The sequence below is a fragment of the Pseudomonas sp. NFIX28 genome, assembly GCF_900107395.1.
Classification (GTDB): Bacteria; Pseudomonadota; Gammaproteobacteria; order Pseudomonadales; family Pseudomonadaceae; genus Aquipseudomonas.
The window spans coordinates 1-57671 of record NZ_FNPW01000017.1; the positions used below are offsets into that span (position 1 = coordinate 1).

Sequence of the window (57671 nt, forward strand, 5' to 3'; positions counted from 1 at the left end):
GATGACCTTGAGCAGTTCGTTGAGCTGGCTGACGCCCAGGCACTGGCCGATATAGGGCTCCAGCAGGCGCGCCTGTTCGGCGGCGGACAGGCTGTCGGCGCCCTTGAGCTCGATGTCCTTGATCGGGAAACAGCGGGTGTCGGCCGGCGCGGTCGGCGCCGTGGGAGCGGCCTCTTTACCGGGCAGATCCTTGAGCTCTTCCAGGCGCCGGCGCTGCTCTTCGAGCAAGCGGTCCTGGCGTTCGCGGATCAGGTCGGTGTCACCGGGGGTGGGGGCAGCATGAACAAGGTGCAGCGGAGTCAGGCACAGCAAAGCCAGGCACAACCTCCCCGCGAGGGCGGGTGAGTACATGTTCGATCCCTCGAGACAGCTTGATATCAAAATAGTGGCGCGATGTTAATTAGCCATTATTTTGCCGTCAATCACTTGTCGCCCCGGCCGAGACCAGTGCAATCGCTCGAGCTTGGCCAAGGCCGCACATCCCCCTGGGCGTAACCCGCGGGCCAGAGCCATCGCCACTGCCGACGGGGGTGAAAAGGCGTTTTTTTTGCCAGGCAAAAAAAGGGGCGATCGACGATCGCCCCCACCCTTTGTTGCCACGAGAGAACCTATAAGCTCAGCTGCCGCTGCTCCTCGTCGGTCAACTGCTGGCGCGCCTGATCGCTCAGCGGCCCGGCGCCCAGCACCTGCACCGGGCTGTCCGGGTTGTAGCCGGGGTTGGCGCGGCTGGCGCCATCCTGGGTCGGCGCCAGGCGCTCCTGGCCGAAACTCAGCACCTGCACGCTAAACACCGACGGCATGTTCTGCCGCGCCGCCGCCTGCTGCTGGCGCGCCACATCCTCGGCGGCCTGGGTCGCCGAGGACGCGGCCGAGCTGGCCGACGTCAGGGCGCCGGTATTGACCGAGGCCACTACCGGAATCCCCGAGGACTTGCCCTGGGTCTGGATGTTTGCCGCGTTGACCACCTGCAGGGCGAAGATGTTGACGTTGCCCGAGACCCGGATCCCCGCCTCGCCGGCGTCGATGGTGCCCAATGGCGCCAACAGGTCGATATCCCCGGCGGGCACCTCGGCAATCGGCGCCAGGGTGGCGATCCCCGCCCCCGAGCTCGGCACATTCGACGACAGCGTGACGTTGCCCCAGTTGTCGTAGATCCGCTTGGGCGGGGTGTAAATCACCGTGGTCTTGGAGCCGCGCCCGGCGTTGATATCGCCAGCGTTCGACCAGCCGAGGATCGACCCGCCAAAGGTGGTCATGACCCGGCTCTGCCCCAGCAGGATGCTGCCTTGCGAATACAACTGGATATCGCCGGCGCCCTGGGTGATGACCCCGGCGGTGGCCGGCGGCGCCTCGCCTTCGATGCCGAATACCTGCTGCCCGCCCGGGGTGAGCATCTGGATATCGCCGCCAAACAGCGTATGTACGCCTGCGCCGCCATACATCGTGATGTCGCCGTCGTAAACGATCGGATTGCCCGCCACATCGGTGGCTGGCAGCAAGGAAGCGATCGCGCTGCGACTGCGCAGGAAGCTGCCGAAACGCGGGCCGTTGGCATCGTTGTATTCACGGCCGCCCTCACGCAGTTCCTCGAAGTACACGCGACGGGCGAAGACCCGCTGCTGCTCCGCCGGCAAGCTGGCAAAGTAGCCCCGCGCCTCGTCGCCGGAACCCTCGAAGGCAAAGCGCTCCTTGAGCCACTGCAACAATTGCGCTTCATAGCTCTTGGCGACTTTGCCCCGTTGCTCGGCCAGCGGCACGCCGGCCTGAGCCTGGTTGATCGGGTCCAGGTACGGCGTGACGAACTTCAGGTAATCCAGGCCCGCGGCCCCGACCCCGGCCTGCATGACGATGCTGGCGCCAGGCCGCGAGTCGCCGGCCACCACCGGACCGAGACTGCTCACCGAGGCCTTGTCCTGCATCAGGATATTGCGTCCGGCGCTGATCTCCAGCGTGCCGGGGCCGGCGACGTTGAAGGAGCTGAACAGCAGGTCGCGTCCGGCGGAAACGATGGAGATATCGTTGGGGTTGTTATGGACAAACAGGTTGCCGCTGCTGGTGCCAGCACCGGAATAGTCCCCTAGGGAACTGGCGATGATGCTAGGGATCCCTGTCCCCTCGCCCAGCGCCGTGCCCGAGTTGACGATATCGCGACCGGCTTTCATCCACACGGGACCCGCAGCTTCGTACCAAGTCTGGCCCAGTCGCGAACCGCTGGTGAAACTCAGTATCTCGCCACCGCGCAAACCAACAATATCGCCCTGAGCCGCATACAGCCGTGATGACTGGATGGCGCTGTAGGCACTGGCAGTATTGGCGCCGAAGGCAAACAGCGACAGCTCGCTGATCGTAGGTGCAATGGCGTCGCTGCTGAGGTTGCTCACTATGAGACTCCGAGCAGCGTCCCAACCAGCAAAAGCAGGTCTGAACGGTGTCGGCAAGGTATCCAGGTCTGCGCCCGAGCGGTTGACCGAGTAGCCACCGGCATAAATCGAATCGCCGGCCAACAGATCCAGCCGACCATTATGCGAAGGCGCCAACAGCAAGGAGTAGTTGGGAGCGCTTGGGGTGCTCGCGCCCAGTGCCGACGAGCCGAGGAAAATGCTGCCGCTGGCGGCCACTGTGGTCAACTGTGACGGAAAGATAAAACGGCCGTCGGTAGTGGAGTAGTTCTGCCCAGGCACTGGAACAGAAGTCGAACGTAGGGCCCCCGTTTGCACGCTCGGGGTCAGATTGCCACCCGCTGAAAACAGATTGATCGCAGTACGATCGGTCCACAGCGAGAACCAGCCATAACCACCAGCCCCGTAAGTCGTTCCCTGATAGGTAAAGGCCGAGGAGTTCTCGCTGGCCACCCGCCCCGGATCGCCGGTGCCCGCCAGCACCAGATCGCCCCGGGTCGTCAGGTTTGCCGCGGTGTCGCCCAGCATCAGGGTCATGCCGCCTGTGGCGGTGCCCAGGCTGGCCTGGAACGGGTCATAGGCCCGCGTTTCACGGGCATCGTTCTCAAGCGGCAGGCTGCCATACCGCAGAGCGATACCACCAAGCTGACCGGTCTGCATGTTGAGGGCGCCACGCAGGTTGCTCAGGACGCCGTTGAGGTTGAGACTCTGCTGGGTGTAGTCAACGGATTCGACACTGTCGCTGTTGTTTCTGATCGACGCCCGTGCCGCCAGCCCCGGGTTGAGGTCACCGCCAACCCGCAGATCGAGGTCGCCGCCACCGGTCAGGATCAGTTGGCCGTCAGCCCCCACCCTCCCGGTACTGGCCACCGCCAGCGCCAAGCCCTGGCTACGCGGCGACGACTGACCGTCGGCGCTGCCGCGACGGGCGAGCATGCCCGCATCGCCCCCGACATCCACGGTCAGGTTGCCACCCCCCAGGGTACCGATACCAGTAAACCCCATCAGGACCGGCATCTTCCCGATTGATTCGCTCTCGGGATTGATCGCGTTGACCGTGCCCTTGGCCGGCACATAGGTGCCGTAGTTGATCCACCAACTGGTTGGAATCGGCGTCATCCCCTGAGTATCACCGCTACCCTGGCGCCACAGCCAGTTGGCCAGGTTGGCGCTGGGCCGCTGCACACGGGCATTTTCGTTACGCGGGAGGCTGTAGTCGCTGATAATGTCGCCAGTCAGGGTCCCCCCCATGCGCAGCAGCAGATTACCACCCTGATCCGGATACCAGGCCGCATACGGGCTGCCCGAGTCCTCGCTGACCAGGCCCTCATAGGTCGCGGCGCCACTGCCCAGAACACTGCCATCGGCAATGCGGCTGCGCGGCTGATCGAAGCCCGGCGCCCCGGTACCGGCCCGCGACGCGCTGGAAGCGCCGGCGGTATACAGGCCATACAGCGACTGCATGGCCACATTGCCCGCGGCCAACAGATCCAGATCCCCGGTACCGGTGCGCAGTACGCTGAAGTTCTGGGTGACTGGTACCACCTTGTTCACCGGACCGACGATGACCTGCTCCGGCGTGCCGGGAATGGCCTCGCCCAGCGAGACACACAATCCGTCCGAACACCAGGACTCATACTCCGCCGTCACCGGCGTACCCTCGATAAAGCTCGGGTCGATCAACACCCCGAGATCGCTCCAGACGTAGTTGAAGCGATTGCACAGGCCATCGACACACCAGCTTTCATCGGCTGGAGAAACCCGCGTGCCTTCAATGAAGCTCGGGTCGATCAACACCCCCAAGTCGCTCCAGAACCATGCGCCGCCCGGACGTTCCGGAGTCCCCGGGATAATGATGGTCTCGTGCCCCTCGAAGACCGCGTAATGGGTATCGGCCAAGGTCAGGTCGCCAGCCATCACCGGTTTGAGCGCCCGGGTGTCGGCCGCCTGGGTATCGGCCCCCGACACCAGGCGCATCGACCAGGACAACGAGCCTTCCGGCAACAACGGAGCGACGGCCCAGTTGCTGCCCTGGCGGCCACCGGTCACTGTGCGCAGGGGCACCGAAATCACCCCGGACGGCAACTTGATATCGGTTTCCGACGGGATCAACGCGCCCACCTTGAGCACCAGCGAGCCGGCCAGTTGCACGCCGTCCGGGTCGTTCGGGCCAAAGCTGTCGCGGCTCGGCAGCGGCACCCCGGCCGGCCAGGTCATGGCGCCCAGCGAAGCTGCCACGGGCAGCCGTGTGCCGGCGTCCAGGGTCATGCCGCTGGCCAGGGTCACGGCCTCGCGGATCAGGGTGCCGGCGGCATACACCTGGTTGCCGGCACTGTCGCGCACCGCTGCTTGCAGCACGGTGCCGGCCGGCAATTCCAGCGCTGCCTGCAGGGTCGCCTCGACCGGCAGCAAGGTGCCCTGCGCCAGGCGTACCGGCTTGATCGGCAACGCGTAGTTGAGGGTCTTGCCGGGCGGGAACAGGCTGCCGTCGGCCAGCGTCACCCCCGGCCCCGGCACCACTACGTCGCCGCCAAAGGCCTGGCGACCGGGGGTCAAGATCCAGCCGGCATCGTCCGGGGTCGGCGGCGGCGGTGCGAAACCGTCGTTGATGCTGCCGTAGATATCCAGGTTGCCACCGGCGCGAATCACCAGGTTGCCCGGTTCGCCGGAGCCATACACCGCGGTTTTCTGCGCATGGGGGTTGACGCTGGTATAGCGATAACCGGAAAGATCCAGGTCACCGCTGATCACCAGATCGCCCTGGGTGACGATCTCCAGCCCCGGGCGCAGGTGGAAGGCGTCGGCATAGCTGGCGTTGTTCAAGCCGGCCAGCTTGCCGTTCATCAGGCCAGCATTGCCCAAGGCATTGTCGATAAAGCGCTGGCTGTCCTGATGCTTGGCGTCCAGGTAGGCCTGATCGATCACCTGGTACGGCCGACCGCTGGCGGCCGGCGCTGTGCCCTCGGGGGCATCGGTGTAACGGGCGGTACCGTTTACCGCGATGGAACGGGCCCCCAGGATGTTCAGCCGGCCACTGGCGTCGATGGCGATATCGCCCAGGGTCGGGTCGCTGGCATCCAGGCGCGGGGCATTGAGCTCCAGCGTCCCGCGGGCTTGGCCGTCGTACTGGCCGGGCGCCGTACCGGCAGCGACCGAGGTGCCATGGCGCAGGTCGATGCGTGCGCCGTCGGCCAGGGTCAATTGGCCCTGACCAGAGTTGAGTTCGACCAACGCGCGGTTCGGCGAATCGATGATCTTGCCGTAGCTGTCGACCCGCAGGGCCGTGCCGTGGACATCGAGCACCGAGCTGCCGGCCAGGGTCAGGCCCTGGCTGGCAGCCAGGCGGATGCTGCCGACCCGCTCGCCACTGGCGTCGATGCTGCCCAGCACCGTCAACTGGCCGTTGTCCACGGACACGTTGACTTCGCCGGCCTTGAGTTCGTTGCCGATGCTCAGGTCGCCGCGCTTGATCTGGAAGCTGCGGGCGCCGAACACCTGGCCCTGGTTGAGGCGCTGGTTGAGCGCGGCGAAATCCCCCAGGGTCTGCGCGCGGATATCGACGCTGCCAGCCTTGTAGGGCACCAGGGTGCCACCGGCGTCGTAATGCCCCGAGCTAGCACCGAGCAGTTGGCCTTGCAGGTCCACCTGACCGCCACCCTCGCCCACCGCCAGCACTTTCAGATTGCCGCCGTGGTTGTTCTCTGCCGACAGGTCGATCCGCGATCCCGCCGCCTGGCGGATATCGCCCTCGCGGCTTTGCAGGATCACATCGCCGCCCCAGCTGTATTGGCTGACTTCGTTGAAGGTGACCTGACGCCCGGCCAGGTCCAGCTGCGCGCTGTCGGTCAGGTTCAAGGCATGCTCGGCATTGACCGTCAGCTTGCCGCTAGGCAGGACCACGGCGCTGTCCAGTTCGACGTTGTTACCGGCCAGCAACACTTCAGCACCAAGGCTGTCGATGGCCGGCAAGGCCGCCTGCTGGCCCGGCGCGCGGCTCAACCGCAGGTCGCCCCCCGCCGTGAGGCGGTTGACCGAACCGGCCTCGCCGGTGAGCAACGGTGTGCTGATATTCAGGTTGCCGCCACTGTAGGTGAAGCCCTTGCCGGCTTCATAGGCACCCTGGGACTGATACACCGCCAGGCTGCCCTTATGGTTGGCGGTCAGGCGTTCGCTGGCGCTGAGGTTGACGTTGGCAAAGCCCAGGGCCAGGCGCGCGTAGTCGGCCAAAGGATCGGGCTGAGTGTTGGGGCCATAGCCGAATTCGATGCGCCGGGCCTGGATCTCCAGGGTGCCGCTGCCGGTGCCGGCACCGTTGGCGATCACCGCGGCGGGCGTACCGGCGGCGCCGTTCCAGATCAGGTTGCCGGTCTGGATCAGCGCCACATCGCCGGCCGCGCCGGCGCCGTAGATCGCCGGGGTGCTGAGCATCAGGTTGTCGAGCATCGACTGGCCGTTGCCGTCCAGGGTGCTCAGGGTGGTGCTGCCGTAGAAATTCAATGACTGGCCGGCGGTCAACGACAGGGTTTCCAGGGCCGGCGCCCCACTGGCGATATCGCCGCGCAGCAAGCGGTTCATCACGTCCTGGTTGAGGGTCAACCCCGACGGCAGTGCATTGCGCGCCTGGGCGGCGGCCAACGCCTCTGGACTGCCGACATTGATCCCACCGACCGCCAGCGCCAGGTGACGGGTACCGTAACGCACCGCGTCGCCCAGCCTGAAGGTGTTGGTGGTGGCGAAGGCAATGGTGCCTTGGGAGTACAGCGTGGTTTCGCCCTGGCAGGCAGCCTGTGCACAGTCCCCGATCAAGATACTGCCAGGCCCCCGGGAAATATCGCCCTCGGTCGGCGCGAGCATTTGCAGCACACCGTTGGAAACCGCCAGCACGCTGCGCACTCCGGGTTGGTAGATAAAACCGTCGGTGGAGTCATAGGCAGCGTCGCCACGTCCCAGGGTGTTGATCGAGGCGCCCTGCTCGATCCGGATCGCGCCATTGGGCCGACCGGAAACGAGGAACACTTCAGGGGCCGACAAGGTCACGCCCTGGCGCAACGTCACCGACTCGGCGACACCATTCGTGTCGAAGCCAACAAAATTGCCACCCTGGCCGTACACCACGGTCGGTGCTCCGCCAATGCTCATGCGGGCCGTGCCAATGGCGTTCAGGTCATCGGCATGGAACGCCACCCCGTTGCCGCTGGCAGTGGCCCCGGCCGGCAGAATCTCGATGGCGCTGCCGCTGGACATCACCTCCAGGCTCGCGCCAAAACCACCTTCGGCCACCGCCGAACGTGCTACCCCGGCGAACTCGAAGCCGCTGGGAGAACCGCTCTGGCCGGCGATCAGGCTGACCCGCAAGGTTTTGCCATCGGCCTCCAATGCTGCGCGAGGCACGCCCTGGCGCGCGGCATCGCTGCGCACGAAATCGGCATACCGGGTTTCGTTGTATTGCGAGTAACTGCGCAGCACCGCGGCCGGGGTCAGGATCACCTGGCGGCTCAAGGCATCCTGAATCCCGGTCTGGGCGATGGACAGCCGGCCTGCGCTGGACCAGGAACCGTTGCTCATGGCCGCGCTGCCGCTGACAGCGCCAGCCCCGAACGGCGCGATCCGGCCATTGACCTCGACCCGGAACGCTCCCGGCAGCAAGGCATAGGTCGAAGGCAGCAAGGTGTAGGTGCCCGCCGGCAAGCCGGGGACGCCCGCGTCGATGCTGATCTGCTGGCCCACCAAGGGCGTTGTCGCCCCCGCCTCGCCGCCGCTGGGCGCGACACTGGCCTGGACCCCGGGCACGATGGCGTACACCGGGTTAGTGTCCAGCCCCGGCAAGGTAAAGCGGCCATCGGCGCCGAACTGCACCAAGGGGTTATAGCGCGCATCGGTCGAACCACCGCGCCCGGAAACGAATGCCGCGCCCAGCAACTGGCCACCCCCGGAGAGGTCCAGTACCGCGCCCTGCTGCACCTCGATCGACTGGCCCAACAGCTGCGCGCCCACTACCAGGTTAGCGTTAGAGCTGGTGCCGCCCACGCCCAGCAAGTCCACTTGTTTACCGTCGAAGCGCCAGGTCACGCCGTCCACCGTGCCGCCATAGGGCAAGGTCAGGCCCGCGGCGCTGACCGACGTCAAGCTGCCCGGCAGCAGGCTGAGTTGTTTGGTGTAGCGCAATATCCCCTCCTGGGTGCCCAGGGAAATATTGCCCAGGGGCGACCGCAGCACCCCGCCCTGCTCGATGACCGCCGCGCCGAGGGTCAGTTTGCCGAACACCGAATAGGGTTGCGCCGGATCGGCGTTGCCGGTGCGACCAATGCTCAGGGTGCGGTCAGGATCGTAGTCCAGGTCAATGCCTCGATAACCCGCGAGCACCTGGGCCACCGCGCCGGTGGCCGGGTAGATCTGCGCCGCCGCCAGGCGCAGGTCGGCCTGGGTGCTCAGGTTGGTGTTGCGCGTATTGACGGTGCTGGCCAGGAAGCGCAGGTCGCCCTGGCTGATCAGTTGCGTGTCATCGAAGGCACCGCGGTCTATGGCCTGGCTCAGGCCGCTGGCGGTGGTGCCATGGGCACCGATACTCACGCCATCGCGGATGTCCAGTACGTTACCCGCCGTGACCAACAGGCTGCCCGTCGAAGCCTGGGTCGAAACCCCACCCTGCACCGTAGGGCGCATCGAGCGATCAGGTGCATCCACCGCGCCGACACCCGCCAGGCGTACATAAGGCGCGGCCAGTTGCACCCGCGAACCGGTCGCGGCGCCATCGTTCAACGCCAGGGCACCGGCATACAACTGCAGGCTCTGGCCCAGGGACAGCGACAGCGCGCCGTCGAAACTGATCAGGCCATTGCTGAGCAGCGACAGGTTATCGAAACCGCCCACCTGGACCTTGTCCAGCCCCAGCCGGGCATGACCATAGGTAAGGGCGCCTTGCGCGGCTTCGGGACCGGCGCCGCTGAGCAGCAAGCTGTCGGCGCTGGTCTGGCCCACCACCATCTCCCGCGCCTGGCGCACCCGCTGCGACGCATTGGTGCGGTAGAGCGGTGTCTCCAGCGCCACATTCAGTGAGCCGCCCGCCGCGCCGCTGCCACCAGCGTGGGCGCTGAAACTGCCGTCCAGGTACAAACCGTTGTTCGACGCCAGGGAAATACTGCCGCCGCCGCTGGCAATCGCCACCGGCCCTTGACCCGCCACATCGACCATAGCCTGGGCGCCGGAAGCCTCCAGGCGCGCGCCTTCACGCACCACCACAAATTGATTGGCCGCGCTGGCGATACCGGTCTGCGGGTCGATTTGCCCGCCGATCACGATGCTGCCACCCGCGTCCACCTTCCCGTAGCGACGCCGCAGGGCATCGGTCGCAGTAGCCGCCCGCGCGGCGACATCGAGCACCGCCTGTTCCCCCACCCAGATCGAACGGCCATGACCGGCGCTCTCGACGGCTTCGGCCACATCCGGCGCCACCTGGATACCGCTCAAGGTGATGGTGCCGCCCCAGGCATTCAATGCACCGTCCACGGTCAACTGACCGATGCTGCCCAGGGCGATCGACTGGCCCGGATCGACGCTGATGGCTGCGCCCTTGCCGACCACCAGCTGGGTGCTGGCCATGTCCGCCGCGCTCGAACGCGCGGTGCCGGCCCGCAGGCTGATGCTCGCGCCCTGGCGCTGGCCGAGTACGGCCTTGATCGGGTCTTCCTGGTACAGCTCCGGCAGCCATCGCTCCAGCGCAGAGGCCGGATCCGCTCCAGTCGTCGTGCTCCTGGCCCGATCGCCCAACAGATAAACCGGTTGGGTCACCTCGACCTGTGCCCCGTCGGCCACCTTCAGACCCTGATTGCCGGTGATGTCATATGCGGCGAAGCCTTTGTCGAAGAACTGCGGGGCCAGCACCAGGGTGTCGGCAGCAGTGTCGGCGGCGCGCTCACCAATCAGCACCTTGCCGCTCTGCAGGCTCAAGGTGCCGCCACCGTCCACGCCATAGCCGCGCAATTCACCGTCCAAAGTGAGCGTACCGATAGCCGCCGCGCTGTTGGCATTGGCCGCCAGGGTGACATTGCCGCCCTTGCCGGCGCGGGTCTTGCCGTCGCTCATCAGCGCCGCGCCCGACGACACGTCGATCAGGCTGCCGCTCTCCAGTGCGACATCGGCGCTGCTGCGCAGCGAGATGCTGCCGCCATCGAGGTAAGGCAAGCGACTGCCATCGGCGGGGTCCAGCAACAGGTTGCTCCACAGGCCGCTGGCGTCCAGCCGGACGCCACTGCCAACCGTCAGCGTCGCACGCTTGCCTCCCGTCGCCGCCAGGGTGGTGTCGAGCTTGCCGTTGCTGGTGATCTGCTGCAGCACATTGCCCAGGGCGAGACTGCCGCCATGGGCTGTCAGGTCGGCATCAACCTGCACCTGTGGGCCATACAGGGTGATATCACCGCCGGGGCTGACCTGCAGCGCACCGTCAACCAGAATGCTGCCGGTGGCGGCGACCTTGATGCTGCTGAGCTGGAAGCCGTTGAGTTGGTTGGCGTCGAGCAGCAAAGTGCCCTTGCGCTCGTCGGGCAGGACGGTGTCCAGGTCCAGGCCATCGGCGATCGCCGCGGCCTGCCCCAGCACCACTTGCTTGACGGTATTGGCATCGGCACTCAGGGCGTACTGCAGGCTGGCGCTGTCCTTGACGTAGTAAGGCATATAAGCCCCGACCACCAGTTGCCCGCCCCGGGCCACGGCATTCTGCCCCTGCTGGTAGCCGTCGAGGCCGGCACGCGGGGCCTGGGTCTGGCGGTCGCCCTGGAAGGTGTCGGCGACAATCTGCCCTTCGAGCACCGCATTCCGGGTACTGACCTGCAGGCGCCCGGCATCGCGGCCGACGCTGTAGCCCTGTTCGAAACGCTCGCGCGGGGCAATCAACGGGTTGTAGTGATAAGCCGTCTGGTCCCAGCGCACGCTGTGCTCTTCGAAGCCTTTGTAGAGCCCGCTGTAAAGAATGTCGCCGGGGGCCTTGGATAGCTCGAACAACCGGCCATCGGCGGCCCGCAACCAAGTCTGCCGGATCATCCCGTCCTGCACGTCCAGGGTGCCGCCGGAAAGATTGATCTGCGAGCCCTGGCGGGTCACCACCTCGTTGCCGCCCAGAAGTACGCTGCCGCCCTGGGCCATCCATTCGCCGACGTTGTGCGGCTGGGTGCCCAGGTAACCGCCCACCTCGAGCAAGCCGCCGGCGGTGTACCAGCGATCCGTGGCATAGCCGTTGGTCCCCGCCGGCACCAGCACCAGCTCGCGGGTGTCGACCCAGACATCGTTGCTGTTGAGGTTCTTGCTGTCGCGGTTGACCGAGGCGTCGCGCTGCTCGTTGCCCTGGATATTGACCTTGACGCTGTTGGACTCCATCGCCACCTTGACGCCCACCGCCCCCGACACATCGATCACCGCACCGTCGCGCACCAGGCTGCGCTGCCCGGCATTCACCGCGACCTGGCCACCGGTGGCCAAGGTGATCGAGCCACCCTGGAAGTCCACGCTGCCACCGCTAACGATCTCCACCAGCGACTGGTCGCGGCGGTAGGTATCGGCCGGCGTCGCATTGCCCGCCTGGTTCAAGGCGGGCGTCAGCAACCCATCCCGCTGGCTGTCCAGGGCGGTGCCGCTGTCGATGAGGATGGCGCTGGTACTGCCCTCGCCCAGGGTGACCTGGGCATCGCTGCCCCGGGCATTGAGGTGCAAGGTGCCACGGGCGTCCACCGAGGTGCTGCTCAGGACCAGGCCCTTTTGCAGTACTTGCTGGGCGCTGAGGGTAATGTCGCCGGTGGCCGCCTGGATCGAGCCATGGTTGCTGGCCTTGCCGCTGCCAGCAACGAACACCTCGTTGCCGCGGGTGGTCGAGGTCGGGTTGCCGTCGGTGCTGTAGCCTTTCTTGATCACAAAGCTGTCGCCGGCGGCCAGCACGGCTTGGCCCCGCGGGGTAGTGATGCTGCCCGCGTTATCCACTTCCTTGCCCAGCAACAACACGTAACCGCCGCTGGAGGTGGAAGAACCTGGCGTGTGGGTCTGGAGCAATGCGCCCTGCTCCACCAACACCTTGCCAGCGGCGTCGCTGAACGTCGGCGCGCTGTCGCTGGCGCTGAACAGCCCACGGTTGTTGAACTGCTCGTCGCTGATGGTGGTGGCCGCGGCCACCAGGTTGCGCACGTTGACCTGGCTGCTGCCGCTGAATACCACGCCGTTGCGGTTGAGGATCATCACCGTGCCGTCGGCCTTGAGCGCGCCCAGGATGTGGCTCGGCGAAGTGCTGTTGTCGACGCGGTTGAGCGCGGCCCAATCGGCGTGCTGCTGGAACTCGACCGTGGTGTCACGGCCGATGTTGAAGGTTTCCCAATTGAGAATCGCCTTGTCGGCGGTCTGCTTGATCGACACCAGCGCCTTGCCGTTGGCATCGGTCTGCACCGGCCCCTCGGCGTTGACGAACAGCGGCTTGCCGTCGGCCCCCAGCAACACATTCAGGCCATTGCCCCCCAGGCCGTTGTGCACGGTCTGCGGGCCGTTCAGCGCCGCGGCGCGCCCGGCGGCCTGCGCAGCCTGCTGGGCGGCGATGGCGGCCACGGTGTTGTTGAGGTTGCTCATCGAGCGTTGCAGCTGATTGTTGACCCGCTGCTGTTGCGCCAGGGGCGGCGGCGTCCCGGCCGGCTGCGCCACCGATGGACGCCCGGCACCGGCGCCCGGATTCGCGCCCATGGCGCCGAACCAGCCCGAACTGAAGGCCTGGGGCTGCGCCGCCTGGGCCGTGCCGGCAAGCATCAGCAGGGCCATGGCCTGCGCCAGAGGCTTGAGCCGCAGCACCGGCTGTCCATGGGCGGCAGAGGCGTTGATGAGTCGGGAAACAGGCAGATTCGGCTCAGAGCGCATCACTTGCAGATCCTTTTTACGGTTCGGGCGAATGGCGGGTGCAACGGTCGCCGCAACAACACTCGCGGGGTTACTGCTAAGGCGGTTATGGGCCGGCGCGACCGAACTCTTGTCATGCAAAGTTCATCTGCGCGACAACAGCCGGAAACGAGAAAGCCGGCAATGACCTGGGCCATTGCCGGCGGTTACGCGGACCCTGCCGATGGCGAGGTATCAGGAAGGACGGCCAATGCCGTTGCAGACGTTGGTGTTGCCGACGCGCAGGGCGCTGGTGCTGTTGTAGAAGGTGCTGTGTACCGCGGCCTGCCAGGTAGCCGACAGCGGGATGAAGGAATGGCTCGACACCGCGCCGTTGTTGACACCGGTGTAGTGGGCATTGAGGAAGTTGCGGATGCGCAGGTTGTCACCGGCGTCCTTGTAGCACTGGCTGAAGATCAGGTTGGTGTAGCCAACGATCGGGTAGCCGGTGCTTGGGTTGACGAAGGTTGGTACCCAATCCAGCGGGTTGGCCGGGTTCTTGCCGCTGGCCGGGTTGGTCGGTGGCAGCGCGGTGTCCAGGGTGATCTGCACGTTGACTTGAGTCGGCAGGAAACCGTTGACGGTGGCGACCTTGGCCGCGTTGTTGAATTCGGCGAAGTCAGGGCTGACGTAGCCGATGGCGCCGTTGGTGCTGGCCACGGTGGAAGCGATCGCGCCGCTACCGGAAACGCCGATGTAGGTCGAGCCGGCTGGAGCGTTGGTGGCCGGGTTGAAGCCCACGGCAGTGGTGAAGTTGTTGCTGGCGCCAGGCACCGAAGTAGGCTTCACGGCCTTCAGGTGAGTGGTGAAGATCTCGGTGGTACCGCTGCCGTCGGTGCGATAGACGACCTTGATCGGCAGGTTTGGACCGGCAACGCCGGAGAAGACGATTTGATTCCAGTTGGTAATCTTGCCCGAGAAGATATCGGCCAGTTGAGCACTGGTGAGGTTCAGCGAGGTTTGGCCAGCAATGTTGTAAGGCACAGTCACCGAAGTGGCTTCGGCCGGGATCTGGATCAAAGGACCGAAAGTGGCACGGCCTTTGTCGGCGCTGGCGTTGTAGGCGTTAAGTTCAGTCAGGCTGACGATCGAATCGCTACCGGCGTAGTCAACGTTGATGCCAGCAGCCAGGTTGAACTTGGTGGAGTCGTTGTTGAAGAAAGCCTGCTTGCCTGCACCGCTGCCCACGCCGATGTAAGGGTTAAAGCCAGGAGTCGAGGAAGCCAGGATGCCGGTACCGGCGGTGGTGCCGTACAGGTTTTGCGGCAGAGTGGCACCGCCACCCACAACAGCCGCCATCGATTGGGCGGAAGCCAGGGCCGCTACGGCCAGGGAAGCTGCGATCAAAGTGCGCTTAAACATGAAGAATCTCCTTTCGTCGTGTGTATACGGAGGTCAATGGTTCTTGCATGACGCCATGGCGCTCAGATCCTCTGCCCTGCTCCGTGAGCGTTGTGCGGGGTGAGGCCATGGGAAGAAGTTCGCAGTTTCCGGTGACAGATAAAGGAAAAAACCTCGGGAGAAAGCGCTTGATTTTCAAAAACTTTCTCGGGTGTTCGCAGGCTCTGGCGCGGGCTTTCCAGCGCAGGTGACAGCGAGGTTGCAGCGGGCTTTTTGCCGGTTCCGGCTGGGTGCGGCGCGGGCCCTGGGCCGGGGGCGATGGGGGTGGTCGTGCATGACAGAACGAGGAACCCGAGTTCGGCGGATCCGGCGCTCGGGTGGCGTGGCGTGACCGAGAAAAACGTTGAGGCGCCTATGCCGTTAATCCTGGCAAACCACGTGCTCAGGTTTGGCGAGGACTGCGTCCCCGAGCGCAGCCTCGCTACGCTTGGCAGCGGCTACAGGTATTTGCGGGCGCCGGTCGATGATAGAAAAATCCACGCTCCGCGGGAGCGAGGCTTGCCCGCGATCCAGGCGACGCGACTCGTCTGACCCGACGCCATCGCGAGCAAGCTTCGCTCCTACAGAAGTCCGCGAATCCATGCACCTTTATTGCACCAACTGGTTGATCTCGATGATCGGCAGCAGCACCGCCATGACGATCACCAGCACCACCCCGCCCATGACCACGATCATCAGTGGTTCGAGCAAGGCGGTCATGCCCATGGCGCGGCGTTCGATGTCGCGGGACAGGGTTTGCGCGGCGCGTTCGAGCATCGGTGGCAGAGCACCGGTTTTTTCGCCGCTGGCGATCAGGTGGATCAGCACCGGCGGGAAGACTTTTTCCACCCGCAGCGCGGCGGCCAGGTTGACGCCTTCGCGGACCTTGGCGGTGGCGTCGCTGACGCTCTGGCTCAGGCGGTCGTTGGACAAAGTTTGGCGCGCCGCTTCCAGGGCGCGCAGCAGCGGCACCCCGGCTCCGCCGAGGATCGCCAGGGTCGAGGCGAAGCGCGCGGTGTTCAGGCCCAGCACGAAACGCCCGATCAGCGGCAGGCGCAGCACCCGGCTGTGCCAGTTCAAGCGGGCCTGGGGGTTGCGCAGGTACAGGCGCCAGCCCCAGAAGCCGCCGGCCAGCACACCGAAACACAGCCAGCCCCAGGCGCGGATGAAATCGCTGGCGTTGAGCATCGCCAGGGTCAGCCCCGGCAGGTCCTGGCGCGCCTGGGAAAAGGCGCTGACCACCTGCGGCACCACGTAGCTGAGCAGGAAGATCACGATGCCCACCGAGACCAGCCCGACCACGCCGGGGTAGATAAAGGCGGTGAGAATCTTGCCGCGCAAATTGTTGCGTTCCTCGATGTAGTCGGCCAGGCGCTCCATGACCTGGGCCAGGTCGCCCGACTCTTCGCCGGCGGCGATCAGCGCCCGGTAGATGTCCGGAAAGTCCCGTGGCCGCGCCGCCAGGGCTTCGGCCAGGCGCATGCCACTACGCACATCGGCGCGCACCGCGCTCAAGGTCTGGGCGATGTGCTTTTTTTCCGCCTGTTCGACCGTGGCGCTCAGCGCCGCCTCCAAAGGCAGGCTGGCGCCCAGCAGGCTGGCCAATTGGCGCGTGGCCCAGGCCAGGTCGTTGTCCGACAGCTTGGCGCTGAACAGGCTGCCGCCACCGGCCTTGGGCGCACTGCTCTCGACCTGCACCAGCAAGGCCGTCAGCCCACGACTGCGCAGCACGCCGAAAGCGGCGCTCTGGCTGTCGGCTTCCAGGTGGCCGGACTCGATCTTGCCGAGGGCGTCGGCGGCTTCGTAGCGGTAGCGATTCATCAGGCGTCCCGGGTTACGCGCAGGATTTCTTCAGGGGCGGTGGCGCCGCTGCGCACCCAGCGCTCGCCGTCCTCGCGCATGCTCAACATCCCGGCGCGCCGTGCGGCGGCCCGCAGCGCCTGCTCGTCGGCGCCCTGGTGGATCAGGCTGCGAATGTCGTCGTCGATGCAGAACAGCTCGTGGATGCCGGTGCGTCCGCTGTAGCCGACCTGGTTGCAGGCCGGGCAGCCCACCGGGCGCCAGGTGCCGGGGGCGGTCGGGTCGGGTTCCTTGCAGTGCGGGCACAGCCGTCGCACCAGGCGCTGGGCCAGCACCCCGAGCATCGACGAGGCCAGCAGGAACGGCTCGACGCCCATGTCGATCAGGCGGTTGACCGCCGACACCGCATCGTTGGTGTGCAGGGTCGCCAGCACCAGGTGCCCAGTGAGCGACGCCTGCACGGCGATCTGCGCGGTTTCCAGGTCGCGGATCTCGCCGATCATGATGATGTCCGGGTCCTGGCGCAGGATCGCGCGCAAGGCCAGGGCGAAGGTCATGTCGATCTTGGCGTTGACCTGGATCTGGCTGATGCCCGGCAGGTCGTACTCCACCGGGTCTTCGACAGTGAGGATATTGCTGGTGCTGGCATCCAGCCGCGCCAGGGCGGCGTAGAGGCTGGTGGTCTTGCCGCTGCCGGTGGGGCCGGTGACCAGCACGATGCCGTGGGGCTGGCGGATCAGGTGGTCGAGCTTGCCCAGCAGCTGTGTGTCCATGCCTAAGGTTTCCAGTTGCAGGCGTCCGGCTTGTTTGTCCAGCAGACGCATCACCACCCGTTCGCCGTGGCCGGTGGGCACCGTGGACACGCGGATATCGATGGGCCGCCCGGCCACGCGCAAGGCGATGCGGCCGTCCTGGGGCAGGCGTTTTTCCGCGATGTCGAGCTGGGCCATGATCTTGATCCGCGACACCAGCGCGCCATGCAGCGCCTTGCGCGGCGAAACCACGTCACGCAGCGTGCCGTCGACCCGGTAGCGCACCACCGAATGGCTTTCAAACGGCTCGATATGGATATCGCTGGCCTCGTCCCGCGCGGCCTGGGTCAGCAAGGCGTTGATCATGCGGATCACCGGCGCGCCGTCCTGGGTGTCCAGCAAGTCGGTGATTTCCGGAATGTCCTGCATCAGGCGGTCGAGGTCGACCTCGTTCTCGGCGGCGCCGACCACCGCGGCGGCGCTGCCGGTGTCGGAATAGGCGCTGGCCAGCAGGCCGTCGAGTTCCTCGTCGCGCACCCGCTCCAGCAGCGCCGGGCCGAACTGGCGGCGAACTTCGCTGATCGACCAGCCGGGAGTCGAAGGGCACACCACCAGCACCGGCCCCTGCTCGCCATGGCGCAGGAGGATGCGCTGGGATTTGGCCCAGGCGTAAGGGAGTTGGGGGTTCATGGGAGTAACTCCGGGGGTTGGCTGTGTACAGATCCGGTGCTGCGGTCATGGCCACCTAGGGTTTCGCCCTTATGGCGAGTCACTTTGAAACCCGGAGTGCCGGCCAACCCAAAGTAACCAAAGGCTCTTAGGCCTCCCGACGGGGCAAGAAAATCAAAAACAACGCGAGGCGACCTGCCGGTCGGCCTGGATTCAACGGTGTCCCCTGTAGCCGCTGCCGCAGGCTGCGATCGGGCGCGCAGCGCACGCCAGGCCGGGCGGCGCGGTGTATCAGGCGGATCGAGGTGGATGGTTTTGCGTCTGCTTCGCAGCCGATCGCAGCCTGCGGCAGCGGCTACAAGAGGCGCATAGACCGCGCTTGGCTTTTGATCCGTCCACCCTTTTCCCTGAGGCCAAACGCAGGCGTTATGCAGGAAAGTACCCGGCACTAACACCGCAACCCCTGTAGCCGCTGCCGCAGGCTGCGATCGGGCGCGCAGCGCACGCCAGGCCGGGCGGCGCGGTGTATCAGGCGGATCGAGGTGGATGATTTTGCGTCTGCTTCGCAGCCGATCGCAGCCTGCGGCAGCGGCTACACAAGGCGCGTACAACGCGCTTGGCTTTTGATCTTGCCTTTGATCCACCCGCCCCTTTCCCAGAGGCCGAACGCAGGCGTTGCGCAGGGGGTAGCGCGGCAGGGATGCCGCGCTAGCCGCCCCAGGCCATGGATGGCCTGTGGCGGCGGGCCCCCGGAGCAATGCCGGAGTGAGGGCATGCCGAGCCCTAGCGAGGCACCGAATGGAGGGGCAAGCGTTTTTGCTTACTTTTTTGGCGTTTGAAAAAAGTGAGTCGCCGTAAGGGCGAAACCGCCAGCAGCCGTGACCGCAGTACCGGATATGTACCCCGCCCCCGCCGTAAGGGCAGAACCCTAAGCCGCCGTTACCGCAGCAACGGATATGTACCCCGTCAGACACCCGGCGCATAACCACAACAAACGAACTCATTGCACCGGCACCGCTTTGATCCTCACCCTCGGCGCTGGCGCCGACACCGGCACCGCCCCCGGCACGCCCTGCTCCGCCGTCGGCAATTGCGGCGCCTGCATGTCCGGCATGGCCCAGCTGCGCTCCGGTTGCAGACCGCCCTGGGCGCGGCGCATGAAGTCGTAGCGGTTGAGAGTGATGCTGCGCCCCGCGGCGCTGTCGCGAATGATGTAGGGGCGCAGGAACACCATCAGGTTGGTCTTGGTGGTCGAGCGGCCTTCGCTGCGAAACAGCGCGCCGATCCCCGGGATGGTCGACAGCCACGGCACCGCGTTGTTGCTCTGGCTATAGCCATCCTGCAGCAGGCCGCCCAGGACCATGATCTGCCCGTCGTCGAGCAGGATGCTGGTGTCGATCGCGCGCTTGTTGGTCACGGTGCCGGCCTCCACCGAGGCCCGCTGGTCGACGCTGCTGACCTCCTGGTAGATGTCGAGCTTGACCGTGCCGCCTTCGGAAATCTGTGGCCGCACATTGAGCTTCAGGCCCACCTCTTCGCGCTGCACGGTCTGGAACGGGTTGTTGCTGGTGCCGCCACCGCCGGTGACGTAGCTACCGGTGACGAAGGGAATGGTCTGACCGACGAAGATGCTCGCCGCCTCGTTGTCCAGGGTCAGCAGGTTGGGGGTCGACAGCACGTTGGTCCCGCCTTTGCTTCTCAGGGCCCGGGCCAGCACCTTGAGGTCGAGGACCTTGCCGATCCCGGGGATGTCCACGGTGCCGTTGACCAGGCCGATATTCAGGCCCGGCGGCAGCACGTCGAGGCTGGTCTTGCCGTTGAGGTTCAGGCCGCTGCCGCCCAGGTTGGCGCCGCCGATAACGCCGCTGCCACCCAGGTCGCCGGTCTGCCATTGCACGCCGAACTCGGCGGTATCGTCCTCGCCGACTTCGACGATCAGGCTTTCGATCACCACCTGGGCGCGGCGCTGGTCGAGCATGTCGATGACTTCGCGCAGGTTGCGGTACAGCGGCTCCGGCGCGGAAATCAGCAAGGTGTTGGTCGTGGCATCGGCCTGGATGGTCACGCCGCCAGCACTGAAGGCGGTGTTCTGGTCGGAGGTCTGGGTGCCGCCCTGGCTGCTGCTGGAACTGCCGCCCTGGGCATAACCGCTGCCGGAACTGCTGCCGCTGCTGAGGCTGGAGCTGCCACTGGTGGAACCGCTGCTACCGCTCTGGCCGCTGCTGGAACTGCTGCCCTGGCTCATGCCGCCCATGCTGCCGAGCATGGCCCGCGCGTTGTCGCCGCTGCCGCTGTCGCTTTCGCCGGTAAGCAGCCCGCGCAAGGCCTGGGCCAGTTTGCCGGCCTGGGCGTTGCGCAGGTACACCACGTGCAGGTTGCTCGGGTTGCTCTGGGCGTTGTCCAGCTTGTAGATCAGGTTGCGCGCCAGCTCGGTGCGCTCGGGGCTGCCGGTGCGGATGATGATCGAGTTGGAACGCGGGTCGCCGACCACGCTGACTTTCTGGGTCGCATCGGCGCCCTGGGTTTCCAGCAGCTCGGCGACCATGCCGGCGATGTCCACGGCGATGCCGTTCTGCACCGGCACCACGTCGGTGTCCAGGGCGCTGGGGATGTCGATGCCTTCGATGATCTGCGCCACCCGGGTGAGGTTCTCGGCATAGTCGGTGATGACGATGCTGTTGTTGCCCGGGTAGGCGTTGATCGGGTTGTTCGGCGAAACGATCGGCCGCAGCACCGGGATCAGGTTCACCGCGTTTTCGTATTGCAGGCGGAAGGTGCGGGTCAGCATGCCGTTGGCCGACGGCTTGCCGGCGTTATAGATCGGCCCGCCGAGCAATTTGGCGTCGGCCTCCGGCACCACCTGGGCCACGCCACCGACGTCCACCACGCTGAAACCCTGCATGCGCAGGGCCGCCAGCAGCATGTCGTAGGCTTGGTGGGCCGGCACTTCGCCTTCGCTGACCAGGGTCAGGTTGCCCTTGACGCGCGGGTCCACCAGGAACTGCTGGCCGGTGGAGCGCGCCAGGGCCCGGACCACCGCCTGGATATCGACGTCGACGAAATTCAGCCGCACCGGCTGGTCGCCCAGCGGGTTGCGCACCACCGTGCCGCTGGCGGCAGGCGCCGCCGGGGCGCGTCCGGTACGGCTGATCGGATGCTGGAACCTGGGGCGCTGGCCCTGTTGCGCCTGGGCGCTCTCCCGCTCGGCCACCACGTCGCCGCCGCTGCGATTGGTCTCGGCCAGCGGCCGCCCCAACTCGCTGTCCACCAGCAACGGCGGCTGCTCCGCCGACGGCGTGTTGCTGCACGCCGCCAGCGCCAGGGCCAGCGGCCACAGCAACAGCAGCGCCCTGTGCGACGGGCATGCATAGAAACCTGAGCACTTCATGAAGCTTCCTTAGCGCCAAGCGCCTGATCCATGCGAACGGTTCCGGACAGTTTGCCTGCCGTGCCATCGATATCGGCCGGCCCCGCGCGTTGCAGGCGGGCCTCCACCACTTCCAGGGAAAACTGCCGGGGGTTGCCCAGCAGCCAACCGACCACGGCGTCCGCCGGGGCCTCTTGAAAACTCAGGTGCCAGGCCTGGGCCTCGCCTTCGCCGGCCGCCTGCAGTTGATACAGCCCCTGCAGGCCGGCGGCATCCAGGGTCTGGCGCAAGGACTGCTCCAGGCTCTGCCCCGCCTCGCCGCCACGGGGCCCGCCGGCCTGGTGCAGCAGCATCTCCAGCGCCTCGGACTGCGAGCGCAGCCTGGGCGTCTCGGCCTGCCAGTAATCGATCTTGTTCAGCGCCGGCGCGATCAGCACCAGCCACACCAACAGGCCGCCCAGCACCGCCGCCGCGCCGGCCAGCAGGCGCTTTTCACGCAGGGCCAGGCCATTCCAGTACAGCCGCGCCTGGGCCGCCTGATGCTGCCAGCGCTGCCGGTAGTGGCTGCTGAGTCTGAGACTGCGGCTCAGCTTATTCATCTTCGTCTTCCTCACTGTCGTCGGCTTCCATCGGCACCGCGCCGGACGTCGTGCCGGATGCCGCGCGCAGGGTCCAGCCGTGGTCGCCGGCGCTGGCCTGCAGCCCGGCCTGGCTCAACAGGCCCTGCCAGCCGCTGTCCGGCGCGGGCACCCGGGTGTCGCTGAGCAGGCTCAGTTGCAATTCGCCGTTCCGGTAGTCCAGTTGCTCGACCCCGCCGATCACGAAGGGCATGGCGTTGCCGGCTTGCTGCAGCAGGCTGTTGAAGCTGTATGGGTCTTCACCATTGGCACCGCTCTGGCGCGCCGCCAGTTGCTGGCGCGCCTGTTGCAGCGGGTTGAGGATCACCGGCAGCTCCGGGAAGACCTGTTGCACCCGCTGGCTCATCTGCGCCTTGAGCTGCTGGCCCTGGGCCGCCTGGCGCGCGGCGTAAAGGTTCAGGCCCAGGGTCCAGACCAGCAGCGCCGCCGTGCATAGCGCCGCGGCCCGGCCCCAGCCTTGTTGGCCAGCGGTGTTGCGCTGCACGCCGCCGTGCAGGCCCCAGTCAGGGGCTTGGCCAGTCCAGCGGCAGCTGTCCGGCAGTTGTTCCAAAGCCGCTGCCGGGGCCGCCTCGCCCACCCATTGCAGCCCGGCGCCGTTGGCCAGCAGGGCCTGCAAGGCATCGTCGGGCAAGGGCTGCACGCTGCCCTGTCGCGGGCCGTGGCGCAGCAGCAGGTGCTGTTCCAGCAGGCAGGCCGTCAACTGGCCCGCCGCCGGCACCGGCAAGGCATAGGGCGCCGGGTACAGGCCGCGCAGTTTCAGGCCGGCCTGCTCCAGCACCTGGCCGAGCCGCGCCAGTGCCTCGCGCGGCAGCCAGCTGATGTGCACCTGGCCGTCGCTGTCGCGCGGGCTGTGGGCCACATAGGTGTTTTCGCTCTGGCCGAGAATCAGCGCCTGGGCGGCACAGGCCACCGCCGCGCTGACCTTGGCCGGCGCCAGGGCCGGCAGTTCGATGCTTGCCAGCAGGCTGTCCTCGGGGTGCAGGAAACATTCCAGGGCCGGCGCCCTGGGCGACTGCCCCAGCTGCATCAGGCTGGCTTCGCCGGTTTCCTTGACCTGGTCCTCGTTGATCGGGCCGGTCTTGACGGCGGCCTGGCGCTCGAGCCGGGCAAAGCTCACCCGGCTGTCGGCCGTCAGCGTATGCAAGGGCGGCAGGCTGACACGCAAGCGGCTCATACACCCACCCGCGACCAGATCACCCGGGGCATGTTGTCTTCGCTGCGGTGCAGCAAGGCCAGCAGCCTGACCCGGCGTCGTTCGCCGCGGGCCTGGCCTTGCAGGCGGAACCATTCGCTGGTGATGCCGACCCGCACCGCATCCGCCGGCACGCTGGGCATGCGCAGGCGATTGATGAAGTCGCCCTGATTGATGAACCACTGGCCGCTGTCGCGTTCGGCGATCAGCGCCTTGGCCCGTGGCAGCGCCAGCCCCGGCACGCTCGCGGCCAGCACTTCGGCGCTGGCGGTATTGCCGTTGAGCCAGGTGTTGGCCGGCAAGATTGTGACGAAGGGCTCCAGGCGCGCCAGCAGTTGTTCATCGACGCCCTTCATCCCCAGCAGGTCGTCGAGGCTGCGCAGCATCGGCTGCTTGGCCGGCAGCGGTTTAGCCGCAGCCGCCGGCGAAGTGTCGCGACCGCTGTGGAAACCGCCATTGAGCGGCGCCGCCGAGCCTTGCGGGCTCAACTGCCGTGGGTAGGACGCGATCACCCGCTGACTGATGCGCTGGCCCAGGGTCGCGCTGACCCCGAGCAGCTCGCACAGGCGCTGGAAATTCTCTATCTGCAACGGGTCGAGGCGGTCGTTGGCCAGCAGGTTACGCAGGTTGAACTTGCCCTGCTCGTCCTCCAGCCGGCCTTCGAACGGCCCCGTGCCCGGGCCCAGGGCCGCCAGTTGGATCGGCCGCGCCCAGGGCTGGTCGAGCCGGGTCAGCACGTCGCGCTGGCGATCCTCCCACAGGCGCTGGCGGCTGACATCCAGGCCACCCAGCAGCTGCCAGCTGCCCTGGACCCGCAGTTGCTCGCTTTCCAGGCCGCGGGTGAACAGGGTCTGGCGGGTCAGCATGCCGCCGGCGATCACCGCCACCACGGCGGCGATCAACAAGGCGCTGATAATGGCCATGCCACGCTGTTTCGCCACTGTCGGCGAACGGGCTGTCATGGTGGCGCTTACAGCTGCCAGGAGCCGATATCGGCATTTACGCCGTCACCGTCTGGCTGGCCGTCGGCCCCCAGGGAGAACACATCCACTTCGCCGTTGGCCCCCGGGTTCAGGTAATGGTAAGGCCGGCCCCAGGGGTCGTTGGGCAGGCGTTCCAGGTAGGAGCGCCAGTTGCTGTTCTTGGCATCCGCCGGGCGCTCGACCAGCACTTTCAGGCCCTGGTTCATGTTCGGGTAGGTGCCGTGGTCGAGGCGATAGAGCTTGAGGGCCTGCATCAGCCCGCCGATGTCCTGCTTGGCGGCCGTGGCCCGGGCCTGGTCGGGACGGTCGAGCACCTTGGGCACCACCATCGCCGCGAGGATCCCGAGAATGACCACCACCACCATGATCTCGATCAGGGTAAAACCGCCCTGGCCGCGCGGGCGGCGGGACGGGAGGTGGGATTGGGGGTGTGACGTGAAGCGCACGACATCCATCTCGACATTCCTTGGCTTGATTTCGATTCGTCGCGCAGTGTTGCAAGAAAATATGTCAGTGATATTGACGTTGCTCGGGAGCCTGCGTAGCCATTCGGTCAAATTTGCCGGCTAGGCTGCAAGCCTTTGATTACGCCACGAGGCAAGCATGCCGCGGTCACCCCAGCCAGCATTCAAGCCAGCGTCGCGCACGCAACGGGGTTTCACCCTGATCGAGGTGCTGGTGGCGCTGGCGATCATTGCCGTGGCCATGTCGGCGGCGGTGCGCGTGGCCGGGCTGATGACCCAGAGCAACGGCCTGCTGCGGGACAAGTCCATCGCCCTGCTGGCCGCCCAGACGCGCCTGGCGGAGTTGCGCCTGGTAGGACGCCTGCCGCCTGGCGCCAAGAACATCGAATGCGACCAGGGCCGGCTGAAACTGCGTTGCGAGCAAAACATCGGCCCCAGCACCGACCCACGGCTGGCCAAGGTCAGCGTGCTGGTCCTCGACCGCAGCCGCGAAGCCCCGCCCCTGGCCCGCCTCGACACCCTGATCGCCCGCACACCGAAAAACCCCAATCGGTAGGAGCGAAGCTTGCTCGCGATGGCGGTGGTTCAGGAAGTCCGTGTTGCCTGGATCGCGAGCAAGCTTCGCTCCTACGGGTTATTGCCTAGTCAGTACCGGCAGTGCCGGGCTTTGCGGCAGCTTGCTGACATCCAGCCGCGAGCGTTCCCCGCCGCGTTCGATCACCACCCCGTCGCCCTCGATGGCCACCAATTGCACGCCCTGGGCCAGCCGCTCGCCGACCAGGAAGCTGCGCGGCGGCGCGTCGTTGAGGCTGAGAATCGCCACTGCGCCACGGGGGCTGGCCAGCAGCCCGGTGACCTTGATGTCCAGCGCCAGCGGCTGGTTGGAAAACCACTGCTGCGCCGGGCTCTGGGCCTGCGCGGCCAAAGCTTGCGGCGGCGCCTGCGGGGTGCGCGACTCGGCGGGCGTCAGCAGCAGCGACGACCAGGTCGCCAGCCCGGCCACGATCGCCAGCAGTGCCAGGGCCTGTACCAGCTGCGAGGCAGAGAATCGATGGACGAATGCCATGGCAAGGACCTCCTGTTTGTCCGTTTTCCAGATTAGCGCGCAATGGTCACGTTTTTATTTCACATTCAGCGCTCAGGATGAAAAGCGACGCACAGGAGGCGCGCCCCATGATTCCGTCCCGACAACAGGGCTTTACCCTGATCGAGCTGATGGTGGTGCTGGTGATCATCGGGATCGCCAGCGCCGCCATCAGCCTGAGCATCCGCCCCGACCCGCTGCAGGGCCTGCGCCAGGATGCCGAGCGCCTGGCGCAGTTGCTCCAGGTGGCACAGGCCGAGGCGCGTGTGGATGGCCGGCCCATCAGTTGGCGCGCCGATGCCAAGGGCTTCGCCTTCAGCCGGACCGGCGACGACGGCCGCAGCCTCGATCAGTTCAAGGATGACCCACAGCTGCGCCCGCGACCCTGGGAAAGCCCGTCGATCAAGGTGCGCATCGAGCCCGGCCCGCGGCTGGTGCTCAACGCCGAATGGATAGACGCGCCGCTGCAGGTGCAACTGTCCGACGGCCAGCACAGCCTCACGGTGCAACGCACCGCCACCGGCGTGGTGCGTGTGGTGGCGCTGCCATGAAGGCCCGGATCGACCGGCGACAAGGCGGTTTCACCTTGATCGAGGTGATGGTGGCGATCCTGCTGATGGCCGTGGTCAGCGTGATCGCATGGCGTGGGCTGGACAGCGTCAGCCGGGCCGACAGCCATCTGCAGGCCAGCAGCGAGCAGACCGAGGCGCTGCTGCGCACCCTGCATCAGCTGGAGCGGGACGTGGCGCTGCGGGCCAGCGTCGAGCTGCAGGAGCCGACGCTACCCGGGGGCGATGCGGCAGCCAGCGACGTGCCGCCGGCGCTGACCGTGCGCAGCGCCGACAACGGCACCTTCCGCCTCGATGTGATCCGCGCCGCGGCGACGCCCGGCGAGGGCTTGCAACGGGTGCGCTGGTGGCTCAAGGGCGACACCCTCTACCGCGCGGCGGCGCCGGCCCGCGATCGTTATCCGCTGCCCGCGCCGAAGAATGGCGTGGCGGTGCTGGAGCACGTCAGCGATTTGCAGCTGCGGGTCTGGGACCGGGACAAGGGCTGGCGCCAGCTCAGCGGCAACCGCAAGGAAAATCCACCGGGCCTGGAGATCCGCCTGGTGCGACAGACACCCCAGGGCGAAGAACGTTATCGCCAAGTGCTGGGACCGTTGGAATGATTGCCGCGTCGAGCTGGACGCCGCACCTGTAGCCGCTGCCGAGCGCAGCGAGGCTGCGAACGGCTGCGCAGCGGCCGCCAATCAGGCGACATGGTGTTTCAGGCAAATCCAATGCTCAGGTTTTGCGAGGACTTCGTCGGAATGCCGCCCACCTCGATCGCAGCCTCGCTATGCTCGGCAGCGGCTACAACTGCAACGCACGTTATGGGTCAACACCGATGCTGTAGGAGCGAGGCTTGCCCGCGATCCAGGCAGCGCGGTTTGCCTGCGCCGACGCTTTCGCGAACAAGCTTCGCTCCTACGGAACCCGTGCTGGCGCGCTCGCCAGGGCATGTGCCAACACCGATGCTGTAGGAGCGAGGCTTGCCCGCGATCCAGGCGACGCGGTCTGCCCGCATCGACGCTTTCGCGAGCAAGCTTCGCTCCTACAGATCCAGGTGCCAGGTGCCAGGTTTCAGCTCAGCAACACCACGCCGCCGGGCAATTCGGTGCATTTGGCGCCGTAGGCGTCGCGGATCAGCAAGGCCACGCCGGCCAGCTGGTTGAGGTTGAAACGGGCCTGCACCTTGCGCTTGCCCAGTTCGGCGTTGAGCAACACCAGCATGCCCGGGCGGTAGCGGTTGATCTCGTCGATCACCGTATTGAGGGTGGCGTTGTCGAACACCAGCACCTGCTCGCGCCAGGCGATCACCGCCGCCGGGTCCACCGCCTTCGGCTCGCCGACCCGGCGGCTGTCGTAGGTCAGCTGGCGACCGCTGTCCAGGCGAATCAGCCGGCCAGCGACCTCGACTTGCAGCGCACCGTCGATGCACGTCACGCAAACACTGCTATGGGTATTGCGCACGTTGAAACGCGCCTGCGAGGCGCTCAGCCAACCGTTGCCGGCCTGGACCCGCACCGGCAGCGTGCTCTGGCTTGAGATCTCGACCTCGCCTTCGAGCAGTTCGATGCCCTGCCCGCCGCCAGCCAGTTCATGCCGGCTGATGCGGGTCTGGGTATTGAGCTCCAGGCTCAGCCCATCCTCCAGCTCGACCCGGCGTTGCTCGCCGACCTCGGTACGGTAGTCCGCGTTCAACCCGGCAAAACCGCCGGGCACCGAGACGCGCACCGCCACCAGTGCCACCGAGGCCGCCAGCGCCCCGCCGAGAAACGCCCGGCGCCCGAAGCGTCGCGGCTGCGCCTGTTGCTGCAGCAGTTCGGCGGCCGGCTTCAAGCCGTGCCACAACCGCTTGGCCTGCTCGAAAGCCTCGGCGTGCTGCGGGCTCTGCGCGCACCATTGTTGCAACGCCCGGGCATCGGCGGCGGTGGCCCGCCCCGAGGTCAGCAGGAGCAGCCAGTCCTGGGCCTCGTTGCGCAGCCGGTGGTCCGGTGTGGCCCGAGAGGTGGAGATGCTAAAGATGTTCAAGCGTGCGGGTACTCACGGATTAATCAGGGACTCATTGACTAGGACGGTTTTCCGGCACCGGGACCGAACCGCTGAATCGCTTTTCTTTCAAGACGCGCGGCGCAGTGGCCAAGGGCAGCCTTGATTTCCTTCTCGACCATCCGTGTCGAAATACCGAAGCGCTGGGAGATTTCCAGGTGCGGCGCCTCCTCCAGGCGCGCGGCGATAAAGATCTTGCGCCGCCGCGCCGGCAGTTCGTAGAGCGCCTTGAGCAGGGACTGGATTTCCTTCTGCCCGCCCACCACGCGCGAGGGGTCCAGGGCTTCGTCGCTGATCTGCAGCAGTTCCTCGACCTCGCTGCCGGTGAGCAGCCGGGCATCGGCCTGGCGGCGGTCGGCGGCGATGTTCAGGGCCATGCGATACAGGTAGGCATTGGGCTGGGCCAGGTTCGGCGGCTCTTCCATGCGGTCGACCCGCAGGTAGGTTTCATGCAGCACATCGTTGGCCAGGTCCTCCGAGCCCAGGCGCCGACGCAGACGCACCTTGAAGTCGTCGTAGGAGGTCAGGAACAACCTGACCATCGCACTGTGCCCGGTATTCTTCATGCCCCGGAGGCTCCTTGCCGCTGTCTGCAATCCATGCGTTTTCCTGCGCTGTCGGGGATCAGGAGCAAAGTCACTGGCTGGCGCAGCGAACTCGGGGCGGGCCGCTCGACCCAGGTTTCGCTCAGGCTCTGCACCAACGCCTCGTCACGCCGCAGGTCGCCGGTACTGGCGACCAGGCGGCTGTGCTCGATATGCCCGCCGCGGTCGATCCACAGTTGCAGCACCGCGCGGTAGCGCCCCGGCCGGGTCAGTTCCGAGCGGCACAGGCCAGCCTCCACCGCGCGTTGCAGCGCACTGGCGAAACTGTCGCTGGCCCAGGCCCCGGCGCTGCCGCCCGCGCCCTTGGGGGCTGGCGCATCGCTGAGCTGGGCGACTTGTAAGGTAAAGGCATCGGAACGGGCATAACGGGCCATCAAACCACTTCCTGTCAGCAGGCGACTCAGGGCATCCCGGGCGCTGTAGCGGCCCTGGACCCGTACCGAGCGACGCCCTCGGGTCAGCTCGCGGTCCACCAGCACCGCCATCCCGGTCGAACGGCTGAACAGTTCCAGGGCGTCGGCCAGGTCTTGGGCGGCAATGTCCAGGTCCAGCAGCCGGTGCGAATCCATCATCGGCAGCGCAGGTGGCGCTGCCCGCAATCCGTCCGTGGCAGCCAACGCCAACAGCAGCGCAAGGCCACAGCGCGCGAACACCGCGTGAAAGAAAGAGCGGTATCCGACCTTTGCTCGGCGTCGCTGCACGGCTGACCTGTCCTGAAAACCGTCATCCTGAGGCCACTTTATGAATCTGGTGTGACGGCACGCGCAAAAAAACCATCACCTTTTCGCCATGCGCCTTGCTCTACACTCAAGGACCGCAACGGCCCCTCCCGGGCCCGCCAGGAGCCCCCGATGAAAACCCTTTCCCTGCCCGCCACCGCCTTGCTGCTCGGCAGCCTGCTGCCGCTGGTCGGCCACGCAGAAACGCCTGCTGCAACGCCGGGCGAAGGTTGTGTCGAAGTCAGCGTCGGCGGCTACAAAGCCCCGGACTACGGCTGCCTGAGCCAGCAGATGGGCAACAACCCCGACGCCGCCAAAGCCGCCCAGCAGAACCGGGAAGCGCTGCAGGTGCCGATCCACAAGCGCCCGCCGAACCAGATGGGCCTGGCCACCCCGGCGGCCACCAGCACGCGGATGGGCAATACCTTCGGCACCTCGGTGAAACCGCAGCGGCCCTGAGGTAGGGGGCCGGCTTTCCGGCCCTTTCGCGGGCAAGCCTCGCTCCTACGGTGGAATGGACAGGCTGGCGTAGGAGCGCAGCTTGCGCGCGAAAAAGACGGCGCAGCCGGCGCTGTTTTGGGGATTTATGCAGTGGGTTTTGTGTTGGGGTTTCGGGACTTTTCGCGGGCAAGCCTCGCTCCTACGGGGAATGGACAGGCTGGCGTAGGAGCGCAGCTTGCGCGCGAAAGACGGTGCAGCCGGCGCTGTTTTGGGGATTTATGCAGTGGTTTTTTGTGTTGGGGTTTCGGGGCTTTTCGCGGGCAAGCCTCGCTCCTACGGGATTAGGCTGCCCATTGTCGCGCGATGTCCTGCAGCTCCAGCCGGGCCCGTGCCAGGGCCTCTTCGCGGGCTTCGGGGTTGGCGAATTGCAGCGGCTGGGCATCGACGAACAGCGGCTTGTCCACGCCGATAAAGGCAAAGGCGGCTTTCAGCGCCGGGGTCAGGGCGTCCATCCAGGCCATGGGGTTGCCCGGGCGCAAGTCGGCGCCGCGGCTGGTGAGGAACAGCACTTTCTGCCGGGTCAACTGGCCAACGATGCCGTCCGGGGTGTTGAGGTAGGTCAGCTCGGTGCGAGTGATGCTGTCGATAAAGGCCTTGAAGGTCGAGGGCATCGACCAGTTGTACATCGGCATGGCGAACAGGCAGGCATCGGCGTCCAGCAGCCTCTGGCACAGGGCATCCGAGGCGGCCAGGGTCTGGCGCATCTGCGGCGTGCGGGCCTCGGGCGCGGTGTAGGTGGCGATGGCGAAGGCCTCGCTGACGTGGGGCGGCGTCTCCACCGCCAGGTCCAGGTAATCGATCTCGAGATCGACGCCATGACCTTGCAGCAGCTCGACGAAATATCGGCCCAGGGCCCGGGAGTTGGAGCGTTCGCCTTTGGAGCTGGCATCGACGTGTAGCAGTTTCATTGACAAGTACCTTGCTTGGATGAGTGGAAAAGGTTCCGCGCTAGACGCTGGGCTGTTGGCGGAATGCCACGGCGAGGCGGTTCCAGCAGTTGATGGCCGCCACCACCACGGTGAGGTCGACCAACTCGCGCTCGCTGAACTCGGCGCGCGCGGCCTGGAACAACTCATCCGGCACCACGGAATCGGGCAGCAGGGTCACCGACTCGCTCCAGGCCAGGGCCGAGCGTTCGCGCGGGCTGAACCAGCCCGAATCGCGCCATACGCTCAAGGCATGCAAGCGCCGTTCGCTCTCGCCACGCTGGCGCGCCTGCACCGCGTGCAGGTCGGTGCAGAACGCGCATTGGTTGAGTTGCGAGACGCGGATCTTGATCAGTTCCAGCAGCGGCTGCTCGATGGACAGGCCATAGTTGTGCGCCTCGAACATCAGCAGGCCCTTGATGGCTTCCGGCGAGGCGCTGTAGTAATCCAGGCGGGGTTCCATCGAGGTCACCGTGAGCGTTGCGGTCATGTTCCCCTAGCCTAAGGGCCACGCCGGCCTGCCCCTATAGCCAATCCGCGGGTTTATTGGCAGACCACCGGGCTGTGCCGGATTCAAGACCGTCGAAGCCCTGCGGGCTTATCGCAGCCTGCGGCAGCGGCTACAGGGGATTTCAAGTCCGTGTTGTGTCTGTAGCAATGCTGGGGAGTTGGCGGTTCGTCGCGGCGGTGGCCGGCTCAAGACCGCTGAAGCCCTGCGGGCTTATCGCAGCCTGCGGCAGGCCTCAGGCCGATCCCGGGGCGCTACACGAACCGGGGGCTTGCGGGTAATCTGGCGGGCACTGAAGGTTTGGGAATGTCACCGATGGAATTGCATGTCGTCATCAACGGGCGCAAGGACCTGGCCGAGCAGTTGTATCGGCAATTGCGCGACGCCATCGAGTCCGGGCGGCTGGCGGCGGGCGCCCAATTGCCGCCGAGCCGGCTGTTGGCCGAGCAACTGGGGATTTCGCGCAAGACGGTATCGGACACCTACAGCCTGCTGACCTATGAAAACTTCCTGATCGGCCGGATCGGCCGCGGCACCTTCGTCAATGCCCGGCCGGTGAAAGCCGAACGCAAGCAGAGCGCCGCTGACCTGGCCTGCGCGCAGAGCCTGGAAAAATGGCAGGAGCTGCCCACGCCCCTGCGCCACCCGACCCTGGAAGGCACCTCGCGCTACGAACTCATCGGCGGCGCCACCAGCCGCAATCAGTTCCCCCAGGAAGAATGGCGCCGCTGCACCCAGGACGCCCTGCGGCGGATCGCCCAGAGCGGCGGGTTCTACAGCCAGCCGGAAGGTTTGCCGGCGCTGCGCAATGCGATCGCCGGGCATGTCTCGTTCTCTCGCGGCGTGGTCTGCAGCGACGCCGACATCGTGGTGTGCAACGGCGCGCAACAGGCCCTGGATCTGATCGCCCGAGTGGTGCTGGAGCCCGGCAGCCTGGTGGCCATGGAAGATCCCGGCTACACCCCGGCGCGCCTGCTGTTCAGCGCCCAGGGCGCGACCGTGGTCGGCGTGCCGGTGGACGACCAGGGCATCCAGGTCGAGCGGATTCCCGACGGCGTGCGGCTGATCTACGTCACCCCTTCCCATCAGTTCCCGCTGGGCATGCCCATGAGCCATGCCCGCCGCGAAGCGCTGCTGGAACGCGCACGGGAGCTGGGGGCGATCGTCATCGAGGACGATTACGACAGCGAGTTCCGCTACGAGGGGCGGCCTACCGATTCCCTGCAGAGCCTGGATAAGCGCGGCGTGGTGGCCTATGTCGGGACCTTTTCGAAAACCATGCTGCCGCAGCTGCGCCTGGGCTACGCGGTGTTGCCGCCGGCGATTCTCGGCGCGGTGATCAAGGCCAAGCGCCTCACCGACTGCCACACCTCGACCCTGCCGCAATGGGCGCTGGCCAAGTTCATTGCCGAGGGTTACCTGCTCAAGCACATCCGCCGCTGCCATACGGTGTATGCCGGGCGCCGCGAGCGCATCCTGCGGCGCCTCGACGGCGACCTCTCGCCCTGGCTGCAAGCGGTGCCCTCCACCGCCGGCTTTCACATGGCGGCACTGTGCAAGGTGCCGGTGAACATCCCGCTGTTGCTGGAGCTGGCGAAAAAGGTCGAGGTCGGACTGTATTCGCTGCACGGCTTCTTTGATCAGGAGCCGGTCAGGGAGGGTTTGTTCATCGGCTTTGGCGCCATCGAGACCCTGGACATCGACCCGGCCCTGGACAAGGTGCGCGACCTGCTGCAGCAGATCGCCTGATTGGCCCCGGGCATTTCCCGGGGATTGGTTATTTTTGTTGCAATCTTGCGGCCCTATTCTGAGCCTCCACCCAATGCCGTGACTGTCGCCGGGTGCTGCTGGGGTCATCAGATCCCGCACCTGCTCCGTCGGAGTGCCGCCCAAGCCGATCGCAGCCTGCGACAGCGGCTACAGGACTCGCGGAGGGTTCTAGATGTCCAGTCCAGCCATCAATATCGTGCAGATCAGGGCCGCCCAGGGCCGTTCGGAGGAGCTTGGCCAGCAGTTGACCACGCTTCTCGCCGCCCTGCGCGAGGCTCCCGGTTGCCTGGCATACAGCGCCCAGTGCAACACAGCGGACTCGCAGCACTGGACCGTAAGCGGCCAATGGCGCTCGACGGCCGAAATGCAGGCGCATTTCCATCTGCCCGCGGCCCAGGGCTTCATCGACCTGCTGGACAGGCGCCTGGCCTGCGCCCTCGATTTCGAACACTGAGGCATTGGTCTGCGATTCTTTGCCGGGATTGGTTATAGGTCGGTGGCGACCGCGGGCTTAACTTGGGCCGGCCACTTTCGAACCGGAGAAACCGACCATGAAGCCCCTTACCGCCCTGACTTCCGCCCTCGCCGGCCTGACCCTGCTCGCCTCCCTGGGCGCCGCCGCCCATGAGCTGGAGTACGGCCAGGAGAAAATCAAGATTCTCCAGGAACATGCCCTGGCCAACCTGCCAGGCAAGACCGCGCTGATGCTCACCGTCGACTACGCGCCGGGCCAGGCCACGGTGCCGCACATGCACAAGGGCGCGGCCATGGCTTATGTGCTGGAAGGCGAGATCACCTCGCGGGTCAACGACGAGCCGGCCATTACCTATAAAGCGGGCGAGTTCTGGTACGAACCTGCCGGCTCGCAGCACCCGGTATCGGCCAACGCCAGCGCCAGCAAACCGGCCAAGCTGCTGGTGTTCGTGCTCAAGGATGCCAAGGACGAAGTGCTGACACCGCTGAAGCAATAACCAGTCGTAGGAGCGAGGCTTGCCCGCGATCCGCGCAGCGGCCAGGCGCCTTTTCTCACCGGGAGATTGTGTTGCCTGTCCTGGCGTCATCGCGAGCAAGCTTCGCTCCTACGCAAGCGGCGTTTCCGCCACGCCAGATAACCCGTAGGAGCGAGGCTTGCCCGCGATCCGCGCAGCGGCCAGGCGACTTTTCTCTCCGGGAGATTGTGTTGCCTGTCCTGGCGTCATCGCGAGCAAGCTTCGCTCCTACGCAAGCAGCGGTTCTGTCGTGCCGGAGCAGCCATAAAAAAAGCCCCGTATCTCGCGATACGGGGCTTTTTCATTCAGCGCTCGATCAGGCCGCTACAAGGCCCGATTGGCCGCTCATGGCCAGGTCCAGCAATTCGCGGTTGGCCACCGCGTACATGGCGTAGTCGGTGCCGCTGGCGGCACGGATTTCCACCAGCATCGCGCGCCAGCGCTCGACCATGCTCTGGTTCTGCTCAAGCCACAGGGCCACGCGGGCTTCCATGTCTTCTGGCGCATCGGCCATTTGCAGGACCGAGATGGTGATCGCCCGCTGCTGCCAGTCCACGTCGTCGCGGAAGGCTTCGCGTGCCTGGGCCTGCCAGTTGTTGGCCACCGGCAGATCGCTGATCTGCTGCAGGTACCACGGCAGGTCCAGGGCACTGCCCACGGCGAAGTAGGCCTTGGCCACATCGGCAGCGTCGTGCCCGGTGACATCCGCGGCCTCGATGATCGGCAGCAAGGTATACAGGTGAGTGGTACCTGCCACCATGCGCGCCAACAGCTCAGGCACGCCGGCTTCGACGTAGGCGGTGTAGCGGGTCTGCCAGCCTTCGCGGGTCGGGCCTTCCAGCAGTTCGTCGAGCTTGAGGCCCAACGCCGCCAGGTGCGGACCGAAGTGCGCGACGTCACGGGCAGCATCCTGCTCGTTGCGGCGGCTGCGCAGGAACCAACGGGTCGCGCGACGACCAAGGCGCATCAGCTCGTCCATCAACTCCAGCTGCACCTGGGCCGAAACCTGGTGGTCCAGGGCTTCGATCTGGCGGAACCAGTGCGGGAGATGGAAGATGTCACGCACGATCACATAGGCGCCCGCCACGTTGGCCGGGCTCATGCCGGTGGACTCCTTCAGGCGCTGCACGAAGGTGATGCCCATGTGGTTGACCAGGTCGTTGGCAATCTGGGTGCTGACGATCTCGCGCTTCAGGCGGTGACGGCGCATGGCTTCGGCGAACTTGCTGACCAGGGTCGGCGGGAACGCGGTTTCCATGTCGCGGGTCAGGTAGTCGTCGTCCGGTACCAGGGAGTTGAGCAATTGCTCCTTGAGGTCGATCTTGCTGTAGGAGATCAGCACCGACAGTTCCGGACGAGTCAATCCGTGGCCGGCGGCAACGCGCTCGTTGAGCTGCTCTTCCGACGGCAGGAACTCGATGGCGCGATCCAGCTTGCCACGGCCTTCCAGGTCGCTCATCAGGCGCTTGTACTCGGCGATCCGCGCGAAGGCGCGACGGGCCGCCAGGGACAGGGCCTGGGTCTGCTTGTAGTTGTTGCCCAAGACCAGGCCACCGACTTCGTCGGTCATGCTCGCCAGCAGCTGGTTACGCTGCTTGTCGGTCATGTCGCCGGCCTGCACCACTTCGTTGAGCAGGATCTTGATGTTCACTTCGTGGTCGGAGCAGTCCACGCCACCGGCGTTATCGATGAAGTCGGTGTTGGAACCGCCACCATTGAGGCCGAACTCCACGCGACCCAGCTGGGTCATGCCGAGGTTGCCGCCCTCGCCCACCACTTTGCAGCGCAGCTCGTTGCCGTTGACGCGCAGCGCATCGTTGGCCTTGTCGCCGACATCGGCGTGGCTTTCGGTGCTGGCCTTGACGTAGGTACCGATACCGCCGTTCCACAACAGGTCCACCGGCGCCTTGAGCAAGGCGTTGAGCAGCTCGGTCGGGGTCAGCTTGTCGGCCTGGATGTCGAAGCGTTCTTTCATCTGCGGCGAAATGGCGATGCTCTTCGCGCTGCGCGAGAAGATGCCGCCGCCTTCGGACATGATGCTGGTGTCGTAGTCGCTCCAGGCCGAACGCGGCAGGTCGAACATGCGCTGGCGCTCGGCGAAGCTGGTGGCCGGGTCCGGATTCGGGTCGATGAAGATGTGCATATGGTTGAAGGCCGCGACCAGCTGCAGCTTGTCGGACATCAGCAAGCCGTTGCCGAATACGTCGCCGGCCATGTCGCCGACGCCCACCACGGTGATGCTGTCTTCCTGGACATTGATGCCGCGCTCGCGGAAGTGGCGCTGCACGCCAACCCACGCGCCCTTGGCGGTGATGCCCATCTTCTTGTGGTCGTAACCGGCGGAACCGCCGGAAGCGAACGCGTCGCCCAGCCAGAAGCCGTAGTCGATGGCGATGCCGTTGGCGATGTCGGAGAAGGTCGCGGTGCCCTTGTCCGCCGCCACCACCAGGTACGGGTCATCGTCGTCGTGACGCACGACGTTGGCCGGCGGCACCAGGACGCCGTCCTTCAGGTTGTCGGTGATGTCCAGCAGGCCAGAGATGAAGATGCGGTAGCAGGCGATGCCCTCGGCCGCGATCTCGTCCCGGCTGCCGCCCAGCGGCAGGCGACGCGGCAGGAAGCCGCCCTTGGCGCCCACCGGCACGATCACCGAGTTCTTCACTTGCTGGGCTTTTACCAGGCCGAGGACTTCGGTACGGAAGTCTTCTTCGCGGTCCGACCAGCGCAGGCCGCCACGGGCGACGTTGCCGAAACGCAGGTGCACGCCTTCGACGCGCGGCGAGTAGACGAAGATCTCGAACTTCGGCACCGGCTTGGGCAGCTCGGGAATCAAGTGCGGGTTGAACTTGAAGCTGAAGTACGACTTGTTATGGCCGTTGGCGTCGGTCTGGTAGAAGTTGGTCCGCAGGGTGGCCTTGATCAGGTCCAGGTAGCGACGCAGGATGCGGTCTTCGTTGAGCACCTGGACATCGTCCAGGGCGGTGAGGATCGCGTGCTCCAGGCGCTGCTGCTTGTCTTCCAGGTCATCGCTGCCGAGCTTGCGCGCCAGGTAGAAGCGGGTCTTGAACAACCGGGTCAGCTCGCGGGCGATATCGGTGTGGTTGTTCAGGGTGCTGGCGATGTAACCCAGGTCGAAGCCCAGGCGGATCTGCTTCAGGTAACGGGCGTAGGCACGCAGCAGCGCGACGTCGCGCCATGGCAGGCCGGCGGTCAGCACCAGGCGGTTGAACGCGTCGTTCTCGGCATCGCCACGGACGATGTGGACGAAGGCGTCCTGCAGGGTGTCGTTGAGCTGCTGGATATCCAGGTTCAGGCCTTCGGCCGCGGTGAAGGCGAAGTCGTGGATCCAGAACTCACGGCCGCTGGCGTGACGCAGGCGATACGGGAACTCGCCGAGCACGCGCAGGCCGAGGTTTTCCAGGATCGGCAGTACGTCGGACAGCGCCAGCGGGGTATCGGCGTGATACAGCTTGCAGTGCAGCAGCGGCTGGCCGGTAGGCTGGGTCAGCGGCTGGTAGAAGCTCATCACCAGCGGGTTGGCCTCGGACAGGCTCAACAGGTGCTGCATGTCGACCACCGCCGAATGCGCAGCGAAGCGCTCACGGTAGCCGGCCGGGAAGCCTTTCGGGAAGTCGGCCAGGACGTTGGTGCCGTGGGCCTCGCCGAAGCTTTCGACGGTCAGCGCGGCGTAGTCGTCCTGCCAGCTGCGGCAGGCCTGCACCACTTCTTTTTCCAGCAGCAGCGGATCGATGTCGATGCGGTTCTTCGGATCGACCCGCAGGATCAGTTGCACGCGCGCCAGCACGGACTCGGAGAAGAAGGTCCAGAACTCGCAGTCGGTGGCCTTCAGGCGATCCATCAGCACCTGCTGGATCTTCTGCCGGACTTCGGTGGAATAGATGTCGCGAGGCACATAGGCCAGGCAGTAGCAGAAGCGGCCGTACGGGTCCTTGCGCAGGAACACGCGGATCTTGTTGCGTTCCTGGATCTGCACGATCGACATCACGGTGTTGAACAGTTCGTCGACCGGGGTCTGGAACAGGTCGTCGCGCGGCAGCACTTCGAGAACCTGGGCCAGTTCCTTGCCCAGGTGCGCCTTGGCCTGGAAGCCGGAGCGCTGTTCGATGATTTCCACCTTGCGGCGGATGTAAGGAATCACTCGCACGCTTTCGCCGTACACCGAGGAGGTGTACAGGCCCATGAAGCGGCATTCCTTGATTACATTGCCGTCGGCGTCGATCTGGCGGATCGACACGTAGTCCGGGTAGGCCGGACGGTGTACGCGGCTTGGGTGTGCGGCCTTGGCGAACGACAGCGGCGTCGGTTCGCGCAGGTAGTTCACGGCGTAGTCTTCGATGCGCAGGTCGTCGATGGTGAGGCCGGCGCGCAGCAGCTTGGTCAGGCCGAGGAAGGAATTCTGGTCGTATTCGATATGACCGCCATTCTGGTCCTCGCGCACCACGAACTCTTCATAACCGAGGAAGGTGAAGTGGTTGTCCACCAGCCATTCCAGGAAGCTCTTGATCTCGCCCTTTTCATCGGCGTCGATGACGAACTGGCTGTTGCCAATGCCGTCGATCATTTCCTGGACCTTGACTTTCATCGGCTCGAAATCGGCCACGGCGACGCGCACTTCGCCGAGCACCTGCTCCAGTTCCTTGCTCAGGACATTGAGCTCGGCGGTGTTGGCGCAGCGGTCGATCTCCAGGTACATCAGCGATTCTTGCAGGATGCCTTCGCCCTGGGTGCCCTTGGGCAGGATTTCCAGCAGCTCGTTCTTGCTCCCGCGACGCACGCTCAGCACGGTGGTCTGCAGGGTGTGGATGCTGTAGCCGCGACGGTTCAGCTCGGTGCGGACCGAGTCCACCAGGAACGGCAGGTCATGGTGCAGCACTTCGACCGCGGTGTGGGTCGACTGCCAGCCATGACGTTCGTAATCGGGGTTGTAGACACGCACTTGCGATTGCGCGTGGTCGAAGCGCTCAAGCAGGCGCCAGGCAGAAAGGGTGCAGCCCGCCAGGTCGGACAAGCGACGCTGGGTGAGTTCGTCCAGAGAAATGATGCCGAAGAATTGTTCAGCGAACAGCGCCACTTGTGGCAGTGCCTGTTCACTGATGTGCTGCGCCAGTGCCGCTTGCAGTTGGTGCTGGAAGTCGGCCTTGCTGGCTGCGGTGAAGAACGCCATCTGTGGTACTCCGCTTGGGCTTGTTATTGATGAAAGCGTCGCATGCAACCCCTTGCGGGGGTCGGTCATCCTGCTCCTGGATCTCGGGCAGAGGTCGCAGAATGACAGGGTGGTGAAGCTGGACAAGACGCTCAGGTCACATTCAGCGTTCGCGGATGGGCATCTGCAAAAACGACTGCTGCGGTGCGCCGGGCAATGCCTTTACAGGTGCTCATCCGTTGCGCAGCTTAACGAGTGCGGCAAGCCCGCTGCTTGCGGTGCTGCGACATATTCGGTCATTGGCAGGCAACTGGCGGGCCAAGCTCTGGACAACACTAGCAGCCGCTGGAAAAAATAGCGCACGAAGCACGGTTTCCGGGACTGTCGTGCCAAAAGCCAAGCGCCGCCAGCACACCACCGCGACCTGTTCTCTGACACACAAAGCAGCAGAAATTCCCCCGGGCTGGCAGAATTGCACTTTGTTCGCCCCGCTCCCCGCGCCGGAGCCCGACCCAGGACACACCCCATGCAAATGACCACCGCCCACCTGATCGCCAATCCCTGCGATGACGAAGAAGACAACATGGCCATGCTCTGCTGCCACAGCAACCAGGGCGAGATGTTCCTGATGACCCGCTACCCGGACGAGGATGAGCTGGAGATCACCCTGGACGGCGAGCCTTCGACCCTGGACGGGGTGAAAGTCACCCTGAGCCCGACCCGCCTGCTGATCGAAATCGCCGCGGCCGATGCCGATGCCCTCAATGGCAGCGACCACCTGGAGATCCACCACAACACCGCGGCGGCGGACCTGGCGGAAGTCGAGGAAACCCTGCGCAACATCCTCAAGGGCACCGGCACCTATATCAGCGAGCTTTGATTTTACGAGCTCTGATTTTACGAGCTTTGATTTACGAGCTCTGATCTACGGGCTTTGATTCAACCCGGTTTGAGCAAGCGACTGGTTTCTTGACAAGAAACCGGCGCCCCGGCATTGTCTGACAACCTGACTTATGAGCCCCCTCCTCCATGCTTCAGCTCCAGCGCCCCGACACCCTGGTCGAACGAGTGGTCAACGCGATCCGCAAGGAAATCGACGCCGGCCGTCTGACCGCCGAATCGCGCCTGCCGACCGAACAGCAATTGACCGAGCAACTGAACGTCAGCCGCTCGGTGGTGCGCGAGGCCGTGGCGCAACTCAAGGCCGACGGCATCCTGGTCAGCCGCCGCGGGCTGGGCTCGTTCATTTCGCAGAATCCCAACGGCAGCGTGTTCCGTTTTCCCAGCCAGAAGGGCCGCAAGCCTGACCTGGTGCAGATGTTCGAAATGCGCCTGTGGATCGAAACCCAGGCCGCCTCCATCGCCGCCCAGCGCCGCGACGACGCCGACCTGCAACGCATGCGCAGCGCCCTGCAAGAGATGCACGACCAGCGCAGCGATCTGGCCGCGGCCGCCCTCGCCGACGTGGAGTTCCACCGGGCCATCGCCGACGCCAGCAAGAACCACTACTTCGTCGCCTTCCATGATTTTCTTCGTGGCCAGCTGGCCGAAGCGCGGCGCACCGCCTGGGAAAACTCGGCGGCCCATTCGGTCGGCGGTTCCGCCGATGCCGGCCGCGAACACCAGGCGCTGTACGAAGCCATCGCCGCCGGTGACCGGCAGCAGGCCGCCGCCTGCGCCGAAGCGCACCTGCGAGCCGCGGCCAAACGCTTGAAAATCGATCTGCCGAGTATCGATTAACCCCCTGTAATCACTGCCTGACGGACGCTGCCGCGCGGCGTCTTTTGTTTGCTTAGCTTTGTCTGACAACCTGATGATCAGACCCGAACAAGAATAACCAAGGTGACATCTGCATGATCTACGACTACTGCATCATCGGCGGCGGCATCGTTGGCCTCGCCACCGCCATGGCGCTGCTCGAACGCCAGCCCGGCGCCTCGCTGCTGATTCTGGAAAAGGAAAACGTCCTGGCCCGGCACCAGACCGGCCACAACAGCGGCGTGATCCACGCCGGCATCTACTACGCCCCGGGCAGCCTCAAGGCCGACCTGTGCAAGCGCGGCGCCCAGGCGACCAAGGATTTCTGTACCCAGCACGGGATCAGGTTCGAGGTCTGCGGCAAGCTGCTGGTGGCCTCCACGCCGTTGGAAGTCGAGCGCATGCATGCCTTGTACGAGCGCTCGCAGCAGAACGGCCTGAAGGTCGAACAGCTGGACGCGCAAGAGCTGCAGCGGCGCGAACCGAACATCGTCGGCCTCGGCGGCCTGTTCCTCGATGCCACCGGCATCGTCGACTACCGGCAGGTGTGCGAAGCCATGGCCCGGGTCATTCAGCAGGCCGGCGGCGAAGTGCAGCTGCAAACCACCGTGCGCGCCATCGTCGAAAGCGCCGACAAGGTCACCATCAGCAGCGACGACAAGGTCTGGAGCGCCCGCCAGCTGGTGGCCTGCGCCGGCCTGCAATCGGATCGCCTGGCGGCCCTGGCCGGGGTCAGGATCGACCACCAGATCATCCCGTTCCGCGGCGAGTACTTCCGCCTGCCGGCGGCGAAGAACGCCATCGTCAATCATCTGATCTACCCGATCCCCGATCCGCAGCTGCCGTTTCTCGGCGTGCACCTGACCCGCATGATCGACGGCAGCGTCACGGTCGGGCCCAACGCCGTGCTCGGCCTGGGCCGGGAGAACTATCGCAAGCTCTCTATCAACTGGCGCGACGTGGCCGAGTACGCAACCTTCCCCGGCTTCTGGAAAACCATCTGGAACAACCTCGGTTCTGGCACCACGGAGATGAAGAACTCACTGTTCAAGCGCGGCTACCTGGAACAGTGCCGCAAATACTGCCCGTCCCTGGAAGTCGACGACCTGCTGCCTTATGAGGCAGGGATTCGCGCCCAGGCGGTGATGCGCGACGGCACCCTGGTGCACGACTTCCTGTTCGCCGAAACCCCGCGCATGGTCCACGTCTGCAATGCCCCCTCGCCGGCCGCGACCTCGGCCATCCCCATCGGCCAGATGATTGCCCAGAGAATCCGCAAAGCCCGTTGATCCCCGCTGCACGGGTGCCTGGCGCCCGCTTGAAAATAACTACAAACAACAAGGAATCCTCAGATGTCAGTCCATGAGGCGGCCCCGGCCGCATGCGAAACGCCGCAACAAAAACAAAAACGCCTGCGCAAGGTCGCGGCGGCGACCATCTTCGGCTCGATGCTGGAGTGGTACGACTTCTATCTGTACGCCACCATGGCGGCCATCGTCTTCTCGAAAATCTTCTTCGACCCCAGCAACCCGAAAGTTGCCTCGCTGCTGGCGTTCTCCACCTTTGCCATCGGCTTTATCGCCCGACCCTTCGGCGGTGTGCTGTTCGGCTACCTGGGCGACCGGTTCGGGCGCAAGCAGGTGCTGGTCATCACCTTCTGCATGATGGGTGTGTGCACCACGCTGATCGGCCTGATTCCCAGCTATGCCTCGATCGGCATCTGGGCGCCGATCATCCTGGTACTGGTGCGGATCATCCAGGGCCTGGGTGCCGGCGCCGAACTGTCCGGTGCGGCGGTGACCTCTTATGAGCACGCCAGCGAAGGCAAGCGCGGCAGCCAGGGGGCCTGGCCGGCGCTGGGCCTGAACCTGGGCCTGCTGCTGTCGTCGCTGACCGTCTACCTGCTGACCATGAACGGCAACGACTTCCTGCTCTCCGGCGGCTGGCGCATTCCGTTCATCTGCAGCATTGCCCTGGTCGGCGTCGGCCTGTGGGTGCGGCGCAGCATTCCGGAAACCCCGCAGTTCGAGAAGCTGGACAAGGTGCAGGAAAAGCACAGTGCCAAGGTCCAGGCCTCGCCCCTCAAGCTGCTGTTCAAGAATGACCTCAAGGGCCTGGCCGTGGTGCTGTTCGTAGCCATTGGCTACAACGCCCTGAGCTACATCTTCAAGACCTTCTCCCTGGCCTACCTGACCCAGTACAAAGGCGTCGAGGCCCATGTCACTTCGCTGTCGGTGACCATCGCCAGCCTGGTGGCGATCGTCGCCGTACCCTGCTTCGGCTGGCTCTGCGACAAGTGGAGCAGCAAGAAGGTGCTGATGCTCGGCGGCCTGTGCTCGGTGTTGTTCGCCTATCCGTTCCTGAGCCTGCTCAATACCGGCGAGCCGCTGATGATCTACCTGGCCATCGCCATCGGCACCGGGGTGCTGGCGCCAATGATGTTCGCGCCCCAGGGCTCGTTCCTCAGCCGCCAGTTCCCGACCCAGACCCGCTCCTCCGGCTTCGGTACCGGCCGTGAAATCGGCACCGCCATCGCCGGCGGCCTGGCGCCCCTGGGCGGGCTGGCCCTGGTGGCCAACTCGGCGACTCACTCGACCGACGGCGTGGCGCTGATCCTGGCGGTCTCGGCGGTGATGGTGGTGGTCTTCGCCCTGTGCGACCAGGGCCGCAAGCACTCCAGCTTCAAGAACTGAGCACCATCCACTGACGCGCCGTGAGGGCGGCGCGTCAGGCACCCGCCGCCATCCCCTTGCGCCGATCCTTACAATAGGTCGCAGCGTTGCGGACGATTACCGGTTATTTACAGAAATTTGCCAGGTGCCGTTAGTCGCCGGGGGCCCGGATGGATTAAAGTAACGCCCCCAGCCCTGGCGTTATTCGAACGCCCTCGGTCACCCTCTGCAGGAACAGTCATCGATGGAACATCGTGAAGCGCTACTCGCGCTGCGAACCTTTCTTTCAACGCAGATTCTCGGCCAGGAAAAACTCATCGAGCGCTTGCTCATCGCCCTGCTCGCCGACGGCCACATGCTGGTCGAAGGCGCCCCGGGCCTGGCCAAGACCAAGGCCATCAAAGAGTTGGCCGAAGGCATCGAAGCGCAGTTCCATCGCATCCAGTTCACCCCCGACCTGTTGCCGGCCGACATCACCGGCACCGAGATCTACCGCCCGGAAACCGGCAGCTTCGTGTTCCAGCAAGGGCCGATCTTCCACAACCTGGTGCTGGCCGACGAAATCAACCGCGCCCCGGCCAAGGTCCAGTCGGCCTTGCTCGAAGCCATGGGCGAGCGCCAGGTCAGCGTCGGCCGCAGCACTTATGAGCTGTCGCCGCTGTTCCTGGTGATGGCCACGCAGAACCCCATCGAGCAGGAAGGCACCTATCCGCTGCCCGAAGCCCAGCTCGACCGTTTCCTGATGCACGTGAAGATCGGCTTCCCCGACGCCGCCGTCGAACGGCGCATCCTGCAACAGGCCCGTGGCGAAGCACTGAACGGCGAAACCAAGCCCGAGCGCCGTATCAGCCAGCAGGCGATCTTCGCCGCGCGCAAGGAAATCCTCGGCTTGTACATGGCCGACGCCGTGGAGGAATACCTGGTGCAGTTGGTGATGGCCACCCGCACCCCGGCCAAGTTCGACCCGGAGATGGCCGAATGGATCGCCTATGGCGCCAGCCCGCGCGGTTCCATCGCCCTCGACCGCTGCGCCCGGGCCCACGCCTGGCTGGCCGGACGCGACTTCGTCAGCCCCGAGGACATCCAGGCGGTGCTGTTCGACGTGCTGCGCCACCGCATCATCCTGTCCTTCGAAGCAGAAGCCGCCGGCATCGACCAGGACCGGGTGGTCCAGCGGATTCTCGACGTCGTAGCCGTCGCTTGACCCCGATGAACGCCAACCCAGTCGATGCCTCGGGCATCCGCGTCAGCCTCGCCGAGCTGATCGAGATGCGCCACCGCGTGCGCGAAGTGCAGCTGTTTTCCACGCCAAGCCAGCGCAGCCCGCTGGTAGGCCTGCACCACTCCAAGCTGCGCGGGCGTGGTGTCGACTTCGACCAGGTGCGGGTCTACCAGGCCGGCGACGACGTGCGCAGCATCGACTGGCGCGTCACCGCGCGCACCCAGGAACCCCACACCAAGCTGTTCCACGAAGAACGCGAACGGCCGATCTTCATCATGGTCGAGCAGAGCCGGCGGCTGTTCTTCGGTTCCGGGCTGATGTTCAAGTCGGTGCTCGCCGCCCAGGCCGCGAGCCTGATCGGCTGGGCCGCCCTGGGCCACAACGACCGGGTCGGCGGCCTGGTGTTCGGCGACGACGAGCACTACGAGATCAAGCCGCGGCGCAGCAAACAGAGCCTGCTGCAACTGCTCAACCGCCTGGTGCGGGTCAACCAGTCGCTGCACAGCGAAACCGAACCCGAGCGCGACGCCCTCGGCACCGCCCTGCGCCGAGGCCGCGAGGTGTTGCGCCCGGGCAGCCTGGTGATCGTGATCTGCGACGAGCGCGCCCTGAGCGACGCCGCCGAGCAGCAACTGAGCCTGCTGTCGCGGCATTGCGATCTGCTGCTGATGCCGCTGTCCGACCCGCTCGACCACGCCCTGCCCGCCGCCGGCCTGCTGCGTTTCGCCGAACGCGGCGCGCAGCTGGAACTGGACACCCTCAACTACGAACTGCGCCAGGCCTACCGGGCGCAGAGCGAAGCGCGCATTGCCCGCTGGGAATTGCTCGCACAGAAACTGCGGGTGCTGCTGATGCCCCTGAGCACCCAGAGCGAAATGGTCGAGCAACTGCGCGAATACCTGAACCCGCAACGCCCGGGGAAAACCCGATGAGCAGCCTCGACCAACTGCAACCCTTGATCGCCCCGCCCACCATCGGCCTGTGGCCCCCGGCGCCGGGCTGGTGGCTGTTGCTGGCGTTGCTGCCGCTGCTCGGCTTCGGCCTGTGGCGGCTCAAGCGCTTCTGGCCGCGCCAGCAGACCCTGCCCCGCGCCGAACAACCGCTGGACCCGGTGCGCCTGGCCGCCCTCGCCGAACTGGCGCTGCTGCCCAAACCCTACGACGGCGCGCCCGCCGGCGCCTGGCTGCAGCAGCTCAACGGCTTGCTCAAGCGCCTGTGCCGCAACCATTACCCCTACAGCCAGAGCCACACCCTCAACGGCCGCAAGTGGCTGGCGTTCCTCGACAACCGCTGCCCGGCGGCCGGCCTCACGCGCTGGATGGTCCTGGTGGAAGGCGCCTACAAGCCCGAATGCAAACTGGATGACAAGGCCATCGCCGGCCTGACCCAGGCGGTCGAAATCTGGATTCGCAAGCATGTTTGAATTCGCCTGGCCGTGGATCTTCGCCCTGCTGCCGCTGCCCTGGCTGCTGCGGGTGCTGCTGCCAGTGGCCGACAGCGGCGAGCCGGCGCTCAAGGTCAGCTTCCTCAGCGACCTGGAGGGCCTGGCCAAGCGCCGCGCCCGCGCCAACCTGCCGGCCTGGCGCCAACAGGCCCCGTTCATTCTGCTGTGGCTGTTGTTGCTGGTCGCCGCCGCCCGCCCGCAATGGCTCGGCGAACCGCTGCCGGTGGCCGCCAGCGGCCGCGACTTGCTGGTGGCGGTGGATGTGTCCGGCTCCATGGACTTCCCCGACATGCAATGGCAGGACGAAGACGTCAGCCGCCTGAACCTGGTCCAGCACCTGCTCGGCGACTTCCTGGAAAGCCGCGAAGGCGACCGCGTCGGCCTGATCCTGTTCGGCAGCAAGGCCTACCTGCAAGCGCCGTTGACCTTCGACCGGCATACCGTGCGCGTCTGGCTGGACGAAGCAAAGATCGGCATCGCCGGCAAGAACACCGCCATCGGCGACGCCATCGGCCTGGCGCTCAAGCGCCTGCGCCAGCGTCCGGCGCAGAGCCGGGTGCTGATCCTGGTCACCGACGGCGCCAACAACGGCGGTGAAATCGATCCGCTGACCGCCGCCCGCCTGGCCGCCGAAGAAGGCGTGAAGATCTACCCGATCGGCATCGGCGCCGACCCGGAGCAAAGCGGCACCCTAGGTTTTCTCGGCCTCAACCCGAGCCTGGACCTCGACGAACCGGCCCTCAAGGCCATCGCCGAAGCCACTGGCGGGCGCTATTTCCGCGCCCGCGACAGCCAGGAGCTGCAAGCGATCAAGGACACCCTCGACCAACTGGAGCCGGTGGCCCAGCAACCGACCCAGGCCCGTTCGGCGCAGGCGCTGTACAGCTGGCCGCTGGCCGCGGCGCTGCTGCTGAGCATGCTGCTGGTGGTGCGCGAGCGCTGGCCGGAGCATCCGCTGCAACGCTTCTTTACCCGCGAGCGCTTTCTGCAACCGCTGCCGGACTGGCGCGAGCGGCTTAAACGCCTACGCCTGCGGAGGCGTCGATGAGCGCGCCGTTCTGGGCCGAACTCTGGCCCCACTGGTTCCGCCCCTGGTGGCTGCTGCTGGTGCCGCTGCTCGGCTGGCTGCTGTGGCAGTTGTGGCATCGGCAAAAACGCGCCGGGCGCTGGCAGATGATCCTGCCGCCGGCCTTTCACACCGCCCTGCTCAGCGGCGGCAACGGCCGCGACAGCAAACTGCCGTGGGTCGCCCTCGGCCTGACCTGGATACTCGCCGTGCTGGCCCTGCTCGGCCCCGGCTGGCAACGGGTGGAGCAAACCAGCCAGAAACCGGCCGACCCGCTGGTGGTGCTGCTGGAACTGACCCCGGAAATGCTCGCCGGCGACGTACCGCCCAATCGCCTGGAACAGGCCCGGCGCAAGCTGCTGGACCTGCTGCAGGTACGCAGCGATGCGCAGACGGCGATCGTGGTCTACGCCGGCAGCGCCCACACCTTGGTGCCGCTGTCGGATGACCTGGCCACCAGCCGTAACCTGCTGGAAGCCCTCAAACCGTCGATCATGCCCCAGCCAGGCCACCGCGCCGACCTGGCCCTGCAAAAAGCCTTGAAGCTGCTGGACCAGGGCGCGCTGGGCCAGGGCCGCATCCTGCTGATCGGCTCGTCCTTGAGCGAGCAGGAACGCCAGGGCATCCGCCAGGCGCTTGGTGGCCAGGCGCCGCAGCTATTGATGCTGGGCATCGGCAGCCGCCAGGGCTCGCCGGTGACCCAGGAAGACGGCAGCTTTCTCAAGGACGAACAGGGCGCGATTCTCATCTCGCGCCTCGACGGCCCGAGCCTGAAGCAGTTCGTCGGCGAGCTGGGTGGCCGCTATCGCCCGGCGCGCCTGGACGACAACGACCTGCGCGGCCTGGGTCTGCTCAGCGGCCCGCAGAACCTGCGCAGCGACGGCCAGACCCTGCGCCTGGACAGCTGGGCCGACCAGGGTTACTGGCTGCTGCTGCCACTGTTGCTGCTGGCCGCCTGCGCCGGGCGCCGCGGCTGGCTGTTCTGCCTGCCGCTGCTGCTGTTCGCCGCGCCGCAGCCCAGCTACGCCTTCGAGTTCAACGACCTGTGGCTGCGCCCCGACCAGCAGGGCCAGCGCCTGTTGGAGCACAAACGCCCCGGCGAGGCGGCGCAGCGTTTCGAGGACCCGCAGTGGCAAGGCGTGGCGCTGTACGAGGCCGGCAACTACGCCGCTGCCGCTCAGCGCTTTGCCGAAGGCAACGACGCCAGCGCCCACTACAATCGTGGCAATGCCTTGGCCAGGAGCGGCGAGCTGGAAGCCGCGCTGGATGCCTACGAACAGGCCCTGGAGCTGCAACCGGAGCTTACGGCCGCGCAAAAGAACAAGGCCCTGGTCGAGCGCCTGCTGCAGGAAACCGAGCCCGCACCAGCGGAAGAACCGGCCACGGACGAAAACCAGGACAACGACGAAACCCGCCAGCCGCCGCAAGCCGGCGCGGCGACCCAGGCACCGACGACGCCAGGCCAGCAGCCCCCGGAGAACAGCCACCCCGCCACCGCCGACGAGTCGACGGACGACGAAATCGCCACCCCGGGCAACGATGCGGTTCCCGGCAGCGAACTGGGCGACGAACAGACCACCACGCCGCCGCTGCGCAATGCCCAGGACAATTTCGACGGCGAACATCGCCAGGCATTGGAACAATGGCTGCGGCAGATTCCGGACGACCCGGGCGAACTGCTGCGCCGCAAGTTCTGGTACGAACAGCAACAACATCAGGATCAGGGAAAAATTCGATGACCCGCTTCACCACTCTCCTGCTCACGCTGGTACTGACGCTCGGCGCTTTCGCCGCCCGGGCCGAGGGGCTGGTCGCCAGTGTCGACCGCAGCCGCGTGAACTCCGGGGAAACCGTCGAGTTGACCCTGGAGTCCACCGACGTCACGCTGTTCGGCAAGCCCGACCTGACGCCGCTGCAAGCGCAGTTCGAAGTCCAGGGCACGCGCCAGGTCAACCAGTTGACCAGCCTCAACGGCGACAACCGCGCCATCACCCGCTGGATCATCACCCTGCTGCCCAGGACCACCGGCACCGTGATGATCCCGGCCCTGCAACTGGGCCAAGTGCAGAGCCAGCCCATCAGCCTGCATGTGCTGCAAAGCGAAAGCCGCAACGACAGCGCCCCGCTGGAACCGGTGTTCATCGACGCCAGCCTCGACCAGGACAGCGTCTACGTGCAGGCCCAGGCGGTGCTGACTTTGCACATCTATCACTCGGTGTCGCTGTACGACGACAGCAGCCTGACGCCGCTGCAGATCGACGATGCGCGGATCGAACAGCTCGGCGAGTCGCGCACCTATGAAAAAGTCATCAACGGCATCCGCCACGGCGTGATCGAGATCCGCTATGCGATCTTTCCCCAGCACAGCGGCGTACTGAACATTCCGCAGCTGACCTTCAGCGCCACCCTGGCCGACCCCGTGGGCAGCCAGGACCCGGCGCCCCTGGGCCTGAAGCCGGGCAAGCTGATGCACGTGAATTCGGCGCAGATGCCGCTGACGGTCAAGGCCAAGCCGGTCGAATACCCGGCCGATGCGCCCTGGCTGCCGGCCCGCAGCCTGAGCCTGGGCGAAAGCTGGAACCCCGAGCCTGACCGCAGCCAGGTCGGCGACTCGCTGACCCGCAGCCTGACTCTCAAGGCCGAGGGGCTGTCCAGCTCGCAGCTGCCCCCCCTGCCAGTCACCGAGGCCAACGGCCTGCGCAGCTACCCGGACCAACCGCAGCTGAGCAATCAGGTCAGCGACCGCGGCCTGATCGGCAGCCGCGAAGACAGCCAGGCCCTGGTGCCGAATCGCAGCGGCAGCATCGACCTGCCGGCGGTGGAAGTGGTGTGGTGGAACACCCATGAGGACCACCTGGAACGCAGCAGCCTGCCGGCGCGCACTCTGCAGGTGGCGAACAATCCGAGCCTGGTGGTGGACACCCCGCCCGGCGCCACTCCAGCCGGCGTCGGTGGCGACAGCGCCACGCTGTGGGCCTGGAAACTCAGCACCCTGCTGCTCGCCTGCACCACCCTGCTGGGCTTTGGCCTCTGGTGGCGGGCGCGCTGGCAACCGGCGATCCTGCGCGCCGCGCAGACCGGCCCGAGCCCGCGCACCCTGCTCGACGACCTCAAGCGCGCCTGCCTGGCCAACGACCCGCAGGCCACTCGCCAGGCCCTGGACGCCTGGGCCCGCCAGCAACCGGAAACCCTGGCCGACATGGCCGCCCGCTTCGTGCCCCTGTCCGACGCCCTGGACGGCCTCAACGGCGCGCTCTACAGCGAAACCGGCCACTACTGGCAAGGCGAAGAACTGTGGCGCGCGATCCGCGCCATCCCGATCGCCGAACACGTGCAAACGCCACTGGCCGACACCAGCAGCCTGCCGCCGCTCTACCCGAAATAACCGAGGAAACCGTGCAGCCTCGCGCTGCGGTTTCCGCCAACAAAATCAGAATTGTCCTATTCCTCAGCGCGAACCGAGAGTGAGCTAATCGCCGCTCTCCCCCGTCGAGGCAGGCCGCAAATTTTGATCATCTCCTCCAGTGCCCGCTTTCTGCTCGTCACCCATTTGCACAGCAGCTCCCTCCAACCCACCGCCCACCTGCGTGAGCGACTGAACTCGATTCTTGACCAAGAGCTGAATGCGACTTGCCAGTTGTTGTTCTGCAACGCCGAGCAGACTGAGTTGGGCTGGCTGATCCAGTCGAGCCAGCCCTACCGAGAGCTCGATGCCACCCTGTCCCAACTGGCCCTACCCGACTCCCTGGCGCTGCGCGCTACCGGAGCGAGCCTGGAGCGCTTCGAGTTGTTCGAACAGTACGAAAAACCCAAGCTGGGTGCTGCCTGGCAGGGGTGCAGGAACCTGGTTGAAAAGATCTTCCTGCGACTGTTGGCGCGGGTGTGAGTAGCACTGACGGTGCGCTTTCGGCCAAAAAGCGGACGCTGTCAGTTACCTCCAAAGTGGATTTCACCCTTGAGCCTTTGCGGTTGAAATGGGCATCGAATCACATCGAACGTCGTTCTATCCACCGTCGGTATTGGCGGGTGCGACAGGCCGTGGCGAGCTGTTGCAAGAGCAGCGCGCGTAACGGTGACACCCCTGGATAGGGCTTTTTGTCCTGGCTGAGTTTGCGCAGCTGAAACTTGACGACTGCCATGTTGGCCAAGGACGCGATGGTCTTGTTTTTCCAGGTGATTGGCGGCAGTTGCGGAGCGTTGTCTTTACCCACAAGCCAATCCCGAGGCAGGTAAGGATCGATGGCCAAAGCCGTTCCGATGCCGACCATGTCTACGCCACTCTGCACGACCATTTCGGCAATGGGACGCCGGCGCACTCCGCCGGTAACCATCACCGGCATCCTGGCGACGGTCTGGATGTCACGGGCAAACTCGACGAAATAGGCCTCACGCGCCAGAGTGCGACCATCGCGCGCCTCGCCTTGCATGGCCGGCACTTCGTAGCTGCCACCGGATAGCTCGACCAGGTCCACCTCCAGATCATTGAGCCGTTCAACCACTTGCCTGGCGTCATCGGCGGTGAACCCTCCGCGTTGGAAATCGGCCGAGTTGAGTTTGACCGCCACCGCAAAGCCTGGGGAAACCACGGCCCGTACCGCCGTGACAATCTCAAGCAGCAGGCGTGCCCGGTTTTCCAGGGAGCCGCCCCACTCGTCCGTTCTCTTGTTGCTCAACGGCGACAGGAACTGGCTCAACAGATAGCCATGGGCCGCGTGGATTTCCACGCCGGTGAAACCGGCTTCTTCACCGAGGCGCGCCGTGCGCGCGAAGCGTTGGATGACCTCTTCGATCATGCTGGGAGTCATCGCATGGGGCGTGGCGAAATGCTTGGACATTTTGCCCAGCTGCAGCGGTATGGCTGACGGAGCCCAGGTTTTCTGCCCAAGACTGGCCTGCATCTGACGGCCGGGATGATTGATCTGCAGCCAGAACTGCGCACCGCCGGACCGACCGACCCGCGCCCAGCGCCGAAACTTGTCCAGTTGCTGGTCATCCTGCAGCACCACGCCGCCCGGCCCGGTCATGGCACGGCCATCGACCATCACGTTGCCTGTGATGATCAGCCCGGCGCCACCATCGGCCCAGGCCTGATACAAGCGCATCAGTTCTTCGGAAGGCGCCTGGTCGGCGTCCGCCATGTTCTCTTCCATGGCGGCTTTGGCGATACGGTTCTTGATGGTCGAACCATTGGGGAGCATCAGGGTGTCGAACACATTCATGGGCAGTCCCTCATTTGACGTGGGACCAGCCTAAGTTTGAAGTGAACTTGAAGGTCAATAGCTTTTTTTCAACTGCATCCGACAGTTTCATCGAACACCGCCTATTCGATGTTCAAGGCGCCTGATCCCGGCAAGCGCGTCACCAGATCGGCGCCCAGCAACCTCGCGGGCGTGTAGGCACCGCCTGCCGGGCGCGCCTGTAACAGGTAGTCGACCACGGTCAGCGCACCGTAGATCGTCAGGCTGTAGACATTCGCGGTGTGCACGCGCGCCACCTTGCAATCGCCGCGAGCGTTACGGGCTTCGCCCCAGACATAGGTGCCCTGGTCGGCACGCTTTTCGTCATCCGGGCCGATCACGGTCTTGCCGATGTGGGCCTTGAGCCGCTTCTGCACGAACGACAAACCCAGCAGCGGGCGAATCAGGTTGGCGAACCTGGCGCCGCGAACCATACCGGCGGAGCCCGGCACGAACACCTCGATATTGGCAATGCCGGTGGTGTGATAGGCCGTGGAAACATCGCCCCAGGGAATGGTCATGGCAAGCTTCTCGCCAGCGCCAAAATCGATACGACGCACCCGGTAGGCCAGGGGTACGGAGACGATTTTGCCCTCGCGGCGTATCTTGCCGCCCTGGGCCATGCCTTCGATTGAAGTCTTGGCCGTGCCCGGCGACAAGCTGGAGCGCGAATCGAACCCCAAGGCCAGGTGCGTTGCATCCGGCAGCGCGGCCTTGAGTGCAGCGGCGACGCAGTCGGTGGGGATCACGTCGAAGCCGACCCCGGGGCAAATCACCACGTCCGCCGCTTGCGCACGCTCATGCAGGGACTGGGCGTGTTCGAACACGGCAATCTCGCCGGTGATGTCCAGGTAATGCGAATTGGCCCGCAAGCAAGCGTCCATCATCGGTGCGGCGGTCGCCGAAAACGGCCCCGCGCAATGCAAGACCAAGCCATGGCCCTTGATCTGGGCCAGCAGTCGCACCTCGTCATCCAGCCCGAAAATACGTGCCTCAAGCCCCAGCTCCCGGGCCAAGGGTTCGATCCTGTCGCGGCTGCGCCCCGCCAGCACCGGCCTGAGCCCACGCTTGACGGCTTCGCGAGCGATCAGCTCGCCGGTATAACCGTAGGCGCCATAGATCATCCATTTCATCTGCGTCACGGGGTGGTCTTGCTGGCTCATGCTGTGGCTCCTGACTGGATGGTTAAGTGCGTTCTTGCCCAATCGGCGCCAGACGCTAACGTTGAAGTCAGGTTTAGAGTCAAGCAGAACCGCGCCAGCGCCCACGGAAACTTTTTGGAAATATGGGGATTGACCTTAAAGCATGGTTCAAGGTGAGCATGACTGGCACTGCATGACTGTCGGAGCCCGGATGATGTTGAAGACCCTTGTTTCTTGTGCGTTGGTATTGATAGGCGGTGTATTCATGACTTTTGCAAATGCTGAAACCAACCCTTCCACTGCAATGCCGAAGGATCGCCAGATACTGGTGATCATGACCAATCACGCCAGCTATCCCTCACGAACCGACACCACGGGGCTGTGGTTGACCGAGCTGACGCATTTCACGGATGTCGTCGAGGCCGCCGGTTATACGACGGTTTTTGCCAGCCCCAAGGGCGGAGCGGTTCCGCTGGACGAGCGCAGCCTCGGTTGGCTCTACATGGACAAGGCCGCCCGTGAGCATTTGCAGTCACCGGCGTTTCGCGCTCGCCTGAACAACACAATACCGATCGCCGACATCGACCCCTCCCGCTTCAGCGTCATCTATTTCACCGGGGGCCACGGTGTGATGTGGGACTTTCCCGACAACCCGGACCTGCGTCGTGTCGCCGAGAAGATCTACAACCAAGGCGGCATTGTCTCGGCGGTCTGCCATGGCGTGGCGGGACTGCTGGATCTCAAGGACGAGCAAGGCCAGGCACTTATCAAGAACAGAAACATCACCGGTTTCTCGAATCGCGAAGAGCTGCTTTCGGGCATGAAGAACCAGGTTCCCTTCTTCCTCGAGGACAGACTGGTCGGCCAGGGTGCGCGTTACCGCAAGGCCTGGCTGCCATTCACCCCATTTGCCATCACCGATGGCCGCCTGGTGACGGGGCAGAACCCGCAGTCGCCCAGGGCCGTGGCTGAAGCCGTGATGGCCTTGCTCTCCGCTGGCAATAAAACTCGCTGAGCCATTGCAAACGGCACGCTGAAAGCCAACGAAAAAAGCCAGCTCACGGCGCTTGACCTTAAAGTTCAGTTTAACGTTAAGGTGATTTTCGGCGGCTTTCAAAAGCCTGCCCTGGCGAATTTCGGCTGGCGTGAATGGCGTGAGATATCGAGCGCATCGAGTGCTCAGCGAAATTCTCTGGTCGACGCCATCGAGTCAGATGCAATCACCTGGAGAGAAACCCATTGAAACTCGCAAGTGCAGCCGTTTTAACAGGATTGCTTTTAAACACGTTTGCCAATCATGCATTGGCGGGGATGCCTGAAATGCCCAGCCAGACCGACAGCACCCTGATCGATATCGCGGGCCATCAGGTGCCCGTGGTCAAGGGCGGCTTGTACGACCGCTTTCGCTCCAACCCTCCCTTGTCGGTGATTGCCGCAGAAGTCCCGGGCGTTGATTTGAGCTGGTTCAAAGGGCTGGAGAAGACCAGGGTCGACATCGGCTTTGAGTCCTACTCCCCGAACTTCTACTACCAGAACAGTCGCGTGACCGCTGTCTATACGGCAGACCTGGACAGGCTTCGGGCGCTGATGCCGGCCGAGGTGCTGGCCACCGTCCAACCCCTGCAAGTCTGGCCAGGCCGGGGCTTGATCGCGTTTACCGCCTATACCTACGAGCACTGCGATAACGACGCCTATAACGAAGTCGCCCTATCGATCATCACCAACAAGCCTGGCAAGGCCAACCTGGGCCCCTTCACGCTGATTGGCCAGTCGATGTCCGGAGATTTCTGGGGTTATGTGCTCAAGCTGCCGGTCAATACCGAGCTTGCGCGGGTTCGCGGTGTCGTCGGTTATAACCTGCCGAAATGGCTGACAGGTATTGAGCGAAAAGAGGATGCCAAATCGGTGACCTATGACATTACCGACAGCCAGACCGGCAAAGTGGACGTGTCCTTCACCGCGAAGAAGCTCGATGACCTGTCCAGCGACATTGATATCGTCACCAGCAGCTTCACCAATCTCGATCACAAGGGCCAATTGGCCTATGGGTATGCCGTTTCCCGCCAGCTCAGCCATGGCTCCAGCCGGAGCGCGGATTCGGCGACCCTCACGCTGGGCGACGGTAGCCTGTCGAACTACATTCGCTCCTTGCAGCTCGGGAAAATGCTGAAGTACGAATATGTGCCTGAGTTCCAAAGCGCGCTCTACGCGCCAAAACCACTCGTTACCCTGGCTGGCATGCACTGATCAAAGGATCATGGCTTTTTAAGCCTGTCAGGCCTCATCAGCCTGACAGGTTGCGTGTTACTTGGAAGACGCACCATTACGGCGGCCTGAAGCCGGCACCCCGCCTTCTTCACGCAGACGATGCAACAACAATTGCGTGTTGTCCGCACAGCCCATGCCCTCGGGCTTACTCTCGACACCCTCGATCACAAGCAGTAGCTGGGCTTTATTCTGCGCCAGCCGTTGCTGGAGGATTTCGATTTCCTCGACCTTGCGCTTGAGCCCACTCAGCAACTCTTCATGCTGCCATCCGTTGGCATTCATAGGCAGTAACTGGTGGATCTCCTCCAGCGAAAAACCTGCCGCCTGTGCCCCGGTGATGATCTCCAGCACCCACTCGGTGTCAGGTGCGTAGTCCCGATACCCGTTGGCTTTGCGCTCGACGGATTTGATCAAGCCTCTCGCTTCGTAGAAGCGGATGCGTGAAGGCGCCAACCCGCTGATTTTCGCCAGTTCGCCAATTCTCATATTCCCACCCAAAAAACCATTGACCTTAAAGTTGACTTTAAACCTAAAGTTATTTGGCGGCCAAGCAGCGCAAGCGTCGCCCCATGACTCAAGAGCTATCTTGCCGAACGCCAACTTTTGACTGTCGCCAAACGGCACCGCTATTCGGCATCCAAGCAAACCCCACACCCCATTTGCCAGTAAACTCTCCCCCCTCACGCCGCGCTCCTCTTCCCTGCGGCTCACCTGATTGTTTGCGGAGTTTGCCTTGCGTCTGTTTCACACCTCCGACTGGCACCTGGGGCAGAACCTCCATGGCCAGGAACGCGATTTCGAGCATGCCTGCTTTCTTGAATGGCTGTTGCGCCAGCTGGCGCTGCACAGCCCTGATGTGCTGCTGATTGCCGGCGATATCTTCGACACGGTCAACCCGCCGGTCAAAGCCCAGGAGCGGCTGTACGACTTTATTGTCAGCGCCCATGAACAGCAGCCCGGCCTGACCATTGTGATGATCGCCGGCAACCATGACTCCGGCTCGCGCATCGAGTTGCCGGCGCCTTTGATGCGGCGTCTGCGCACCCACGCTTTGGGCCGGGTGTTGTGGCTGGACGATGGGCAGTTGGACAGCGAGCGTCTGTTGCTGCCGTTGCCGGATGCCAGCGGCGCGATTGCCGGTTGGTGCCTGGCGCTGCCGTTCCTGCGCCCGGCGGAAGTCACCGGAGCGCATCTAGGCGACGATTACCTGCGGGGCATCGGCCAGGTGCATGAATGGCTGATCGCCGCGGCCAACGCCAAGCGCCAGCCGGGCCAGGCGCTGGTCGCCATCAGCCACGCGCATATGGCCGGTGGTTCGGTGTCGGAGGACTCCGAGCGCAGCTTGATCATCGGCAACGCCGAGGCCCTGCCCGCCAGTCTGTTCGGCCCGAGCATCAGCTACGTGGCCCTGGGGCATCTGCACAAGCCGCAGAAGGTCAACGGCGAGGAGCGCATCCGC

The 57671-nt window shown here is 65.3% G+C and carries 41 protein-coding genes (1 of these 41 running past the window's edge); 21 read left to right on the forward strand and 20 right to left on the reverse strand.

The genetic code is table 11. The annotated features are described in order from the left end of the window. The 10 genes from BLV20_RS25900 to gspG all read right to left on the reverse strand — a co-directional run. Positions 1-351 (reverse strand): POTRA domain-containing protein (locus tag BLV20_RS25900; protein WP_305883254.1); only part of this gene is annotated, 351 nt, incomplete at its 3' end. A gap of 257 nt (positions 352-608) precedes the next feature. After that, positions 609-13280 (reverse strand): filamentous haemagglutinin family protein, encoded by a 12672-nt coding sequence (locus BLV20_RS25905; RefSeq protein ID WP_092305264.1) that lies wholly within the window; start codon positions 13278-13280, stop codon positions 609-611. A gap of 213 nt (positions 13281-13493) precedes the next feature. Beyond that, positions 13494-14660 (reverse strand): substrate-binding domain-containing protein, encoded by a 1167-nt coding sequence (locus tag BLV20_RS25910; protein WP_092305265.1) that lies wholly within the window; start codon positions 14658-14660, stop codon positions 13494-13496. A 627-nt stretch (positions 14661-15287) separates the two neighbouring features. Then, positions 15288-16499: a type II secretion system inner membrane protein GspF gene (gene gspF, locus BLV20_RS25915; protein WP_092305266.1), complete on the reverse strand. Its 1212-nt coding sequence runs from the start codon at positions 16497-16499 to the stop codon at positions 15288-15290. Further along, complete coding sequence (gene gspE, locus BLV20_RS25920) at positions 16499-17920, reverse strand: type II secretion system ATPase GspE (protein ID WP_092305267.1); 1422 nt, start codon at positions 17918-17920, stop codon at positions 16499-16501. Before gspE ends, gspF begins: the two co-directional genes overlap by 1 nt. A 979-nt stretch (positions 17921-18899) precedes the next feature. Then, positions 18900-21287 carry a type II secretion system secretin GspD gene (gspD, locus tag BLV20_RS25930; RefSeq protein ID WP_092305268.1) on the reverse strand — a complete coding sequence of 796 codons (2388 nt, stop codon included), beginning with the start codon at positions 21285-21287 and terminating at the stop codon, positions 18900-18902. Further along, positions 21284-21865 (reverse strand): type II secretion system protein GspM, encoded by a 582-nt coding sequence (gene gspM, locus BLV20_RS25935; RefSeq protein WP_092305269.1) that lies wholly within the window; start codon positions 21863-21865, stop codon positions 21284-21286. The genes gspD and gspM overlap by 4 nt, the downstream gene beginning before the upstream one ends. Further along, positions 21858-23078, reverse strand: coding sequence for a type II secretion system protein GspL (gspL, locus tag BLV20_RS25940; RefSeq protein WP_092305270.1), 1221 nt, complete (start codon positions 23076-23078; stop codon positions 21858-21860). Before gspL ends, gspM begins: the two co-directional genes overlap by 8 nt. Continuing rightward, positions 23075-24058: a type II secretion system minor pseudopilin GspK gene (gspK, locus tag BLV20_RS25945; RefSeq protein ID WP_092305271.1), complete on the reverse strand. Its 984-nt coding sequence runs from the start codon at positions 24056-24058 to the stop codon at positions 23075-23077. The genes gspL and gspK overlap by 4 nt, the downstream gene beginning before the upstream one ends. Positions 24059-24066: 8 nt before the next feature. Beyond that, complete coding sequence (gene gspG / locus BLV20_RS25950; protein WP_092305272.1) at positions 24067-24534, reverse strand: type II secretion system major pseudopilin GspG; 468 nt, start codon at positions 24532-24534, stop codon at positions 24067-24069. A 148-nt stretch (positions 24535-24682) separates the two neighbouring features. Here gspG and gspI point away from each other — a divergent pair, with 148 nt between their 5' ends. Beyond that, complete coding sequence (gene gspI / locus BLV20_RS25955) at positions 24683-25099, forward strand: type II secretion system minor pseudopilin GspI (RefSeq protein ID WP_092305273.1); 417 nt, start codon at positions 24683-24685, stop codon at positions 25097-25099. A 78-nt stretch (positions 25100-25177) separates the two neighbouring features. Here the strand turns inward: gspI and BLV20_RS25960 are convergent, their stop codons facing one another. Then, positions 25178-25609 (reverse strand): type II secretion system protein N, encoded by a 432-nt coding sequence (locus BLV20_RS25960; RefSeq protein WP_092305274.1) that lies wholly within the window; start codon positions 25607-25609, stop codon positions 25178-25180. Between the two features lie 107 nt (positions 25610-25716). On the opposite strand from BLV20_RS25960, the gene gspH reads away from it, so the two are divergent. Further along, positions 25717-26178, forward strand: a complete 462-nt coding sequence (gene gspH, locus BLV20_RS25965) for a type II secretion system minor pseudopilin GspH (protein WP_092305275.1) — start codon at positions 25717-25719, stop codon at positions 26176-26178. Beyond that, entirely contained in the window at positions 26175-26798 is a 624-nt protein-coding gene (locus BLV20_RS25970; RefSeq protein WP_092305276.1) for a type II secretion system protein GspJ, read from the forward strand. Before gspH ends, BLV20_RS25970 begins: the two co-directional genes overlap by 4 nt. A 454-nt stretch (positions 26799-27252) precedes the next feature. On the opposite strand, the gene BLV20_RS25975 is transcribed toward BLV20_RS25970, so the two are convergent. Genes BLV20_RS25975 through BLV20_RS25985 form a run of 3 tightly spaced genes read right to left on the reverse strand, consistent with a single transcriptional unit; the run spans position 27253 to position 29398 of the window. Continuing rightward, a complete protein-coding gene (locus BLV20_RS25975) occupies positions 27253-28203 on the reverse strand; it encodes a FecR family protein (RefSeq protein WP_092305277.1) in 951 nt (316 codons plus the stop codon). A 38-nt stretch (positions 28204-28241) separates the two neighbouring features. After that, complete coding sequence (locus tag BLV20_RS25980) at positions 28242-28787, reverse strand: RNA polymerase sigma factor (RefSeq protein ID WP_092305278.1); 546 nt, start codon at positions 28785-28787, stop codon at positions 28242-28244. Beyond that, positions 28784-29398 carry an STN domain-containing protein gene (locus BLV20_RS25985; RefSeq protein WP_092305279.1) on the reverse strand — a complete coding sequence of 205 codons (615 nt, stop codon included), beginning with the start codon at positions 29396-29398 and terminating at the stop codon, positions 28784-28786. The genes BLV20_RS25980 and BLV20_RS25985 overlap by 4 nt, the downstream gene beginning before the upstream one ends. Positions 29399-29677: 279 nt before the next feature. On the opposite strand from BLV20_RS25985, the gene BLV20_RS25990 reads away from it, so the two are divergent. Continuing rightward, positions 29678-30004: a hypothetical protein gene (locus BLV20_RS25990; RefSeq protein ID WP_092305280.1), complete on the forward strand. Its 327-nt coding sequence runs from the start codon at positions 29678-29680 to the stop codon at positions 30002-30004. 323 nt (positions 30005-30327) lie between these two features. Here the strand turns inward: BLV20_RS25990 and BLV20_RS25995 are convergent, their stop codons facing one another. Together BLV20_RS25995 and BLV20_RS26000 are read right to left on the reverse strand one after the other, a co-directional pair. Beyond that, positions 30328-30954, reverse strand: a complete 627-nt coding sequence (locus tag BLV20_RS25995; RefSeq protein ID WP_092305281.1) for an FMN-dependent NADH-azoreductase — start codon at positions 30952-30954, stop codon at positions 30328-30330. A 40-nt stretch (positions 30955-30994) separates the two neighbouring features. Next, the gene (locus tag BLV20_RS26000) at positions 30995-31435 is read right to left on the reverse strand and encodes a carboxymuconolactone decarboxylase family protein (protein ID WP_092305282.1); all 441 of its coding nucleotides are present in this window, start codon (positions 31433-31435) and stop codon (positions 30995-30997) included. A 360-nt stretch (positions 31436-31795) separates the two neighbouring features. On the opposite strand from BLV20_RS26000, the gene BLV20_RS26005 reads away from it, so the two are divergent. The 3 genes from BLV20_RS26005 (at position 31796) to BLV20_RS26015 (ending at position 34221) form a co-directional block, all read left to right on the forward strand. Further along, positions 31796-33229 (forward strand): MocR-like pyridoxine biosynthesis transcription factor PdxR, encoded by a 1434-nt coding sequence (locus tag BLV20_RS26005; RefSeq protein ID WP_092305283.1) that lies wholly within the window; start codon positions 31796-31798, stop codon positions 33227-33229. Positions 33230-33422: 193 nt separating this feature from the next. Further along, on the forward strand, positions 33423-33704 hold the full coding sequence (locus BLV20_RS26010) for an antibiotic biosynthesis monooxygenase family protein (protein ID WP_092305284.1): 282 nt from the start codon (positions 33423-33425) through the stop codon (positions 33702-33704). A 97-nt stretch (positions 33705-33801) separates the two neighbouring features. After that, positions 33802-34221 carry a cupin domain-containing protein gene (locus BLV20_RS26015; protein ID WP_092305285.1) on the forward strand — a complete coding sequence of 140 codons (420 nt, stop codon included), beginning with the start codon at positions 33802-33804 and terminating at the stop codon, positions 34219-34221. A gap of 334 nt (positions 34222-34555) precedes the next feature. Here the strand turns inward: BLV20_RS26015 and BLV20_RS26020 are convergent, their stop codons facing one another. Continuing rightward, the gene (locus BLV20_RS26020; RefSeq protein WP_092305286.1) at positions 34556-39424 is read right to left on the reverse strand and encodes an NAD-glutamate dehydrogenase; all 4869 of its coding nucleotides are present in this window, start codon (positions 39422-39424) and stop codon (positions 34556-34558) included. Between the two features lie 505 nt (positions 39425-39929). On the opposite strand from BLV20_RS26020, the gene BLV20_RS26025 reads away from it, so the two are divergent. The 11 genes from BLV20_RS26025 (at position 39930) to BLV20_RS26075 (ending at position 51451) form a co-directional block, all read left to right on the forward strand. Then, positions 39930-40283, forward strand: coding sequence for a hypothetical protein (locus tag BLV20_RS26025; protein WP_092305287.1), 354 nt, complete (start codon positions 39930-39932; stop codon positions 40281-40283). Positions 40284-40432: 149 nt separating this feature from the next. Then, on the forward strand, positions 40433-41143 hold the full coding sequence (locus BLV20_RS26030) for a FadR/GntR family transcriptional regulator (RefSeq protein ID WP_007925785.1): 711 nt from the start codon (positions 40433-40435) through the stop codon (positions 41141-41143). Positions 41144-41256: 113 nt separating this feature from the next. After that, positions 41257-42450 carry an L-2-hydroxyglutarate oxidase gene (gene lhgO / locus BLV20_RS26035; RefSeq protein WP_092305288.1) on the forward strand — a complete coding sequence of 398 codons (1194 nt, stop codon included), beginning with the start codon at positions 41257-41259 and terminating at the stop codon, positions 42448-42450. A 63-nt stretch (positions 42451-42513) separates the two neighbouring features. Beyond that, positions 42514-43854, forward strand: a complete 1341-nt coding sequence (locus BLV20_RS26040) for an MFS transporter (RefSeq protein WP_092305289.1) — start codon at positions 42514-42516, stop codon at positions 43852-43854. 223 nt (positions 43855-44077) lie between these two features. Beyond that, a complete protein-coding gene (locus tag BLV20_RS26045; protein ID WP_007925774.1) occupies positions 44078-45037 on the forward strand; it encodes an AAA family ATPase in 960 nt (319 codons plus the stop codon). Positions 45038-45042: 5 nt separating this feature from the next. Continuing rightward, positions 45043-45987 (forward strand): DUF58 domain-containing protein, encoded by a 945-nt coding sequence (locus BLV20_RS26050; RefSeq protein WP_092305290.1) that lies wholly within the window; start codon positions 45043-45045, stop codon positions 45985-45987. Next, the gene (locus BLV20_RS26055; RefSeq protein WP_092305291.1) at positions 45984-46478 is read left to right on the forward strand and encodes a DUF4381 domain-containing protein; all 495 of its coding nucleotides are present in this window, start codon (positions 45984-45986) and stop codon (positions 46476-46478) included. Before BLV20_RS26050 ends, BLV20_RS26055 begins: the two co-directional genes overlap by 4 nt. After that, a complete protein-coding gene (locus BLV20_RS26060) occupies positions 46471-47547 on the forward strand; it encodes a vWA domain-containing protein (protein WP_092305292.1) in 1077 nt (358 codons plus the stop codon). Before BLV20_RS26055 ends, BLV20_RS26060 begins: the two co-directional genes overlap by 8 nt. Continuing rightward, positions 47544-49304: a VWA domain-containing protein gene (locus BLV20_RS26065; RefSeq protein ID WP_092305293.1), complete on the forward strand. Its 1761-nt coding sequence runs from the start codon at positions 47544-47546 to the stop codon at positions 49302-49304. The genes BLV20_RS26060 and BLV20_RS26065 overlap by 4 nt, the downstream gene beginning before the upstream one ends. After that, the gene (locus tag BLV20_RS26070) at positions 49301-50950 is read left to right on the forward strand and encodes a BatD family protein (RefSeq protein WP_092305294.1); all 1650 of its coding nucleotides are present in this window, start codon (positions 49301-49303) and stop codon (positions 50948-50950) included. Before BLV20_RS26065 ends, BLV20_RS26070 begins: the two co-directional genes overlap by 4 nt. A gap of 123 nt (positions 50951-51073) precedes the next feature. Beyond that, on the forward strand, positions 51074-51451 hold the full coding sequence (locus BLV20_RS26075; RefSeq protein WP_092305295.1) for a hypothetical protein: 378 nt from the start codon (positions 51074-51076) through the stop codon (positions 51449-51451). A 100-nt stretch (positions 51452-51551) separates the two neighbouring features. On the opposite strand, the gene BLV20_RS26080 is transcribed toward BLV20_RS26075, so the two are convergent. Beyond that, complete coding sequence (locus BLV20_RS26080) at positions 51552-52784, reverse strand: NADH:flavin oxidoreductase/NADH oxidase family protein (protein ID WP_092305296.1); 1233 nt, start codon at positions 52782-52784, stop codon at positions 51552-51554. A gap of 101 nt (positions 52785-52885) precedes the next feature. Continuing rightward, positions 52886-53965 (reverse strand): saccharopine dehydrogenase family protein, encoded by a 1080-nt coding sequence (locus tag BLV20_RS26085; RefSeq protein ID WP_092305297.1) that lies wholly within the window; start codon positions 53963-53965, stop codon positions 52886-52888. A gap of 190 nt (positions 53966-54155) precedes the next feature. Between BLV20_RS26085 and BLV20_RS26090 the strand changes: the two genes are divergently transcribed. Both BLV20_RS26090 and BLV20_RS26095 read left to right on the forward strand, forming a co-directional pair. Next, positions 54156-54959, forward strand: coding sequence for a type 1 glutamine amidotransferase domain-containing protein (locus tag BLV20_RS26090; RefSeq protein ID WP_092305298.1), 804 nt, complete (start codon positions 54156-54158; stop codon positions 54957-54959). A 224-nt stretch (positions 54960-55183) separates the two neighbouring features. Then, on the forward strand, positions 55184-56191 hold the full coding sequence (locus tag BLV20_RS26095; protein WP_092305299.1) for an acetoacetate decarboxylase (ADC): 1008 nt from the start codon (positions 55184-55186) through the stop codon (positions 56189-56191). A gap of 57 nt (positions 56192-56248) precedes the next feature. Here the strand turns inward: BLV20_RS26095 and BLV20_RS26100 are convergent, their stop codons facing one another. Further along, positions 56249-56698, reverse strand: coding sequence for a MerR family transcriptional regulator (locus BLV20_RS26100; RefSeq protein WP_092305378.1), 450 nt, complete (start codon positions 56696-56698; stop codon positions 56249-56251). A gap of 247 nt (positions 56699-56945) precedes the next feature. Here BLV20_RS26100 and BLV20_RS26105 point away from each other — a divergent pair, with 247 nt between their 5' ends. Beyond that, on the forward strand, positions 56946-57671 hold the 5' portion of the coding sequence (locus BLV20_RS26105; RefSeq protein WP_092305300.1) for an exonuclease SbcCD subunit D C-terminal domain-containing protein. Its footprint extends 519 nt past the window's final position; the window shows 726 of its 1245 coding nt (coding positions 1-726); the start codon lies at positions 56946-56948; its stop codon lies off the right edge, out of view.

What these genes read in the sequence shown, in the direction of transcription:
- BLV20_RS25905 (WP_092305264.1), bottom strand. Translation starts at nt 13,280, where the DNA reads ATGCGCTCTGAGCCGAATCTGCCTGTTTCCCGACTCATCAACGCCTCT.
- BLV20_RS25910 (WP_092305265.1), bottom strand. Translation starts at nt 14,660, where the DNA reads ATGTTTAAGCGCACTTTGATCGCAGCTTCCCTGGCCGTAGCGGCCCTG.
- gspF (WP_092305266.1), bottom strand. Translation starts at nt 16,499, where the DNA reads ATGAATCGCTACCGCTACGAAGCCGCCGACGCCCTCGGCAAGATCGAG.
- gspE (WP_092305267.1), bottom strand. Translation starts at nt 17,920, where the DNA reads ATGAACCCCCAACTCCCTTACGCCTGGGCCAAATCCCAGCGCATCCTC.
- gspD (WP_092305268.1), bottom strand. Translation starts at nt 21,287, where the DNA reads ATGAAGTGCTCAGGTTTCTATGCATGCCCGTCGCACAGGGCGCTGCTG.
- gspM (WP_092305269.1), bottom strand. Translation starts at nt 21,865, where the DNA reads ATGAATAAGCTGAGCCGCAGTCTCAGACTCAGCAGCCACTACCGGCAG.
- gspL (WP_092305270.1), bottom strand. Translation starts at nt 23,078, where the DNA reads ATGAGCCGCTTGCGTGTCAGCCTGCCGCCCTTGCATACGCTGACGGCC.
- gspK (WP_092305271.1), bottom strand. Translation starts at nt 24,058, where the DNA reads ATGACAGCCCGTTCGCCGACAGTGGCGAAACAGCGTGGCATGGCCATT.
- gspG (WP_092305272.1), bottom strand. Translation starts at nt 24,534, where the DNA reads ATGGATGTCGTGCGCTTCACGTCACACCCCCAATCCCACCTCCCGTCC.
- gspI (WP_092305273.1), top strand. Translation starts at nt 24,683, where the DNA reads ATGCCGCGGTCACCCCAGCCAGCATTCAAGCCAGCGTCGCGCACGCAA.
- BLV20_RS25960 (WP_092305274.1), bottom strand. Translation starts at nt 25,609, where the DNA reads ATGGCATTCGTCCATCGATTCTCTGCCTCGCAGCTGGTACAGGCCCTG.
- gspH (WP_092305275.1), top strand. Translation starts at nt 25,717, where the DNA reads ATGATTCCGTCCCGACAACAGGGCTTTACCCTGATCGAGCTGATGGTG.
- BLV20_RS25970 (WP_092305276.1), top strand. Translation starts at nt 26,175, where the DNA reads ATGAAGGCCCGGATCGACCGGCGACAAGGCGGTTTCACCTTGATCGAG.
- BLV20_RS25980 (WP_092305278.1), bottom strand. Translation starts at nt 28,787, where the DNA reads ATGAAGAATACCGGGCACAGTGCGATGGTCAGGTTGTTCCTGACCTCC.
- BLV20_RS25985 (WP_092305279.1), bottom strand. Translation starts at nt 29,398, where the DNA reads ATGATGGATTCGCACCGGCTGCTGGACCTGGACATTGCCGCCCAAGAC.
- BLV20_RS25990 (WP_092305280.1), top strand. Translation starts at nt 29,678, where the DNA reads ATGAAAACCCTTTCCCTGCCCGCCACCGCCTTGCTGCTCGGCAGCCTG.
- BLV20_RS25995 (WP_092305281.1), bottom strand. Translation starts at nt 30,954, where the DNA reads ATGAAACTGCTACACGTCGATGCCAGCTCCAAAGGCGAACGCTCCAAC.
- BLV20_RS26000 (WP_092305282.1), bottom strand. Translation starts at nt 31,435, where the DNA reads ATGGAACCCCGCCTGGATTACTACAGCGCCTCGCCGGAAGCCATCAAG.
- BLV20_RS26005 (WP_092305283.1), top strand. Translation starts at nt 31,796, where the DNA reads ATGGAATTGCATGTCGTCATCAACGGGCGCAAGGACCTGGCCGAGCAG.
- BLV20_RS26010 (WP_092305284.1), top strand. Translation starts at nt 33,423, where the DNA reads ATGTCCAGTCCAGCCATCAATATCGTGCAGATCAGGGCCGCCCAGGGC.
- BLV20_RS26015 (WP_092305285.1), top strand. Translation starts at nt 33,802, where the DNA reads ATGAAGCCCCTTACCGCCCTGACTTCCGCCCTCGCCGGCCTGACCCTG.
- BLV20_RS26020 (WP_092305286.1), bottom strand. Translation starts at nt 39,424, where the DNA reads ATGGCGTTCTTCACCGCAGCCAGCAAGGCCGACTTCCAGCACCAACTG.
- BLV20_RS26025 (WP_092305287.1), top strand. Translation starts at nt 39,930, where the DNA reads ATGCAAATGACCACCGCCCACCTGATCGCCAATCCCTGCGATGACGAA.
- BLV20_RS26030 (WP_007925785.1), top strand. Translation starts at nt 40,433, where the DNA reads ATGCTTCAGCTCCAGCGCCCCGACACCCTGGTCGAACGAGTGGTCAAC.
- lhgO (WP_092305288.1), top strand. Translation starts at nt 41,257, where the DNA reads ATGATCTACGACTACTGCATCATCGGCGGCGGCATCGTTGGCCTCGCC.
- BLV20_RS26040 (WP_092305289.1), top strand. Translation starts at nt 42,514, where the DNA reads ATGTCAGTCCATGAGGCGGCCCCGGCCGCATGCGAAACGCCGCAACAA.
- BLV20_RS26045 (WP_007925774.1), top strand. Translation starts at nt 44,078, where the DNA reads ATGGAACATCGTGAAGCGCTACTCGCGCTGCGAACCTTTCTTTCAACG.
- BLV20_RS26050 (WP_092305290.1), top strand. Translation starts at nt 45,043, where the DNA reads ATGAACGCCAACCCAGTCGATGCCTCGGGCATCCGCGTCAGCCTCGCC.
- BLV20_RS26055 (WP_092305291.1), top strand. Translation starts at nt 45,984, where the DNA reads ATGAGCAGCCTCGACCAACTGCAACCCTTGATCGCCCCGCCCACCATC.
- BLV20_RS26060 (WP_092305292.1), top strand. Translation starts at nt 46,471, where the DNA reads ATGTTTGAATTCGCCTGGCCGTGGATCTTCGCCCTGCTGCCGCTGCCC.
- BLV20_RS26065 (WP_092305293.1), top strand. Translation starts at nt 47,544, where the DNA reads ATGAGCGCGCCGTTCTGGGCCGAACTCTGGCCCCACTGGTTCCGCCCC.
- BLV20_RS26070 (WP_092305294.1), top strand. Translation starts at nt 49,301, where the DNA reads ATGACCCGCTTCACCACTCTCCTGCTCACGCTGGTACTGACGCTCGGC.
- BLV20_RS26080 (WP_092305296.1), bottom strand. Translation starts at nt 52,784, where the DNA reads ATGAATGTGTTCGACACCCTGATGCTCCCCAATGGTTCGACCATCAAG.
- BLV20_RS26085 (WP_092305297.1), bottom strand. Translation starts at nt 53,965, where the DNA reads ATGAGCCAGCAAGACCACCCCGTGACGCAGATGAAATGGATGATCTAT.
- BLV20_RS26090 (WP_092305298.1), top strand. Translation starts at nt 54,156, where the DNA reads ATGATGTTGAAGACCCTTGTTTCTTGTGCGTTGGTATTGATAGGCGGT.
- BLV20_RS26100 (WP_092305378.1), bottom strand. Translation starts at nt 56,698, where the DNA reads ATGAGAATTGGCGAACTGGCGAAAATCAGCGGGTTGGCGCCTTCACGC.